51 protein-coding genes and 5 pseudogenes (1 of these 56 running past the window's edge) are annotated in these 56,705 nt (G+C 58.7%); 18 read left to right on the top strand and 38 right to left on the bottom strand.

Annotated features, from left to right (window positions below; translation table 11 throughout):
* From tcyN to AC1DWM_RS13405, 4 genes are all read right to left on the bottom strand, one after another.
* A protein-coding gene (gene tcyN / locus AC1DWM_RS13420; RefSeq protein WP_223514592.1) for an L-cystine ABC transporter ATP-binding protein TcyN crosses the window boundary here: on the bottom strand, window positions 1-268 show its start. 488 nt of this gene lie to the left of the window's left edge; the window shows 268 of its 756 coding nt (coding positions 1-268); it begins with the start codon at window positions 266-268; its stop codon lies off the left edge, out of view.
* A 4-nt stretch (window positions 269-272) separates the two neighbouring features.
* Window positions 273-938 (bottom strand): cystine ABC transporter permease, encoded by a 666-nt coding sequence (gene tcyL, locus AC1DWM_RS13415; protein WP_007949224.1) that lies wholly within the window; start codon window positions 936-938, stop codon window positions 273-275.
* Window positions 938-1,732, bottom strand: a complete 795-nt coding sequence (tcyJ, locus tag AC1DWM_RS13410) for a cystine ABC transporter substrate-binding protein (protein WP_223514594.1) — start codon at window positions 1,730-1,732, stop codon at window positions 938-940. The genes tcyL and tcyJ overlap by 1 nt, the downstream gene beginning before the upstream one ends.
* A gap of 200 nt (window positions 1,733-1,932) precedes the next feature.
* On the bottom strand, window positions 1,933-2,925 hold the full coding sequence (locus AC1DWM_RS13405) for a D-cysteine desulfhydrase (protein ID WP_477795369.1): 993 nt from the start codon (window positions 2,923-2,925) through the stop codon (window positions 1,933-1,935).
* A 191-nt stretch (window positions 2,926-3,116) separates the two neighbouring features.
* Here AC1DWM_RS13405 and epsC point away from each other — a divergent pair, with 191 nt between their 5' ends.
* Window positions 3,117-4,043, top strand: coding sequence for a serine O-acetyltransferase EpsC (epsC, locus tag AC1DWM_RS13400; RefSeq protein WP_223514599.1), 927 nt, complete (start codon window positions 3,117-3,119; stop codon window positions 4,041-4,043).
* 428 nt (window positions 4,044-4,471) lie between these two features.
* Window positions 4,472-6,427, top strand: coding sequence for a choline transporter BetT (betT, locus tag AC1DWM_RS13395; RefSeq protein ID WP_223514770.1), 1,956 nt, complete (start codon window positions 4,472-4,474; stop codon window positions 6,425-6,427).
* 16 nt (window positions 6,428-6,443) lie between these two features.
* On the opposite strand, the gene AC1DWM_RS13390 is transcribed toward betT, so the two are convergent.
* Together AC1DWM_RS13390 and AC1DWM_RS13385 are read right to left on the bottom strand one after the other, a co-directional pair.
* The gene (locus AC1DWM_RS13390) at window positions 6,444-6,704 is read right to left on the bottom strand and encodes a hypothetical protein (RefSeq protein ID WP_223514602.1); all 261 of its coding nucleotides are present in this window, start codon (window positions 6,702-6,704) and stop codon (window positions 6,444-6,446) included.
* Between the two features lie 137 nt (window positions 6,705-6,841).
* Window positions 6,842-7,576, bottom strand: coding sequence for an SDR family oxidoreductase (locus tag AC1DWM_RS13385; RefSeq protein WP_223514605.1), 735 nt, complete (start codon window positions 7,574-7,576; stop codon window positions 6,842-6,844).
* 122 nt (window positions 7,577-7,698) lie between these two features.
* On the opposite strand from AC1DWM_RS13385, the gene AC1DWM_RS13380 reads away from it, so the two are divergent.
* Entirely contained in the window at window positions 7,699-8,589 is an 891-nt protein-coding gene (locus AC1DWM_RS13380) for a LysR family transcriptional regulator (protein ID WP_223514608.1), read from the top strand.
* 237 nt (window positions 8,590-8,826) lie between these two features.
* Window positions 8,827-9,864, top strand: coding sequence for an L-glyceraldehyde 3-phosphate reductase (gene mgrA, locus AC1DWM_RS13375; RefSeq protein WP_477795368.1), 1,038 nt, complete (start codon window positions 8,827-8,829; stop codon window positions 9,862-9,864).
* Window positions 9,865-9,948: 84 nt separating this feature from the next.
* Here the strand turns inward: mgrA and AC1DWM_RS13370 are convergent, their stop codons facing one another.
* From AC1DWM_RS13370 to AC1DWM_RS13330, 9 genes are all read right to left on the bottom strand, one after another.
* The gene (locus tag AC1DWM_RS13370; protein ID WP_223514613.1) at window positions 9,949-11,151 is read right to left on the bottom strand and encodes a helix-turn-helix domain-containing protein; all 1,203 of its coding nucleotides are present in this window, start codon (window positions 11,149-11,151) and stop codon (window positions 9,949-9,951) included.
* A gap of 3 nt (window positions 11,152-11,154) precedes the next feature.
* The gene (locus tag AC1DWM_RS13365) at window positions 11,155-11,832 is read right to left on the bottom strand and encodes a hypothetical protein (protein ID WP_223514615.1); all 678 of its coding nucleotides are present in this window, start codon (window positions 11,830-11,832) and stop codon (window positions 11,155-11,157) included.
* Window positions 11,833-11,964: 132 nt separating this feature from the next.
* Window positions 11,965-12,807: a taurine dioxygenase gene (tauD, locus tag AC1DWM_RS13360; protein WP_223514618.1), complete on the bottom strand. Its 843-nt coding sequence runs from the start codon at window positions 12,805-12,807 to the stop codon at window positions 11,965-11,967.
* Window positions 12,808-12,951: 144 nt separating this feature from the next.
* Window positions 12,952-13,785 carry a taurine ABC transporter permease TauC gene (gene tauC, locus AC1DWM_RS13355; protein ID WP_477795367.1) on the bottom strand — a complete coding sequence of 278 codons (834 nt, stop codon included), beginning with the start codon at window positions 13,783-13,785 and terminating at the stop codon, window positions 12,952-12,954.
* Window positions 13,782-14,576: a taurine ABC transporter ATP-binding subunit gene (gene tauB / locus AC1DWM_RS13350; RefSeq protein WP_477795366.1), complete on the bottom strand. Its 795-nt coding sequence runs from the start codon at window positions 14,574-14,576 to the stop codon at window positions 13,782-13,784. The genes tauC and tauB overlap by 4 nt, the downstream gene beginning before the upstream one ends.
* A gap of 16 nt (window positions 14,577-14,592) precedes the next feature.
* Window positions 14,593-15,570, bottom strand: a complete 978-nt coding sequence (gene tauA / locus AC1DWM_RS13345) for a taurine ABC transporter substrate-binding protein (RefSeq protein WP_223514626.1) — start codon at window positions 15,568-15,570, stop codon at window positions 14,593-14,595.
* A gap of 231 nt (window positions 15,571-15,801) precedes the next feature.
* Complete coding sequence (gshA, locus tag AC1DWM_RS13340) at window positions 15,802-17,385, bottom strand: glutamate--cysteine ligase (RefSeq protein ID WP_477795365.1); 1,584 nt, start codon at window positions 17,383-17,385, stop codon at window positions 15,802-15,804.
* A gap of 293 nt (window positions 17,386-17,678) precedes the next feature.
* Entirely contained in the window at window positions 17,679-18,062 is a 384-nt protein-coding gene (locus tag AC1DWM_RS13335) for a PaaI family thioesterase (RefSeq protein WP_008019061.1), read from the bottom strand.
* Entirely contained in the window at window positions 18,062-20,386 is a 2,325-nt protein-coding gene (locus AC1DWM_RS13330) for a Tex family protein (protein ID WP_477795364.1), read from the bottom strand. Before AC1DWM_RS13330 ends, AC1DWM_RS13335 begins: the two co-directional genes overlap by 1 nt.
* A gap of 361 nt (window positions 20,387-20,747) precedes the next feature.
* Here AC1DWM_RS13330 and ompR point away from each other — a divergent pair, with 361 nt between their 5' ends.
* Entirely contained in the window at window positions 20,748-21,488 is a 741-nt protein-coding gene (ompR, locus tag AC1DWM_RS13325; RefSeq protein ID WP_007949203.1) for an osmolarity response regulator transcription factor OmpR, read from the top strand.
* Between the two features lie 103 nt (window positions 21,489-21,591).
* The gene (locus tag AC1DWM_RS13320; protein ID WP_223514634.1) at window positions 21,592-22,905 is read left to right on the top strand and encodes an ATP-binding protein; all 1,314 of its coding nucleotides are present in this window, start codon (window positions 21,592-21,594) and stop codon (window positions 22,903-22,905) included.
* Window positions 22,906-23,033: 128 nt separating this feature from the next.
* On the opposite strand, the gene rimK is transcribed toward AC1DWM_RS13320, so the two are convergent.
* Together rimK and rimB are read right to left on the bottom strand one after the other, a co-directional pair.
* Window positions 23,034-23,939 (bottom strand): 30S ribosomal protein S6--L-glutamate ligase, encoded by a 906-nt coding sequence (gene rimK, locus AC1DWM_RS13315; RefSeq protein WP_007949201.1) that lies wholly within the window; start codon window positions 23,937-23,939, stop codon window positions 23,034-23,036.
* Window positions 23,936-24,415: a retropepsin-like aspartic endopeptidase RimB gene (gene rimB / locus AC1DWM_RS13310; RefSeq protein ID WP_477790301.1), complete on the bottom strand. Its 480-nt coding sequence runs from the start codon at window positions 24,413-24,415 to the stop codon at window positions 23,936-23,938. The genes rimK and rimB overlap by 4 nt, the downstream gene beginning before the upstream one ends.
* A gap of 216 nt (window positions 24,416-24,631) precedes the next feature.
* Here rimB and AC1DWM_RS13305 point away from each other — a divergent pair, with 216 nt between their 5' ends.
* From AC1DWM_RS13305 to AC1DWM_RS13295, 3 genes are all read left to right on the top strand, one after another.
* A complete protein-coding gene (locus tag AC1DWM_RS13305; RefSeq protein WP_027922234.1) occupies window positions 24,632-25,039 on the top strand; it encodes an RNA-binding S4 domain-containing protein in 408 nt (135 codons plus the stop codon).
* Between the two features lie 445 nt (window positions 25,040-25,484).
* Entirely contained in the window at window positions 25,485-26,387 is a 903-nt protein-coding gene (gene hslO, locus AC1DWM_RS13300; protein ID WP_223514637.1) for an Hsp33 family molecular chaperone HslO, read from the top strand.
* 180 nt (window positions 26,388-26,567) lie between these two features.
* Entirely contained in the window at window positions 26,568-28,109 is a 1,542-nt protein-coding gene (locus tag AC1DWM_RS13295; protein ID WP_223514640.1) for a phosphoenolpyruvate carboxykinase, read from the top strand.
* Between the two features lie 61 nt (window positions 28,110-28,170).
* Here the strand turns inward: AC1DWM_RS13295 and AC1DWM_RS13290 are convergent, their stop codons facing one another.
* From AC1DWM_RS13290 to AC1DWM_RS13255, 8 genes and pseudogenes are all read right to left on the bottom strand, one after another.
* Window positions 28,171-29,025, bottom strand: a complete 855-nt coding sequence (locus tag AC1DWM_RS13290; protein WP_477795400.1) for an EamA family transporter — start codon at window positions 29,023-29,025, stop codon at window positions 28,171-28,173.
* A 43-nt stretch (window positions 29,026-29,068) separates the two neighbouring features.
* Window positions 29,069-29,230, bottom strand: a pseudogene (locus tag AC1DWM_RS13285) (DUF1493 family protein); the annotation flags it as partial.
* Window positions 29,231-29,295: 65 nt separating this feature from the next.
* Window positions 29,296-29,772, bottom strand: a complete 477-nt coding sequence (locus AC1DWM_RS13280; RefSeq protein ID WP_477795363.1) for a helix-turn-helix domain-containing protein — start codon at window positions 29,770-29,772, stop codon at window positions 29,296-29,298.
* 82 nt (window positions 29,773-29,854) lie between these two features.
* Window positions 29,855-30,208, bottom strand: a complete 354-nt coding sequence (locus AC1DWM_RS13275) for a DUF1493 family protein (protein ID WP_223514658.1) — start codon at window positions 30,206-30,208, stop codon at window positions 29,855-29,857.
* Window positions 30,209-30,312: 104 nt separating this feature from the next.
* A pseudogene (locus AC1DWM_RS13270) lies at window positions 30,313-30,429 on the bottom strand (transcriptional regulator); the annotation flags it as partial.
* Window positions 30,430-30,493: 64 nt separating this feature from the next.
* Entirely contained in the window at window positions 30,494-30,793 is a 300-nt protein-coding gene (locus tag AC1DWM_RS13265) for a hypothetical protein (RefSeq protein ID WP_223514661.1), read from the bottom strand.
* Between the two features lie 384 nt (window positions 30,794-31,177).
* Entirely contained in the window at window positions 31,178-32,305 is a 1,128-nt protein-coding gene (locus AC1DWM_RS13260; protein WP_477795362.1) for a hypothetical protein, read from the bottom strand.
* Window positions 32,306-32,380: 75 nt separating this feature from the next.
* The gene (locus AC1DWM_RS13255; protein WP_223514667.1) at window positions 32,381-32,653 is read right to left on the bottom strand and encodes a hypothetical protein; all 273 of its coding nucleotides are present in this window, start codon (window positions 32,651-32,653) and stop codon (window positions 32,381-32,383) included.
* Window positions 32,654-32,898: 245 nt separating this feature from the next.
* Between AC1DWM_RS13255 and AC1DWM_RS13250 the strand changes: the two are divergent.
* Window positions 32,899-33,054, top strand: a pseudogene (locus AC1DWM_RS13250) (polysaccharide deacetylase); the annotation flags it as partial.
* Between the two features lie 429 nt (window positions 33,055-33,483).
* The gene (locus AC1DWM_RS13245) at window positions 33,484-35,412 is read left to right on the top strand and encodes a RecQ family ATP-dependent DNA helicase (protein WP_477795361.1); all 1,929 of its coding nucleotides are present in this window, start codon (window positions 33,484-33,486) and stop codon (window positions 35,410-35,412) included.
* A 32-nt stretch (window positions 35,413-35,444) separates the two neighbouring features.
* Here the strand turns inward: AC1DWM_RS13245 and AC1DWM_RS13240 are convergent.
* Window positions 35,445-36,236: pseudogene (locus AC1DWM_RS13240) on the bottom strand (Fic family protein); the annotation flags it as partial.
* 397 nt (window positions 36,237-36,633) lie between these two features.
* Here AC1DWM_RS13240 and AC1DWM_RS13235 point away from each other — a divergent pair.
* Together AC1DWM_RS13235 and AC1DWM_RS13230 are read left to right on the top strand one after the other, a co-directional pair.
* Window positions 36,634-37,860, top strand: coding sequence for a 3-hydroxyacyl-CoA dehydrogenase (locus tag AC1DWM_RS13235; RefSeq protein WP_477795360.1), 1,227 nt, complete (start codon window positions 36,634-36,636; stop codon window positions 37,858-37,860).
* 30 nt (window positions 37,861-37,890) lie between these two features.
* Entirely contained in the window at window positions 37,891-38,310 is a 420-nt protein-coding gene (locus AC1DWM_RS13230) for an acyl-CoA thioesterase (protein WP_477795359.1), read from the top strand.
* Between the two features lie 71 nt (window positions 38,311-38,381).
* On the opposite strand, the gene AC1DWM_RS13225 is transcribed toward AC1DWM_RS13230, so the two are convergent.
* The 4 genes from AC1DWM_RS13225 to AC1DWM_RS13210 form a co-directional block, all read right to left on the bottom strand.
* Window positions 38,382-38,882, bottom strand: a complete 501-nt coding sequence (locus AC1DWM_RS13225; RefSeq protein ID WP_223514694.1) for a glycine zipper domain-containing protein — start codon at window positions 38,880-38,882, stop codon at window positions 38,382-38,384.
* A 221-nt stretch (window positions 38,883-39,103) separates the two neighbouring features.
* On the bottom strand, window positions 39,104-41,452 hold the full coding sequence (locus AC1DWM_RS13220) for an FdhF/YdeP family oxidoreductase (protein ID WP_477795358.1): 2,349 nt from the start codon (window positions 41,450-41,452) through the stop codon (window positions 39,104-39,106).
* Window positions 41,449-42,288 carry a formate dehydrogenase accessory sulfurtransferase FdhD gene (fdhD, locus tag AC1DWM_RS13215; RefSeq protein WP_223514700.1) on the bottom strand — a complete coding sequence of 280 codons (840 nt, stop codon included), beginning with the start codon at window positions 42,286-42,288 and terminating at the stop codon, window positions 41,449-41,451. The genes AC1DWM_RS13220 and fdhD overlap by 4 nt, the downstream gene beginning before the upstream one ends.
* Before the next feature lie 94 nt (window positions 42,289-42,382).
* Entirely contained in the window at window positions 42,383-43,270 is an 888-nt protein-coding gene (locus AC1DWM_RS13210; RefSeq protein ID WP_477795357.1) for a LysR family transcriptional regulator, read from the bottom strand.
* A 136-nt stretch (window positions 43,271-43,406) separates the two neighbouring features.
* On the opposite strand from AC1DWM_RS13210, the gene lysM reads away from it, so the two are divergent.
* Window positions 43,407-43,847, top strand: a complete 441-nt coding sequence (lysM, locus tag AC1DWM_RS13205; protein WP_223514706.1) for a peptidoglycan-binding protein LysM — start codon at window positions 43,407-43,409, stop codon at window positions 43,845-43,847.
* Window positions 43,848-43,957: 110 nt separating this feature from the next.
* On the opposite strand, the gene yrfG is transcribed toward lysM, so the two are convergent.
* Window positions 43,958-44,620, bottom strand: coding sequence for a GMP/IMP nucleotidase (gene yrfG / locus AC1DWM_RS13200; RefSeq protein WP_223514709.1), 663 nt, complete (start codon window positions 44,618-44,620; stop codon window positions 43,958-43,960).
* A gap of 90 nt (window positions 44,621-44,710) precedes the next feature.
* Here yrfG and nudE point away from each other — a divergent pair, with 90 nt between their 5' ends.
* Window positions 44,711-45,277 (top strand): ADP compounds hydrolase NudE, encoded by a 567-nt coding sequence (nudE, locus tag AC1DWM_RS13195; RefSeq protein ID WP_223514711.1) that lies wholly within the window; start codon window positions 44,711-44,713, stop codon window positions 45,275-45,277.
* A complete protein-coding gene (cysQ, locus tag AC1DWM_RS13190; RefSeq protein WP_477795356.1) occupies window positions 45,274-46,107 on the top strand; it encodes a 3'(2'),5'-bisphosphate nucleotidase CysQ in 834 nt (277 codons plus the stop codon). The genes nudE and cysQ overlap by 4 nt, the downstream gene beginning before the upstream one ends.
* Window positions 46,108-46,267: 160 nt before the next feature.
* Here cysQ and AC1DWM_RS13185 read toward each other — a convergent pair whose 3' ends face one another.
* Genes AC1DWM_RS13185 through rfbB form a run of 7 tightly spaced genes read right to left on the bottom strand, consistent with a single transcriptional unit; the run spans window position 46,268 to window position 53,359 of the window.
* Window positions 46,268-46,723: a thioesterase domain-containing protein gene (locus AC1DWM_RS13185; protein WP_223514717.1), complete on the bottom strand. Its 456-nt coding sequence runs from the start codon at window positions 46,721-46,723 to the stop codon at window positions 46,268-46,270.
* 40 nt (window positions 46,724-46,763) lie between these two features.
* A complete protein-coding gene (locus tag AC1DWM_RS13180; protein WP_223514720.1) occupies window positions 46,764-48,155 on the bottom strand; it encodes a sigma-54-dependent transcriptional regulator in 1,392 nt (463 codons plus the stop codon).
* Complete coding sequence (locus AC1DWM_RS13175) at window positions 48,152-49,960, bottom strand: sensor histidine kinase (RefSeq protein WP_223514722.1); 1,809 nt, start codon at window positions 49,958-49,960, stop codon at window positions 48,152-48,154. Before AC1DWM_RS13175 ends, AC1DWM_RS13180 begins: the two co-directional genes overlap by 4 nt.
* 36 nt (window positions 49,961-49,996) lie before the next feature.
* On the bottom strand, window positions 49,997-50,866 hold the full coding sequence (rfbD, locus tag AC1DWM_RS13170; RefSeq protein ID WP_223514739.1) for a dTDP-4-dehydrorhamnose reductase: 870 nt from the start codon (window positions 50,864-50,866) through the stop codon (window positions 49,997-49,999).
* Window positions 50,863-51,408 carry a dTDP-4-dehydrorhamnose 3,5-epimerase gene (rfbC, locus tag AC1DWM_RS13165; protein ID WP_223514742.1) on the bottom strand — a complete coding sequence of 182 codons (546 nt, stop codon included), beginning with the start codon at window positions 51,406-51,408 and terminating at the stop codon, window positions 50,863-50,865. Before rfbC ends, rfbD begins: the two co-directional genes overlap by 4 nt.
* Window positions 51,405-52,280: a glucose-1-phosphate thymidylyltransferase RfbA gene (gene rfbA / locus AC1DWM_RS13160; RefSeq protein WP_223514745.1), complete on the bottom strand. Its 876-nt coding sequence runs from the start codon at window positions 52,278-52,280 to the stop codon at window positions 51,405-51,407. Before rfbA ends, rfbC begins: the two co-directional genes overlap by 4 nt.
* A complete protein-coding gene (rfbB, locus tag AC1DWM_RS13155) occupies window positions 52,277-53,359 on the bottom strand; it encodes a dTDP-glucose 4,6-dehydratase (RefSeq protein WP_223514748.1) in 1,083 nt (360 codons plus the stop codon). The genes rfbA and rfbB overlap by 4 nt, the downstream gene beginning before the upstream one ends.
* 176 nt (window positions 53,360-53,535) lie before the next feature.
* Here rfbB and AC1DWM_RS13150 point away from each other — a divergent pair, with 176 nt between their 5' ends.
* Together AC1DWM_RS13150 and AC1DWM_RS13145 are read left to right on the top strand one after the other, a co-directional pair.
* The gene (locus AC1DWM_RS13150; protein WP_477795355.1) at window positions 53,536-56,448 is read left to right on the top strand and encodes an aminotransferase; all 2,913 of its coding nucleotides are present in this window, start codon (window positions 53,536-53,538) and stop codon (window positions 56,446-56,448) included.
* Between the two features lie 140 nt (window positions 56,449-56,588).
* A pseudogene (locus AC1DWM_RS13145) lies at window positions 56,589-56,705 on the top strand (IS110 family transposase); the annotation flags it as partial.

Genomic DNA, 56,705 nt, shown 5'->3' with positions numbered 1-56,705 from the left:
GGAACACGAAACCGACGTGTTGGCGCAAGCGTCGTACCAGGCCTTGCTGCTGGTTCAGCGGACGGCTGCCATCGATCTCGATGTCACCGACCTTGATCCGGCCGCTGGTGGGCTCTTCGAGAAAATTCAGGCAACGCAGAAACGTGGTTTTACCCGAGCCGCTAGGCCCGATGATCGCCACGACTTCGCCTTCCTTCACTTGCAGATCGATGCCGTTGAGCACGACTTGACCCTTGAACTGCTTTGTCAGTTTTTCCACGACAATCATGGGGTCAGGACTCCTGGTCGTGCCGATTGACCCGCTCTTCCAACTTGTTCTGCAGGTGCGACAGCACCGTGGCCAGAATCCAGTAGATCAGCGCGGCGGCAAGATACATGGTGAAAATTTCAAAGGTGCGAGCGGTAATCAGCTGCGCCTGACGGAACAGTTCCGGCACTTGAATGGTGGCGGCCAGCGCCGTGTCCTTGACCAGTGAAATGAAGCTGTTGCCCAGCGGCGGCAAGGCCGTGCGCATCGCTTGCGGCAGGATGGCCCGGCGCAGGGTTTGCGCACGGGTCATGCCGATACTCGCGGCAGCTTCCCACTGGCCGCGCTCGATGGAGCTGATCGCGGCACGGAGGATTTCGCAGGCGTAGGCGGCCATGTTCAGCGAGAAGCCGATCAGGGCCGCCGGCAGCGGATCAAGTTCGATACCCAGTTGCGGCAAGCCGTAATAGATCACGAACAGTTGCACCAGCAACGGCGTGCCGCGAAAGAACGACACGTAGATGCGGGCGATCCAGCTCACCAGCTTGAAGCGCGACAGGCGCATCAGCGCCAGGCCGAAACCCATCACCAGACCGAAGAACATCCCGCCCAGGCTGAGGATCACTGTGTAATACGCGCCCTTGAGCAGAAAGGGCGCGGAATCCAGTGCGAGTTGGAAAGCTTCTTCCATTATTGAGTGACGTCAGCGCTGAAGTATTTTTCCGAAAGCTTTTTCAGCGTACCGTCGGCACGCAGCTTGTCGATGGCCTTGTCGATTGCGGCAAGCAACTCAGGCTCGCCTTTGCGCAGGGCAATACCGGCTTCCTGGCGGGAGAACGCTTCGCCGGCGGCGGAAGTGTCCTTGGCCTTTTTGGCGTATTCCAGCGCAGCGAGGCGGTCGATCAGAATAACGTCGATGCGGCCGACGCGCAGGTCCTGGAACTTGGTCGGATCATCGTCATAGGTTTTGATGTCGGCTTTTGGGACGTTTTCCTTGACCCATTGCTCGTAGTTGGTGCCCAGGCCTACTCCGACTTTCTTGCCAGCCAGGTCGGCGGCGGTCTTGACGGTGTCTTTGTTCTTGGTCAGGGTCAGCGCCTGAATCCCGGAGACGGTATATGGCGTGGAGAAGTCATACTTCTTCTTGCGCTCTTCCGAGATGGTCACCTGGTTGATCACCACGTCCAGACGCTTGGATTCCAGCGCTGCGAGGATGCCGTCCCATTTGGTTGGTTGCAGTTTGGCCTTCACACCCAACTCTTTTGCCAGAGCTTCAGAGAATTCGACTTCGAAGCCGGACAGTTTGCCGTCGGCGTCGACGAAGCTGAACGGTGGATAAGTGCCTTCCAGACCGACGTTGATCACGCCAGCGTCCTTGATTTTTTGCAGTTGCTCACCGGCAACCGCCTGGCCCAGCAACCCGGCGCTCAGTGCCAGGCCCAGTGAACCGACCAGCAGGTTTCGACGTAATGCGGAAAAATTCATGACAAGCCCCTGTGTTTTCTTATGGAAGACGCTTTTAGGAATGTTGGCAAAATCGGGAGTTGGACGACTGCATATCCTGCCCTAAAGCAGCATATGCGTCTCGCTGCAAATTCGCCTGCGGCGCGACTATATGACGACACCTTTAGATTGGAAAATACTGAATGCTGCTCTAGTTATTCCCCAATCGTATAGATGATCGGCTACAAAAAGTCTTTGTAGGCAAACAACGCGGGTGCGCCACCGGTGTGCAGGAAGATAATCGGCCCCTCATCGAAGCGCCCTCGTCCAATACCATCGAGCAACCCGGCCATGGCCTTGCCGGTGTAGACCGGGTCCAGCAGTAAACCTTCCTGGCTCGCCAGCAGTTTCACCGCCGCCAGTGTTCCGGCATTTGGCTCGCCATAGCGTGGGCCGAAATATTCGTCCCACAGTTCAATTTTGAAACTCGCTGGCAGCTGCACGCCCAGCAGTTCTGCCGTGCGCTCGGCGAGGCCCTGGACTTTCGGTCGCTGATCTTCATCGCTACGGGAAACCGTGACCCCGATCACTGGCAATTCCGGCAGTGCTTCACTCAGCGCCAGCGCCAGACCGCTGTGGGTGCCGGCGCTGCCCGATGCGAGGACCACGGCGGCAAACTTCAGGCCGGTGTCCTTGATCTGTTCGGCCAGTTCCAGCCCGGCGCGTACATAACCCAACGCGCCCAACGCATTCGAACCACCAATCGGCACCAGGTACGGCTTCTTGCCGTTGTTGCGCAGGCGCTCGGCCAGGGCTTGTAATTGCTCGTCGGCGTTATCGAGGTTTTCCACCAACTCGACCTTGGCATCGAACAGGTCCAGCAACAGGCGATTGCCGTTGCCGACATAGTTGGCGTCGTCGGTGCCCAAAGGGTTTTCCAGCAACGCGACGCAACCCAGACCCAGTTTGGCGGCAATGGCCGCTGTCTGGCGTACATGGTTGGACTGGAGCGCTCCCGCGGTGATGAGCGTGTCGGCACCTTGTGCCAGTGCATCGGCGGCGAGATATTCAAGCTTGCGCAGCTTGTTGCCGCCCATTGCCAGCGGCGTCAGGTCATCGCGTTTGACGTACACATCGCGGCCCAGCCAGGTCGACAAACGTTCAAGTTTTTCCAGGGCAGTAGGGTGGCCGAGTAAATCGAGACGGTTAAAGCGAGCGAGCTGTTGTTTGATCATGGGTCCGTACTGGCGCAGAAAGATTGTCAGGACTATAGGCACGCCCATTTGCCTGGGCAACCGCCAATCGCTTATAGCCAAAGATTCTGAGCTCTGCACAATTGGTTCTTAATTCGGCCTCAAGACCTTGCCGTAAAGTAAACGCCGTCAGTGCGGCCAGACAGTCCGGCCGCCCGTGAGGAGTTTTTACCGTGAGCGAGCGTTCCAGTCATTGGCAATTGCAGACCATCGTCAGCCAACTGCGCGCGGCGCGTGACGAGTGGCGCGCACAAAATGGTCGGGCCAGCACCGAGCAGGGCGGGCGTGAATTACCTTCGCGTGCGGCCATGGCGCAGATTCTTGAAGCGCTCTGCGGGGCGCTATTCCCGATGCGCCTAGGGCCGGTGGATTTGCGCGAAGAGAGTGAAAACTTCTACGTCGGCCACACCCTTGATGTGGCGTTGAACGCGCTGCTGGCGCAGGCACGGCTCGAATTGCGCTATGCCGCTCGCCACAGTCAGCAGGCGGACGCTGAGATCGAGGCCAACACCATTGCGATCATTCAGGACTTCGCGCTCGCCTTGCCAGGGCTGCGCAGGTTGCTGGATAGCGATGTGCTGGCGGCCTATCACGGTGACCCGGCGGCGCGCAGTGTTGATGAGGTGTTGCTCTGCTACCCGGGCATTCTGGCGGTGATTCACCATCGCCTGGCCCACCATTTGTACCGCGCCGGGTTGCCGTTGCTGGCGCGCATCAGCTCGGAAATCGCTCACTCGGCCACCGGTATCGACATTCACCCTGGCGCGCAGATCGGTCGCAGCTTCTTCATTGACCACGGGACGGGCGTGGTGATCGGCGAGACCGCGATTATTGGTGAGCGGGTGCGGATTTATCAGGCGGTCACGTTGGGCGCCAAGCGTTTCCCGTCTGATGAGGACGGTCAGTTGCAGAAAGGCCATCCGCGCCATCCGATTGTGGAGGATGACGTGGTGATCTATGCCGGGGCGACGATTCTGGGGCGGATCACGATTGGCAAGGGCTCGACCATCGGCGGCAATGTCTGGCTGACCCGCAGCGTGCCGGCGGGGTGCAACCTGACTCAGGCGAATTTGCAGCATGATGATGGGACGCAGAAGTAAGTCGCGAAATCTGCGCTGACTGATCCGCCGCCATCGCGAGCAGGCTCGCTCCCACAGGGTTTTTGTGGTGTTCACAATGATGTGGGCTGACACAAATCCACTGTGGGAGCGAGCCTGCTCGCGATTGGTTTCAAACCGGACCGAGATAATGGCATTCAGCCAATTCTCCACTGAACGAATCCTCAAAACCCCGCGTCATTTCCATCCTTGAGCTAGCTTACAAGCACGACCGCCGAGCCTCGGGATTAGTCCTTAGCCCCCTATCCATGTTTAACTTGAACGTTCATTCAAGTTAAACCGGCGGTTCGCTGCCCGCTCACAACAGGAGGCTTGCCTTTGCTGAGTCCGATTTCTACAGCCACGTTTTACCCCATCGAGGTGCACGTTTCATGAGTGCATCGTCCCTTCCTCCCAGCGGCCTGATCCGCATGAACCCGCCGGTGTTCTACTTCTCGGCGAGCTTCATTCTGCTCTTCGGCATTGTCGTTATCGCCATGCCTGAACAGGCCGGTGCCTGGCTGCTGGCGGCGCAAAACTGGGCGGCCAATACGGTCGGCTGGTATTACATGCTCGCGATGACCCTGTATCTGGTCTTCGTGGTGGTCACCGCCTTGTCCGGCTACGGCAAGATCAAGCTCGGTGCCGACCACGACGAACCCGAATTCAGTTACCTGTCCTGGGCCGGCATGCTGTTCGCCGCCGGAATCAGCATCACGCTGTTTTTCTTTTGCGTATCCGAACCGCTGACCCACTTGGCGCAACCACCGCAAGGCGAGGCCGGTACGGCGGATGCGGCACGTCAGGCGATGCAGATTCTGTTTCTGCACTGGGGCCTGCACGGCTGGGGTGTGTTCGCCTTTGTCGGCATGGCACTGGCTTATTTCGCTTACCGACATAACCTGCCACTGGCCCTGCGTTCGGCGCTGTATCCGCTGATCGGCAAGCGCATCAACGGCCCCATCGGTTATGCGGTGGACGGCTTCGGCATCATCGCCACGGTGTTCGGTCTCGGTGCCGACATGGGTTTCGGTGTGCTGCACCTCAACTCAGGGCTGGATTACCTGTTCGGCATCGCCCACACCCAGTGGATTCAGGTCGGCCTGATCACGTTGATGATGGGCGCGGCGATCATCGTCGCCGTGTCCGGCGTCGATAAAGGTGTGCGGGTGATGTCCGACATCAACATGCTGCTGGCCTGCGCGCTGCTGCTGTTCGTGTTGTTCGCCGGCCCCACGCAGCACCTGCTCAATACTCTGATCCAGAACGTCGGCGACTACCTCGGCGCTTTGCCGATGAAGAGTTTCGACCTGTACGCTTACGACAAACCCAGCGACTGGCTCGGTGGCTGGACGGTGTTCTACTGGGCCTGGTGGATCGCATGGTCGCCGTTCGTGGGCTTGTTTATCGCGCGGATTTCCCGTGGCCGCACCATCCGCGAATTCGTCTTCGGCGTGCTGTTGATCCCACTCGGCTTCACCCTGGCGTGGATGTCGATCTTTGGTAACAGCGCCATCGATCAGGTGCTCAACCACGGCATGAGCGCGCTCGGCATGTCGGCCATCGACAACCCGTCGATGACCCTTTACCTGCTGCTGGAAACTTACCCGTGGAGCAAAACCGTGATCGCCGTGACGGTGTTCATCAGCTTCGTGTTCTTTGTTACCTCGGCTGACTCCGGCACGGTGGTGCTGTCGACGTTGTCCGCCAAGGGTGGCAACCCGGATGAAGACGGGCCGAAATGGCTGCGGGTGTTCTGGGGCGCGATGACGGCGCTGGTGACCAGTGCGCTGTTGTTCTCCGGCAGTATCGATGCGTTGAAGTCGGCGGTGGTGCTGACCTCGCTGCCGTTCTCGCTGATCTTGCTGTTAATGATGTGGGGGCTGCACAAGGCGTTCTACCTGGAGTCCCAGAAGCAGATCGCGCAACTGCATTCCCTGGCGCCGGTGGCCGGCTCACGACGCGGTGGCTGGCGTCAGCGCTTGAGTCAGGCGGTGCACTTCCCGTCCCGGGATGAGGTGTACCGTTTTCTCGATACAACAGTGCGGCCGGCGATTGAGGAAGTGTCGGCGGTGTTTGTCGAGAAGGGTTTGAATGTGATCACGCAACCGGACCCGGCCAACGACAGCGTCAGCCTGGAAATCGGTCACGGTGAACAGCATCCGTTTATTTATCAGGTGCAGATGCGCGGCTATTTCACGCCATCCTTTGCCCGAGGCGGCATGGGGTCCAAACAACTCAACAACCGCCGTTACTACCGGGCAGAAGTGCATTTGAGCGAAGGCAGTCAGGACTACGATCTGGTGGGTTACACCAAGGATCAGATCATTAACGACATCCTTGATCAGTACGAGCGGCATTTGCAGTTTTTGCATTTGGTGCGTTAGCCGAGCGGGGCCTGTTTCAGGCCTCGGCGCTCATCACCATGAACAGCACCAGCGCTGCCACCGGCACACTGAACACCGCCGTGCCGATTGCCAGTTCTGAACTCAGGGGGTGGCCGGCAGTGACCACGCCGATGGCACCGTTGATCACCGTCAATGCCAGCCACAGGACCACAAAGCTGTAGGTCAGTGTCTGGCGGCTGAAGCCGATTTTCTCGCCGATGAACAGCATCATGGCGAGGAGGGCCAGGCCGAAGGTGATGATGATGGCTGTGTGCATGGTGGGTTCACCTGGTCGTTGTTTGTTGCCTGATAGACCGCTATCGCGAGCAGGCTCACTCCTACAAGGATCACCGCGATTCCTGTAGGAGTGAGCCTGCTCGCGATGGGGTCACTGCGGTCTTCACTTGAGCATAGTTAAACCAACCCACCATTAGCGCGCAAAATCTGCCCATTGACCCAGGCCGAATCCGGCCCCACCAGAAACGACACCACGCGAGCAATATCCTCCGGCTGACCCAGGCGCTCCAGCGGAGGCATCTTGGCGAAGTTTTGAATCTGTTCTTCACTTTTGCCGTGCAAAAACAACTCGGTCGCAACCGGCCCTGGCGCCACGGCATTCACGGTGATATTGCGCCCGCGCATTTCCTTGGCAAACACCTGAGTCAACGATTCCACCGCCGCTTTGCTGGCGATGTACACCGCGTAACCCGGCAAGTTCAGGCCGACGGTGCTGCTGGAGAAGTTGACGATGCGCCCGCCACTGTTCAATCGCGTCGCCGCTTCGCGCAAGGTGTTGAAGGTGCCGCGTGCGTGGATGTTGAAGGTTTGCTCGAACAATTCATCGGTGTGTTGCGCCAGTGGCATCACCTTTAGGATGCCGGCGTTGTTGATCAGCACGTCGACTTTCCCCAGTTGTGTTTCGGTCTCGTCGAACATCCGGCGCACGTCGTCAGCGTTGGCCACATCAGCCTTGATCGCTATGGCTTGATGGCCGGCCTGGCGCAATTCCACCACCAGGGCCGAAGCTTCGGTGGCGCTGCTGGCGTAATTGATGGCGACGGCGAAACCGTCGCTGGCCAGCTGTTTGGCAATCACGGCGCCGATACCGCGGGAGGCGCCGGTGACGATGGCAACTTTCTGAGTAGTCATGAGGTTGATTCCTGATGAGATGGTTGGCTTGGTGTGAAGCCAGATTCACATGTTTACTCAGGCCGATAAATGCACGAGAGTTGCCTTGACTGTTCAATAATCGCCAACAATCGGAGCCCCACGTGGATCAAGTCAAAGCGATGAAGGTCTTCGTGCGGATCTACGAGCGCAGCAGCTTTACCCTGGCAGCCGAAGACCTGAACCTGCCGCGCGCAACGTTGACGCACACCCTGAACCAGTTCGAAGCCTGGCTCGGCACGCGGTTGCTGGAGCGTAGTACGCGCAAGGTGCGTCCGACGCTGGACGGCGAGGCCTACTATTTACGCTGCGTGCAACTGCTGGCGGAACTGGAAGAGGCCGAGCTGGCGTTTCGCGGCTGCGCACCGAAAGGCCGGTTACGCGTCGACCTGCACGGGACGCTGGCGAAAAGTTTTGTGATCCCCGCATTACCGCAATTCATGGAGCGCTACCCGCAGATAGAACTGTCCATCAGCGAGTCCGACCGCTTTGTCGACTTGATCGCCGAAGGCGTCGACTGCGTACTGCGCGCGGGCACGTTGAGTGATTCGGCACTGATCGGAAAACGTATCGCGAATCTGCGCCAGATCACCTGCGCCAGCCCCGCGTACTTGCGCAAATTCGGCGAACCGAAAACCCTCGATGACCTCAAACATCACCGCGCGGTGAACTACGTCTCGCGCACCACCGCCAAGCTGTTTCCGTTCGAATTCATGGTGAATGGCGAACTGAAGGAAGTCGCCATCGACGGCGCGCTTTCAGTGTTCGGCGCAGAAATCTACGCCGCCTCCGCCATCGCTGGGCTGGGGCTGATCCAGTGCCCGCATTACCGGATGGAAACCCAGATTGCCCAAGGGCTGGTGCGGGAAGTCCTCACCGATATGCCGCCACCGCCGATGCCGGTTTCGGTGTTGTATCCGCACAACCGACACATGTCGCCACGGGTTCGGGTGTTTGTGGATTGGTTGGGGGAAGTGTTTGCGGGGGCCATTTGAGAGCAGATCGTTCCCATGCTCCGCGTGGGAATGTATCCCGTGACGCTCTGCGTCACTTCGAAAAGCGGAACGCGGAGCGTCCCCTGGCTGCATTCCCACGCAGAGCGTAGGAACGATCGTCTTTGAAACGTTTCAGCATTTTCTCGAGTCCGAGGTTTATCGGCGTTTGTCTGGGCGTATGCTGGGCAACTTGCGACGCAGTCGATACCGCATTCAAGATCGACAAGAGAGGATTCGATGACCTACACCGCTGCCGAAAACCGCTACGATTCCATTCCTTACCGCCGCGTAGGTCGCAGCGGTTTGGTGCTGCCGGCGCTGTCTCTGGGGCTGTGGCACAACTTCGGTGACAGTACGCCGATCGACACCCAGCGCTCATTGTTGCGCACGGCGTTCGATCTGGGCATCAATCACTTTGACCTGGCTAACAACTATGGCCCGCCGTACGGCAGCGCCGAGATCAACTTTGGTCGTTTGTTGCGTGAAGATTTCAAGCAATATCGCGATGAGCTGATCATCTCCAGCAAGGCGGGTTGGGACATGTGGCCCGGTCCTTACGGGCAGGGCGGTGGTTCGCGTAAATACGTGCTGGCCAGCCTGGATCAGAGCCTGCAGCGTCTGGGGTTGGAGTATGTGGATATTTTCTACTCGCATCGTTTCGACCCGGATACGCCGCTGGAAGAAACTGCCAGCGCACTGGCCACTGCAGTGCAGCAGGGGAAGGCGTTGTACATCGGCATCTCGTCGTATTCCGGGGTGAAAGCCCGTGAAATGGCGTCGCTGTTGAAGGAGTGGAAAGTGCCGCTGCTGATTCATCAGCCGGCGTACAACCTGCTCAATCGTTGGATTGAAAAAGACCTGCTGGACGTCACCGACGAACTCGGCACTGGCGTGATTGCCTTCACGCCGTTGGCGCAGGGGCTGCTGACCGACAAATACCTCAACGGCATTCCGAAGGATGCGCGGGTCAATCGTCCGGGTGGTGCTTCGTTGCAGTCTTCGCACTTGTCCGAAGCCAACATCGCCCATGTGCGTGGGCTCAACGAAATCGCCAAGGGGCGTGGGCAGAGTTTGGCGCAATTGGCGTTGGCGTGGACGCTACGCGATCCACGGGTGACGTCGGCGCTGATCGGCGCGAGCCGGCCGGAGCAGATTATCGAGAACGTCGGGGCGTTGAAGAATTTGAGCTTTAGTGCGCAGGAACTGGCGGAGATTGACCGGTTTGCCCATGAAGGCGGGATCAATCTTTGGGAGAAGCCTTCGACGGCTGAGTAAGCACGTGCGAGGGGAAAAGGCCGAATCTCGCATCCCATCGAGGGAGAAGGGATGCGAGATTTTTTTTGAGGGGAGACGAGATCGTTATTTTTTGCTTGGGAAGCCGAGTATCTCTGCTGTTTCGTTGAAAAAAGTATCCCTTGCAGATCTCTTTCTGAGCTGCATGTTGATCACCTGCGATTGATCTGGGAGGGTAAAGTAGCCCTTATCCAGGCTGCAAAGGCTTTCAAGAGTTGGCAAAGGCAATCCCAGTAGCTGTCTGACTTGAGATCGGGAAAGTATTTTATTTTCCACGAGCATTTTCACGGCTTGAGCAATTAACTGTGGCCTTTCAAAATCGAAATCACCATCCATAGGCTCTCCCTTGACCCAGCCTCTTGCTGACCTGGCTTTCCACAATCTTGTTGTCGTGGTGTCGTTGATTATCTCTAGGTCTAGACATCTACGAACCATCGCGGCCACAGACACCTTCCAGCGTGGTTTCAATGCTAGCAAGGTATCCAGCGTAGGCCAGCGAATCTCCCTCAGGAAACTCTCTGCTGGCATAAGGAATGCGCTTGCAAATCGATGTGCCTGTGATTCCAGCAACGCGTAATTCGATTCGTACTGTTCCTTGGAAATATGCCGATGGAGAACGATATGCCCAAGCTCATGGGCTGCATCGAATCGATTTCGTATGCCGTTCGCCTTGTCTGCCACAAGGAGTACATAAGGTCGCTGATCCAGTTCATACCAATTTGATACGCCATCCATTTTCAGGTGGCCTAGTGTGGTTCGAGCGCAGACGATCCCCGCATTCTCCAGAACCTGAACTACATTGGGTATGGGAGCGATTCCCAGGCCCCATGCTTGACGGCATTCGCTAGCCATCCGTTCGATTTCTTCATCGGAAATCAGCAGGCAATTGCTTTCTTCCAAATGAGGGACATTAACGGCGACGAACTCAAGGCTTTCCTGAAGCTTGTACGAGATGTCTTGAAGCCACTCTAAACGTACCTCTGCTATTTCTCTCGCGTTAGCGGTAGTACTCACCTGCGAGCGGAAGAAGAACGGCGTGTTTTCACTCGTTACGATTTGCTCTTCTAGCAGCCAGTTTTCACTGACGCCAAAGACCTCGCATAACCGCTGGAATGCATCGGCTTCGGGAACCTGAAGCCCGTTCTCCCATTTAGAAATATTTCCAGAGGCGCGTCCCACCATTTCGGCCAAGGCGGTCTGGGTGATACCACATGTGAGCCGTAACTGCTTGAGACGCTCGGACTGAAAGCCCGCGACTCCAGTTCTCATGGTTCACCTCTTGGAATTTTGCTCATCATCAATTTTGTCTTCGATTTCTTCAGCGCGGCGCATCTTATCTCGCAATTTCACCAATTCAATCGGTTTCTGATCAATTGCTTGGTTATCAGAATAGCCTTGAAGAAGCTCTTCGAGCGTGCAATTCATATGGAAGCCTTTACCGTTGAAATAAGGTATGGCCATCACGATCGCCACAGGCTCTGATTGATCTGCTGAAATTGGCGGTGGTGCGTGGACTACGACAAGTGCATGGATCAGTTGTTCGGAAACGGTGTGGGACAGTCCATCAATCCAATCCATCTGGGGTGAGGCTAACGATTCGTTCAGCGTTTTCAGTTCACTGCGGTGTTTCGCAGTGCGCACTTCCTTTTGCCAAGGCAAAACGACAGATGTAATGCGCAGCTTTCCCAGTTCCAATAGGACGTAATTGTGCCCTTTGGGGTCGGTTGATTTGATGAGCGGATTCCAGCGGGTCATGCCCGCCAAGGCTTCCTGAGCAAGTGAGTGGCGCAAGTGTCCCCGTAGGTCTGCGGGAGGGGTATGAATCAGGAGATCCTGCGCTACTTTCGAAGCTTTTTGGAAGGTTTGCGGAATTAAGACGCCAAGTTCCTCAAAAAACTCTCTATCAACTTGCGCACGTATGAAACCTTGAAGTTCTTCCTTTGTGACCATGCGTTTCACCACTCACTATTCGGTAAGCGGATTTTTACTGTATTTTTATTCGTTATGGAAGGGGTGCCTGTTTTTTTGTACAGCTAGTAGACGAGTGGTGTCGTAATTTCGAATGTTACTCAGAATCAGGTATCACCGAAAAAACGGCACATCCCCCAACACCGTCGCCCGCTGCATCACTCGCCGCGCCGGGCGGTAGTCATCCACCGCGTAATGCTGAGTCACGCGGTTATCCCAAAACGCCACATCATCCTTTTGCCAGCGCCAGCGAATGGTAAATTCCGGCCGCGTGGCATGGGCGAACAAAAACTTCAGAATCGCGTCGCTCTCGGTGTCCGACAGCTCATTGATCTTCGACGTGAACCCTTCATTGACGAACAACGAGCGCCGTCCACTCACCGGGTGTGTACGAATTACCGGGTGCGATAAAGGCGGATTCTTGCGCCGCGCCTCTTCCCACTGAGCCAACGCTTCGGGCGTATTGCCATAACGCTCCAGCGGAAACGAACGGGTGAAGTCGTGGGTAGCGGTCAACCCTTCAAGCAAGCTTTTCATCGGTGCCGACAGCGCTTCATACGCGGCAATCCCGCTGGCCCACAACGTGTCGCCGCCAAACTCCGGTAGCAGCTTGGCGCTGAGCACCGCACCCATGGCCGGGGTCGGCAGGAAGGTCACGTCGGTGTGCCAGATTGCGTTATCGCGAACGTCGGTGACGGCGGTGTCGAGGATCAGCACTTCCGGTTGTTCCGGCACATTCGGGTAGATTGGGTGAATATGCAGGTCGCCAAAACTCGCGGCAAATCTTGCCTGCTGTTGTGGGGTGATTGGCTGGTCGCGGAAGAACAGCACTTGATGCTTGAGCAGCGCCTGCTCGATGGCGTCGCGTTGCTCCGGGGTCAGCGGTTGGCTGATGTCGACGCCGCTGATTTGTGCGCCAAGGGCCGAGCTGAGGGGGACGATTGTCAGGTTACTCATGGTCTTTCTCTTCAATCCTGGGTGCCGAGCTTTTGTAGGAGTGAGCCTGCTCGCGATGGCGGTGTATCAGCCACAGCCATGTCGCCTGACACTGCGCTATCGCGAGCAGGCTCACTCCCACAGGGTTTTTCACATGATGATTTTTCAGTGTGCCTGGCCGTGCCACGGCACCAGTTTGCGTTGCAAGGCGCGCAGGCCCATTTCCATGGCGAAGGCAATCAGCGCAATCACCAGAATCCCCAGCACCACCACATCGGTGACCAGGAACTGCGCGGCCGACTGCACCATGAAGCCCAACCCGCTGGTGGCCGCGATCAGTTCAGCGGCGACCAGCGTCGACCAGCCAACACCCAAGCCAATGCGCACACCGGTCAAGATGTCCGGCAAGGCACTCGGCAGAATCACATGACGAATCAACTGAGCGCGGGTCGCGCCCAACGACTGCGCGGCACGTAATTTGGCCGGGTCTACGGTGCGCACGCCGGTCGCGGTGGCGATGGCAATCGGGGCGAAAATCGCCAGGTAGATCAGCAACACTTTCGACAGCTCACCGATACCGCACCAGATCACGATCAGCGGCAAGTAAGCCAAGGGCGGAATCGGGCGATAGAACTCGATCAGCGGATCAAGAATGCCGCGAGCGATACGGTTGTGACCGATGGCAATGCCAACCGGCACGGCCGTCAGCACGGCGAAGACCAGACCAAGGCCGATTCGGCTGAGGCTCGCGCCCAAGTGCTGCCACAACGTCGAATCCATGTAGCCGGTGGTCGCCAGCAGCCAGCCTTTTTGCAACACGGCGGACGGTGGCGGCAGGAACAGCGGTTCGATCATTCCCGTGACGGTCACGGCCCACCAAATGGCAACAAGGACGACCAGCGTCAGCACGCTGATCCAGCGCGTGCTGAGACTGCGACGAACCGCAATCACTTTTGAACCCGGTTTCAGAACGACGGCCGGAATTTCATAACTGCTCATGCGCGCTCCTGCCGCGTGGCGGCGCTGCGTTGGGAGAACACTTTGGCGAGCACGTGTTCGCGGGTTTCGATAAAGCGTGGGTCGGATTTGATCGCCCGGGCCGATTCACCGGCGGCGTAACGCTGGCCGAAATCCAGGCTCAGGCGTTCGACGATTTGCCCAGGATTGGGCGCCAACAAAATCAGATCCGTGGCGAGGAATATCGCTTCTTCAATGTCGTGGGTAATCAGAAATACCGGTTTGGCAGTGCGCTGCCAGACTTGCAGCAGCAGCTCCTGCATCTGTTCGCGGGTGAAGGCATCGAGGGCACCGAAGGGCTCGTCCATGAGCAAAACACGGGGATCGGCGGCCAATGCGCGGGCAAGTCCGACACGCTGCTTCTGGCCGCCCGAGAGCTGCCAGATGCGTCGGTTTTCGAAGCCGGAAAGGTCGACCAGCGCGAGCATTTCCCGCGCGCGGATTCCGCGTTTGTCCCGGGAAACACCGGCCAGTTCCAAACCGAATCCGACGTTGGCCAGCACATCCTGCCACGGTAGCAACGCATCGTCCTGAAACACCACGCCACGTTCGGCGCTCGGGCCTTTGACCGGAACGCCATCGAGGGTGATGCGCCCGGCACTCGGCTCGACAAAACCGGCAATCAGGTTCAACAGTGAAGTCTTGCCACTGCCAGACGGGCCGAGGGCGACCAGCAATTGCTGGGGCCCAAGACTCAGGGAAATATCCGCCAGTACCGGTTCCGGACTGCCGGGGTACTGTGCGCTGATGCGCTCCAGCTGTAGCAAAGCCATCGCGATTAACTCCGGATCAGTTGGTGATGAACTTGGCGCTGACGTACGGCGCGTAGTCCGGCAGCACGGCCTCGACCTTGCCTTGTTCCTTGAGGAACGCTGCGGTGTCGGTGATGGCTTTGGTGGTCGGCGCGCCGAGGGTGATCACCTGATCAGCCGCCAGCGGGTAGACGTTGCCTTGCAGCAGCAGCGGAATATCGCTGGCCTTGGCGCCGGAGAGCTTCACCAGTTTGTCGACGTTGGATTGATTGGCGAGCCAGGCTTTCGGGTCTTTGCGGTAATCGGTGTATGCGTCGAGGGTGACCTTGGCGAACGCGGTGACGATTTCCGGATGCTTCTCGGCGAAATCTTTGCGCACGATCCAGGCATCGAAGGTCGGGGCGCCGAACTTGGCCAGTTCACCCGAGGTGATCAGCACTTTGCCGTTTTCCTTGGCCACACCGAGGGCTGGGTCCCACACGTAGGTAGCGTCGATGTCGCCACGTTTCCATGCGGCGATGATGGCGGGCGGGGCGAGGTTGAGGACGGTGACTTTCGACGGGTCGATGTTCCAGTGCTTCAGCGCGGCCAGCAGGCTGTAATGGCCGGTGGAAACGAAGGGCACGGCGATTTTCTTGCCTATCAGGTCCTGTGGCGTCTTGATCCCGGATCCGTCACGAGCGACCAGGGCTTCGGCGGCGCCGATCTGGGTGGCGATGAGGAACGTTTCTACCGGGACTTTGCGAGTGATCGCAGCGGTCAGAGGGCTGGAACCGAGGTAACCAATCTGCACGTCGCCGGACGCGATGGCGGCGATGATATCGGCACCGTTGTCGAATTTGCGCCAGTCGATTTTGGCATTAGTGGCTTTTTCGTACGCGCCGTCGGCCTGGGCTACTTTCGCCGGGTCTACGGTGGTCTGGTAGGCGACGGTGACGTCAGCCGCGTGAGCAAAGAAACTCGCTGCAGCCAAAGAGGCGGCCGCCAGGAGGCGAAGAGGGAAATGCAGTTTCATTGGGAAGCTCCTTGTCAGGCGACCGAGAGTCGGCGTCAAAGGAGACTAAATGATCTAAAAATTAGAAAATAAATAACATTTTCGAATTAGCTTATGAGCGGGAAATCCTAAGGATGTGATGCGATGAAACGATTGTAGGAGCTGGCTTGCCAGCGAAGGCGGGGTGACCGATACACCGCTTTCGCTGGCAAGCCAGCTCCTACACAAGCCAGCGTCTACAAGAGGAATTGATTAGTTACTGATCGCCAGAATGCTCGCCTGATACGATCCGACAAACACGTCGAAATCGCCGACTTCGTTCTGCTCCAGCTCCACTTGTGCCGCCAACGACGAGCGCGCCAGTTCTTCAAACTTCGCCTGATCTTCACCACTCAAAGGCTCGCTGCGGAAAAACGCCGCATGCGCGCGGCTCTGACGCAGGGAGAACTGAGCAAAGCTTTCCTTGTGCTCGGCCATCGCCGCCAGCACCTGGGCAGAAGGCGTCAGGGACGGATCCTTGACCTTGGCCAACTGCGTATCCAGCGCCTTGCTGTGTGCATCGCCACCATGACTTTGATCCAGCATCGCTGCCAACGGAGCAATCTGCTCCAGCAACTCGCTGGCCCACTCTTTGAGGTCCACTGGTTGACCGTTGCGTTGCAATTGCAGGCCCGGACGGCGACCTTCCTTGACCACGCTGAGGAAGTTCGAGGTCGCGTTGCCGCACGAAGTATTGGTCAGCAACGGGCTGTCGTTCAGTGCGCAGTACAGAAGGAAGGCGTCGAGGAAGCGCGACTCGGTGAGGTCGATGCCCATCGGCAGGAACGGGTTGATGTCCAGGCAGCGCACTTCAACGTACTGAATGCCACGGGCCACCAGCGCCTGGATCGGCCGCTCGCCGGTATAGGTCACGCGTTTCGGGCGGATGTTGGAGTAGTACTCGTTTTCGATCTGCAGGATGTTGGTGTTGAGCTGAACCCACTCACCGTCCTGATGCGTGCCGATCTCGACATACGGCGCATACGGCGTGGCCACCGCTTGGCGCAGGCTGTTGGTGTAGCTCGACAGATCGTTGTAGCAGGGCGTCAAGCCGGCCTGGGCGTTGCTCTGGTAACCCAGGTCGCTCATGCGCAGGCTGGTGGCGTACGGCAGGTACAAGGTGTCCGGGTCCAGTTGTTCCAACTGGTGCGAACGACCGCGCAGGAAACCGGCGTCCAGCGCAGGCGAGGCGCCGAACAGGTACATCAGCAGCCAGCTGTAGCGGCGGAAGTTACGGATCAGCGCGATGTAGGCCGAGGACTGATAGTCGCGGTCGGTGCCGACAAAGCCTTCGGCTTCTTTGAGCAGCGGCCAGAGCTTTTCCGGCAGGGAAAAGTTGTAATGAATCCCGGCGATGCACTGCATGGTCTTGCCGTAACGCAGGGCCAGGCCCTTGCGATAGACGTACTTGAGCTGACCGATATTGGACGTGCCGTAATAGGCAATCGGAATGTCTTCCTCGGCCGGCAACGGGCACGGCATTGAGGGGCTCCACAGAAACTCGTTGCCGAGCTTGCTGTAGGCAAAGCGATGGATCTTGTCCAGGCTCGCCAGCGTATCCGCCGGGTCGGGCAGGGCGGGCGTGATGAACTCCAGCAACGACTCGGAATAGTCGGTGGTGATTTGTTCGTTGGTCAGCGCGGAACCCAATTCTTCCGGGTGCGGCGTTTGCGCCAGGCGACCTTCGCCGGTCACGCGCAGGCATTCACGTTCGATGCCGTGAAGGCACTGTTCGAGCAGAGAGAGGTTAGCGCGCTCGCCAAGCAGAGCCAGGCGGCGGTTGAGAAGTTCGCTCAAGTTGGATTCCTTCACGCGTCAGTCGCCCCAATATGGGGGTGGGCAAGACGGTCTACAAGGGTGAAGTTAAAACTGGCGTTTTCGCCTGGTTTTTGAGCCGCACAGGACTACTGGCAGCCGGCCAAGGATCGAGCGCCGCAATCCCCTGTTGGAGCGAGCCTGCTCGCGATTAGGGAGTGTCAGTCAACGTTTAAGTCGTCTGGCACACCGCAATCGCGAGCAGGCTCGCTCCCACAGGAAACTTCGGCGCTACGGTCACAGCGCCGAAATTAACTCAAATGGGTGACATCTAGCTACAGGACAGCGAACGTGCCTTGTGCTTTTGCGACCAGTTTGTCGCCCTGCATCACGTCAGCTTCAACCACCAAGGTGCGGCGACCCGGGTGGATCACCCGTGCCGTGCACATCACTTCACCGTCTGAAACGGCGCGAATGTAGTTGATCTTGCATTCGATGGTCGCGCTCTGCTGGTCAAAGCCGTGGGTACTGGAACAAGCCAGCCCCATGGCAATGTCCACCAGACTAAACAAAGCCCCGCCGTGCAGCTTGCCGCCGCGATTGCGCAGCTCCGGTTCCAGCGCCAGGGCGACTTGCGCCACCCCGGTTTCCAGGCTGTGCAAGCGACACCCCAGCAGCTTGAAAAACGCGCTTTCGGTCAGCCCGGCAGGAATCTCCATCAGCGTTTCTTCAACTGCTTGGCGTTGGCGAACAGCGACGCCATCGCGTTGTTGCTCGGGGCCGCCGCGGTGGTTTCCTTGCGCGGTGCGCTGTTCTGGGACTGGCGTGGCGCCGACCCCGGACGTGCACCGCGAGCGCCGTCGATTTTCTCGCCCGGGGTGTCGCTCATGCGCATCGACAAGCCCACGCGTTTACGCGGGATGTCGACTTCCATGACCTTCACTTTCACCACATCACCGGCCTTCACCGCTTCACGCGGATCCTTGATGAACTTCTCCGAAAGTGCAGAGATATGCACCAAACCGTCCTGATGCACGCCGATGTCGACGAACGCGCCGAAGTTGGTCACGTTAGTGACGACGCCTTCGAGGATCATGCCCAGTTCGAGATCCTTGAGGTCCTCGACGCCTTCCTGGAACTCCGCAGTCTTGAACTCAGGACGTGGATCGCGGCCAGGTTTTTCCAACTCTTGCAGAATGTCGGTGACCGTTGGCAGACCGAAAGTTTCGTCGGTGTACTTCTTCGGATCGAGACGCTTGAGGAAGCTCGCATCGCCGATCAGCGAGCGGATGTCGCGGTCGGTTTCAGCGGCGATGCGCTGCACCAGCGGGTAGGCTTCCGGGTGAACGGCCGACGAATCCAGCGGGTTGTCGCCGTTCATCACGCGCAGGAAGCCTGCGGCCTGTTCGAAAGTTTTTTCGCCCAGACGTGCGACTTTCTTCAACGCGGCGCGGGTTTTGAACGCGCCGTGTTCATCGCGATGGCTGACGATGTTCTGTGCCAGGGTCGCGTTGAGACCGGAGATGCGCGCCAGCAGCGCCACGGAGGCGGTATTGACGTCGACGCCCACGGCGTTCACGCAGTCCTCGACTACCGCGTCCAGACCGCGCGCCAGTTTCAGCTGCGAAACGTCGTGCTGGTACTGGCCGACACCGATGGATTTCGGATCGATCTTCACTAGCTCAGCCAGTGGATCCTGCAAGCGACGGGCAATCGACACGGCGCCACGGATCGATACGTCCAGATCCGGGAATTCCTTCGAAGCCAGTTCAGATGCCGAGTAAACCGATGCGCCGGCCTCGGAGACCATGACTTTGGTCATTTTCATGGCCGGGTATTTTTTGATCAGTTCAGCGGCCAGCTTGTCGGTTTCGCGGCTGGCGGTGCCGTTGCCGATGGCGATCAGGTCAACCGAATGCTTGGCACACAGGGCGGCGAGAATCGCGAGGGTCTGATCCCACTTGTTGTGCGGCACGTGCGGATAAACGGTGGCGTGATCCAGCAGCTTGCCGGTGGCGTCGACCACGGCGACCTTGCAGCCGGTGCGCAGGCCCGGGTCGAGACCCAACGTGGCGCGCGGGCCGGCCGGGGCCGACAGCAGCAAGTCGTGCAGGTTGTGCGCGAACACGTTGATCGCTTCGGTTTCCGCGCCATCGCGCAGCTCACCCAGCAGGTCGGTTTCGAGGTGGGTGTAGAGCTTGACCTTCCAGGTCCAGCGCACCACTTCGCCCAGCCATTTGTCGGCGGCGCGGTTCTGGTTCTGGATGCCGAATTGCTGGCCGATCATGCCTTCGCACGGGTGCATGGTGCCCGGCAGTTCGTCGCCGACTTTCAGCGCAGAGCTCAGAATGCCTTCGTTGCGGCCACGGAAAATAGCGAGCGCGCGGTGCGACGGCATGCTTTTCAGCGGTTCGTCGTGTTCGAAGTAGTCGCGGAACTTGGCGCCTTCCTCTTCTTTACCCGCAATGACGCGGGCACTGAGGGTGGCTTCTTGCTTCAAGTAGCTGCGCAGTTTGTCCAGCAGGCCGGCGTCTTCAGCGAAGCGCTCCATGAGGATGTACTTGGCGCCTTCGAGGGCTGCCTTCACATCGGCCACGCCTTTTTCGGCGTTGATGAAGCGTGCGGCTTCGGTGTCAGGCGTCAGGGTCGGGTCGTTGAACAGGCCGTCGGCCAGCTCGCCGAGGCCGGCTTCCAGGGCGATCTGGCCCTTGGTGCGGCGCTTTTGCTTGTACGGCAGGTACAAGTCTTCGAGGCGGGTCTTGGTGTCGGCGAGTTTGATGTCGCGTTCAAGTTGCGGGGTCAGCTTGCCTTGTTCCTCGATGCTGGCGAGGATACTGATGCGCCGTTCGTCGAGTTCTCGCAGGTAGCGCAGACGCTCTTCCAGATGACGCAACTGGATGTCATCGAGGCTGCCGGTCACTTCTTTCCGGTAACGGGCGATGAAGGGAACGGTAGAGCCTTCATCGAGTAGCGCGACGGCCGCTTCGACCTGTTGTAGGCGTACACCGAGTTCCTCGGCGATGCGGCTGTTGATGCTGTCCATAAAACCACCTGACAAATTGTGAAAGCAGGCTCGCAGGCGCAGAATTGAAGGCTCTGCGAGTCTGGTTGAGCGGCCTGGCCTGCGCCGCTGCCTGGATCAAAGGGCACCCCATTGACCCGTGAAATCGAACAATTACTGCGGGCGGCAGGGAAATAAATAGCGCCTGCCTGTAGTACCTGTCTGATGTTGCCTGACACAAAACGCCGCGCATTATAACCAGCGTTCGCGTGTTCTGGGGCATCGCGGGCGGGAAGGGTAATGGCCGGTTTACTGGCGGTGGAGGAAAAATCTGCTAACAATGCACACGGTGCGTATAACGGCAGCTACGCCATAATGCGCGCCGAGATCAAAGGAGCATCTAATGAGCAGCACTGCAAACACTGCTGAAGGCGAAAAAATTCTTATTGTTGACGACGATCCGGGGCTCAGCAGCCTGCTGGAGCGCTTTTTCGTCAGCAAGGGCTACCGCGCCCGCGCCGTTCCGAACACCGAGCAAATGGATCGCCTGCTGGCGCGCGAAGTGTTCAATCTGGTCGTCCTCGACCTGATGCTGCCCGGCGAAGACGGCTTGACCGCCTGCCGCCGCCTGCGCACGGCGAACAATCAGATCCCCATCATCATGCTGACCGCCAAAGGCGACGAGCTGAGCCGTATCAAGGGCCTGGAACTGGGCGCCGACGATTACCTGGCCAAGCCGTTCAACCCGGACGAGCTGATGGCCCGCGTCAAAGCGGTCCTGCGTCGTCAGTCGACGCCGGTGCCGGGTGCACCGGGCAGCGAAGACGAAAGCGTGACCTTCGGTGATTACGTACTGTCGCTGGCGACCCGCGAACTCAAGCGCGGTGACGAAGTGCACATGCTTACCACCGGTGAGTTTGCGGTCCTCAAGGCATTGGTCATGAACGCGCGTCAGCCACTGACCCGTGACAAACTGATGAACCTGGCCCGTGGCCGCGAGTGGGATGCCCTGGAGCGTTCCATCGACGTACAAATATCCCGTCTGCGCCGGATGATCGAACCCGATCCGTCCAAGCCGCGTTACATCCAGACAGTCTGGGGCGTGGGCTACGTGTTCGTTCCGGATGGCGCCGCCACCAAGTGATCGGCGATTTGTAGGAGCGGGTCTTGCGGGCAATGTTGCCCGCAGACTCGCGATCCGCAATATGCGAGCATCGCTCGCTCCTGCAAGTGTGTAGCGGCTATCCATGAAAACCCCCGTTTGGTTCCCCCAGAGCTTCTTCTCCCGCACCCTTTGGCTGGTGCTGATCGTCGTCCTGTTTTCCAAGGCACTGACCCTGGTTTATCTGTTGATGAACGAAGACGTGCTGGTGGATCGTCAATACAGCCACGGCGTCGCCCTGACACTGCGCGCCTATTGGGCCGCCGATGAAGAAAACCGCACTAAGATCGCCGATGCCGCCACGCTGATCCGGGTGGTGGGGGCCGGTGTGCCGGAAGGTGAGCACCATTGGCCGTACAGCGAGATATACCAGCGGCAGATGCAGGCCGAACTGGGTGCTGACACCGAAGTGCGATTACGCATGCACTCACCGCCAGCGCTGTGGGTCCGGGCGCCAAGCCTGGGCGATGGCTGGTTGAAAGTGCCGCTGTACCCGCATCCTCTGCGTGGCCAGAAAATCTGGAACGTGCTCGGCTGGTTCCTCGCCATTGGCTTGCTGTCGACCGCATCGGCATGGATCTTCGTCAGTCAACTCAATCAACCGTTAAAGCGTCTGGTGTATGCCGCAAGGCAACTCGGCCAGGGGCGCAGTGTGCGATTGCCCATCAGCGACACCCCAAGTGAAATGACCGAGGTGTATCGCGCCTTCAACCAGATGGCAGAAGACGTCGAACAGGCCGGACGCGAACGTGAGCTGATGCTGGCCGGTGTGTCCCACGACTTGCGGACCCCCTTGACCCGTTTGCGCCTGTCCCTGGAGTTGATGGGAGATCGCACCGATCTCACCGACGACATGGTGCGCGACATCGAAGACATGGACGCGATCCTCGACCAGTTCCTGGCGTTCATTCGCGATGGCCGTGACGAATCGGTGGAAGAGGTGGACTTGAGCGACCTGGTTCGCGAAGTCGCTGCGCCGTACAACCAGAATGCAGAAAAGGTCCGTCTGCGCCTGGAACCGATCCAGCCGTTTCCATTGCGTCGGGTGTCGATGAAACGCCTGTTGAACAACCTGATCGGCAATGCCTTGCATCACGCGGGCAGCGGCGTTGAGGTGGCGGCCTATGTCTCTGGTGATACCAGCGCGCCGTATGTGGTGCTGAGTGTCATGGACCGTGGGGCGGGGATTGATCCTGCTGAACTTGAAGCAATCTTCAACCCGTTCACTCGGGGTGATCGCGCCCGTGGCGGGAAGGGGACTGGTTTGGGGCTGGCGATCGTGAAGCGGATTGCTTCGATGCATGGCGGGAATGTTGAGTTGCGCAATCGTTCCGGAGGCGGGCTGGAAGCGCGGGTGCGGTTGCCGTTGGGGTTGATGTTGCCTCGGGATGCGGTTTAACAGCTGACATCTTGGCTGGGGCTGATGGCCCCTTCGCGAGCAGGCTCGCTCCCACAATGAGTACGCGGTCAACTGTGGGAGCGAGCCTGCTCGCGAAGGCGGCCTCCCTGCCGCCACATAAGTCTGACTTAACCCTTCCCTTTGGTCCGCGTCATATTCGGCCCGCCATTCTTCTCCAGATGCTCAATGATGATCCCCGCCACATTCTTCCCGGTGGTGGTTTCAATCCCTTCCAGACCCGGTGACGAGTTCACTTCCATCACCAGCGGCCCGTGATTGGAGCGCAGGATGTCCACCCCCGCCACTGCCAGGCCCATCACCTTCGCCGCACGCAACGCGGTCATGCGTTCTTCCGGTGTGATCTTGATCAGGCTGGCGCTGCCGCCCCGATGCAGGTTGGAGCGAAACTCGCCAGGCTTGGCCTGGCGCTTCATCGCTGCGATCACCTTGTCGCCGACTACGAAGCATCGAATGTCGGCACCGCCGGCTTCCTTGATGTACTCCTGAACCATGATGTTCTGCTTCAGGCCCATGAACGCTTCGATCACCGACTCTGCCGCCGTCGCCGTTTCACACAGCACCACGCCAATGCCTTGGGTGCCTTCCAATACCTTGATCACCAGCGGGGCGCCGTTGACCATGTCGATCAGGTCGGGAATGTCGTCCGGTGAGTGAGCAAACCCGGTCACCGGCAAACCGATCCCGCGACGTGACAGCAATTGCAACGAACGCAGTTTGTCCCGCGAACGGGCAATGGCCACCGATTCATTGAGCGGAAATACGCCCATCATTTCGAACTGACGCAACACCGCGCAGCCATAAAACGTTACCGACGCACCGATCCGGGGGATCACCGCGTCGAAACCTTCCAGCGGCTTGCCGCGGTAGTGGATCTGCGGCTTGTGGCTGGCAATGTTCATGTAGGCGCGCAGGGTGTCGATCACCACCATTTCATGGCCACGCTCGGTACCGGCTTCAACCAGACGACGAGTGGAATACAGACGCGGGTTCCGCGACAGCACAGCGATCTTCATGCAACACCTGTGGAGGAGGTAGATACCGGGAACACCGGCTTGTCTTGTACGTACTTAATGCCTGGATTGACCACCAACTGGCCGTGAATCAAGGCTTTGGAGCCGAGTAGCAGGCGATAACGCATGGATTTGCGGCAGGCGAGCGTGAACTCGACCCGCCAGACCCGATCACCGAGGGCCAGGGTGGTGCTGACCACGTATCGCTTCTGCGCCTGACCGTTGGAGCTTTTAATGGTTTTCATCGTCACCAGCGGCGCTTCGCAGCGTCGATGACGCAATTGCACCACCGTGCCCAAGTGCGCGGTGAAGCGTACCCACTGTTCGCCATCGCGCTCGAACGGCTCGATGTCGGTGGCATGCAGGCTGGAGGTGCTGGCACCGGTGTCGATTTTTGCCCGCAGGCCCGCGACTCCCAAATCCGGGAGCGCCACCCACTCGCGCAGACCGACAACGGTCAAATGGTCAAATGTCTTCAAAGTTGCTCAACCGGTAGAAACCGCTCGGCCCGCAAGCGGCCGAATTCGCGGTATTCACGCAGAATAATGGTTAAAAGGCGACAGATATCTACGGCCCGGATTTCCAGCCCCTCGGGGAGGTTCTGGAATGCGTGCATTGTAATCCGAGCCGGTGCAATTCTTGGTACGACTGAAACGGTAGTACAGTTCAGCAATATTTCAGAGTGAGGAAATTCCATGGCACAAAAAAACGAAGAGGACGACAAAGTCCGTCTCGATAAATGGTTATGGGCCGCGCGTTTTTACAAAACCCGTGCCTTGGCCAAGGCGGCGATTGAAAGCGGCAAGGTGCATTGCCGGGGCGAACGTTGTAAGCCAGGCAAGGAGCCAAGAGTAGGTGATGAGTTCGTGATCCGCGCCGGTTTCGAAGAGCGTACGGTGGTGGTTCAAGCGTTATCCATTGTTCGCCGTGGCGCGCCGGAGGCTCAGACGTTGTATGCCGAAACCGAAGCCAGCATCGCCAAACGCGAAAACGCCGCCGCCCAGCGCAAAGCGGGTGCGCTGGGGATGACCACCGATGGCAAACCGAGCAAGAAACAGCGGCGGGATTTGTTCAAGTTCCGTGGTAGCAGCAACGACGAGTAGGACAGGAATTTCTCGGGCGATGTTCAGTCCGTCATCGCGGGCAAGCCCGCTCCCACAAGGGATATACGATATTTTGTGGGAGCATGCGGTGCGACGATTCGACTTGCCCGCGATCGAGTGCGCAGCACTCGCCATTCTTCACCAAGTCTACGCAAAGACTTGCAATTGCTGCATTGAGTAACCATATCGGGTGATTCGCCAGCGGCGCATCGAGCGGATACACAGCCACTCGTCGAAAATCACCACAGCCTCTGCGCCATGGGCCATAACCAGAAGGCCAACGGCGTCAGTGGCCAAGGATCGCGCACTGTGCACCTTGCTTGGAACAAGCCCGGATTGTTCATAAAATGCCGGCCATGGCCTAGCGTTGCGCATCCAAGGGTGATTGCAGGCACGCGATCCTGACCGTTGAAACCCATTGTCACCACTTCAGATACCCAGACCTATGACCGACCTACCGGATAACGACTTCACCCAACGCTTCATCTTCGATGACAGCGACACCCGTGGCGAGCTGGTCTCGTTGGAGCTCAGCTACGCCGAAGTCCTGGCCAAACACGCCTACCCGGAGCCGGTCGCGCAATTGCTTGGCGAACTGATGGCGGCGGCATCGCTGCTGGTCGGCGCGCTGAAGTTCGATGGCTTGCTGATCCTTCAGGCCCGTTCCGACGGCCCGATCCCGTTGCTGATGATCGAGTGCTCCAGCGAGCGCGATATCCGCGGCCTGGCCCGTTACGAGGCCGACCGGATCGCCCCCGATGCGACGCTCGCCGACCTGATGCCCAACGGCGTACTGGCGCTGACGGTCGACCCGACCCATGGTCAGCGTTACCAGGGCATCGTCGACCTCGACGGCGAAACCCTGTCCGAGTGCTTCACTAATTACTTCGTCATGTCCCAACAGGTAGGCACCCGCTTCTGGCTGTACGCCGATGGCCGTCGCGCCCGTGGCCTGCTGCTGCAGCAACTGCCCGCCGACCGCTTGAAAGACGAAGAAGAACGCGCCGCCAGCTGGCAGCACATCACCGCGCTGGGCAGCACCCTGACCGCTGATGAATTGCTGGGACTGGACAACGAAACCGTGCTCCATCGCCTCTATCACGAAGAGCAGGTGCGTCTGTTCGACGTGCAAAAGCTGCGCTTCCGTTGCAGCTGCTCGCGTGAACGTTCGGCCAATGCTCTGGTCAGTTTGGGTGTTGAAGATGCGCAAAATCTGGTGGTCGAGCACGGTGGCAACATCGAGATCGATTGCCAGTTCTGCAATCAGCGTTACCTGTTCGATGCCGCCGATATCGCCCAATTATTCGCCGGTGCGGGCGTCGACACGCCGTCAGATACCCGTCACTAAAACGGTTCAGCGCAGGTAAATTCACTGGTTAGTGCCGGTATTACGCCGTAACGACGGGAGGGCCCTACTTTTTTTGGGCTTTTCTGGCATAATCCGGCCCACTTTTTCTCGCGGTAGTAGTGCACAACTTTCTACTACAAAACGTTTGGAGCACTCGGCCACTGGCCGATGGGGAACCTCATGACGCAAGCCAATAACGCCGTGTACACCGATCTGAGTGTTGATGATCTGGTTAAAGAAGCCCTGAATCGCGGTGAAGGCGAGCTTGCCGATACCGGCGCGCTGGTTGTTCGTACCGGTCACCGTACCGGCCGTTCGCCAGTCGACCGTTTCATCGTTGAAGAGCCGACCACTCAGGCCGCTATCGCCTGGGGCCCGATCAACCGCAAGTTCCCGGCCGACAAGTTCGATGCCCTGTGGGACCGCGTCGAGGCGTTCAACAACGCGCAAGAGCATTTCGTTTCCCACGTTCATGTAGGCGCGGCTGCCGATCACTACCTGGCCGTGAAAATGACCACTCAGACTGCCTGGCAGAATCTGTTCGGTCGTTGCCTGTTCATCAACCCGGCCCAGTACAACCCGGCTGGTCGTGATGAGTGGCAGGTGCTCAACGTCGCCAATTTCGAGTGCGTTCCAGAGCGTGACGGCACCAACTCCGATGGTTGCGTGATCATCAACTTCGCGCAGAAGAAAGTGCTGATCGCCGGCATGCGCTACGCCGGTGAAATGAAAAAAGCCATGTTCTCGGTGCAGAACTTCCTGCTGCCGGCCGCCGACGTGCTGCCAATGCACTGCGCTGCCAACATCGGTGAGGAGGGCGACGTGACCCTGTTCTTCGGCCTGTCCGGCACCGGTAAAACCACCCTGTCCGCCGACGAAAGCCGTTACCTGATCGGTGACGACGAGCACGGTTGGGGCGAGGGCGTGGTGTTCAACATCGAAGGCGGTTGCTATGCCAAGTGCATCGACCTGTCCGAGAAGAACGAACCAGTCATCTGGAAAGCCATCAAGCACGGCGCAGTCCTGGAAAACGTCGTTATCGATGACGCCAAGCACGCCGATTACGCCGATGTCAGCCTGACCCAGAACAGTCGCGCAGCCTATCCGCTGGAGCACGTTGCCAAGCGTTCCGAGAAGAACCTCGGTGGCGAGCCAAACGCTGTGATCTTCCTGACCTGCGACCTGACCGGCGTGCTGCCGCCAGTGTCGATCCTCAGCGAAGAACAAGCGGCCTACCACTTCCTGTCCGGCTACACCGCTCTGGTGGGCTCGACCGAAATGGGTTCCGGCAGCGGCATCAAGTCGACCTTCTCCACCTGCTTCGGCGCACCGTTCTTCCCGCGTCCGGCTGGCGAATACGCAGAACTGCTGATCAAACGTATCCGCGGCTTCGGTTCGAAGGTTTACCTGGTTAACACCGGCTGGACCGGTGGTGGCTACGGCGTTGGCAAGCGCTTCAACATCCCGACCACCCGTGCGGTGATCGCAGCGATCCAGAGCGGCGCGTTGATCGGTGCTGAAACCGAACACCTCGACACCATCAACCTCGATGTGCCATTGGCTGTGCCGGGCGTTGAGACTGGCCTGTTGAACCCACGTAATACCTGGGCTGACAAGGCTGCTTACGATGAAGCGGCTAAAGCACTGGCTGGGTTGTTTGTTGAGAACTTCAAGAAATTTGAAGTGAGCGACGCGATCAAGGCTGCTGGACCGAAGTTGTAAGATTTGGTCTGACGCAATGAAAAAGCCGCCCTTTGGGGCGGCTTTTTTGTGGGCGCTGGTTTCAGGTTTTTAGATGCAGCACGAACGCGCCAACCAAGACCAAAACGACACCCAGCACCTGCACCTTCGCCAGTCTTTCCTTGAAGAACACATACCCCAGAATGGCGGCAATTCCGCCGGACAACGTGCTGATCACCGTCACCACCGAAACCGACCCCGCCACTGCGCCCCAAGCGAAAGAGGAGAACCCACCGAGGTTCATCAGGCTGGCACCGGTCAATGTCATGCAGTTTTTCAACGGCGGAATTTTCAAGCCGTCCTTGATCTTCAACACCATCAATACCAGCACGACCAGTCCCACCAGATAGGCAAGCCAGAGCATCGTCACCGGCCCAAGCACCGGAAGAACGAAGTGGCCTTGCAGCCAGAAACTGGTGCCATAAAAAACAGCCGCCAGAAGCGCATAGGCAATCGAGCTGCTGGCCTGAGTGGTATGTGGAAGCTTCGAATCGGCGTGGATGCTGGAAAGGAGGACTCCGATCACGCAGAGTGCAATGCACAATAATTGGATCAAATTGATCTGTTCACCTGCCGCCCAGGACAGCAACGTAGTGACTACACCGTAGGAGGTCACGAGCGGCGCGACGATAGACGCTTTGCCGAGGGCGAATGCCTTGGACAACGCCAAGGCACCGGACACGGTGAGCACGGCGGCGGCAATGCCGAACAGCCAGACATCGAGCGATGCCGACAGCGATTTGAGAATGAAGGCAGGAAAGGCGATCAGCAGTAAGCTCATGATGCTGAAGCCCAGCGCTTGACCGAAATACACTGCGCGTTTGACGCCGACCGCACGGGCGTTCAAACCTACTAGAAAATCCGTTCCGCCCCAAAGCACGGCAGCCAGTAAACCCATCAACACGTCCATGCTATGTCCTTATAGGTGCGCGCTGCGGACGTTAGAGGCCTTCCAGCGTCTGCTTGTCCCAGCGTTGGGCCTTAATGGCCTGATAGAGCATTGCGACGGTCAGTGGCAGTTTGTCGCCACGTCCCTTGGCTTTACGTTTGAAGAACACATCGTAGCCTTCGGGTTGGAAGTGGCGATAGGTGTCGTAATCGATGGAGAGGTTTCAAAGTGTTAGACACATGCACGCACCACAACCTACTAACTCGCTATGTGTTGGGTTCAGGTTTCTTGTTTCTTATCAATAAAGCGGACAGTGATTGGGTATTCAGCGGAAAGTCGCGAAGATCGCATCTCGCTGAGATGCTGCTTGCGGATGACGCTACTTTTCTGTGAGCCGGATGGTTTGCTTACCTTGGCGGCAGTTGTACTTTTTTCGCGTCCGTTTTTTTTGGCCTGTGGGCTTGGGGCTCGACTTAACTGAGCGTCCTGTAATCGACGGCCCGTTTCATCGGATTCGCCAACCTTGTTCAAGTCTTGCTTCAGACCCAATACGTGCATCACCGACAGATAGGCTCCTATCGTCACCCCCGCACCACCCGACTCCAGAGAGCGCAACGTCATGACAGACATGCCGGCTCGCTCTGCCACTTGTTTAGCCGTCAGCCTTCGACGTAAACGAGCCAGTTTTAGGCGTTCGCCCAAGTCGGTCAGCAGATGTGCAATACGCGGCAGAAGGGGCGCTGTTTTTCTAGCCATGAGGCTAATATTCCTTCACTTGTGAGGTGATAGCGCCAGAATAATTGCAGTTGTGTGTGTCGTTTCAGACGCGGCATGTGCTCTATTGGCCTTCTAGTTCCTGTGTATCCCAGCGTTGGGCGTGGATGGCTTGATAGAGCATGCCGATGGTCAGCGGGATTTTGTCTCCGCGACCTTTTGCCCTTCGCTTGAGATGTACATCAAACCTTTCGGGCTGGAAGTAGCGATAGGCATCGTAATCCACTAAGTCGATCCCGAACTGTTCTTCAAGTGCTTCCATCAAATGCTGCGCATCAGCGCCGTCGCAGCTCAGGTCGAAATTGATTGAGGTGTTGAGGTTGATGGTTTTGCGTTCGGGCAGGCCGAGCTCTTCGTGCAGCAACTGAATGAGCAGGCGCATGGTGTGGTCGTCGGGGAAGTTGGGGGCGAGCTTCATGGTTCTGGAGTCCGGTTGGGCTTGCGCGGATCTTATTAGGCGTCTGGTTTTGGGTGACGCATGGATCTTTTGATCGTTCTGTCGCAGACGGGGGATCGATTGGAGATTTCTTTGACGTGGAACGCATCAACATGAAATTTGTGGGAAGGCTGACGCTCACCTCGTATGATTTCGTTCATCTGTTGCACGCTTTCAATTAGCTCATCAAAAAATTGGCTCAATGTTATCTCCAGTTTTCGATGATCGTTCTCACGTAGAGCGTGAGAACGATCTGTTCACGCAGTGTCAGGCAGGCGCTTTCCAGCCCATCATGCGTTGTTGGGCGACTTGCATCAGGTCGAAGCCGTCCTGAGTCAGCAGGTAAAGCGCGTGGGTGATGTGGGGGATGTCTTCGACGTCGCCGTGTTTGAAGCAAATGCAGTGCAGGGTTTTCAGGAGATCGCTGGAGGCTCGGATGCGCTGCATGGCAGCTTCGAGGATGTCCTGGGGGTTGGCCTCTGTGTCGATGATCAGGGGCGGGGAATCGGTGAGGTTGGTTTGCAGCGGGAGATAACGATTGGCTGTAAGGGGGTTGCATGTCTTCATTGGTTTGCTCTCTTTAATGCTTCCGAAAGACCGCTACCATCGTGACCAAGCGATGGAGGCGACTGTGTTCGGGTTGGTCAACCTGGGGAGAGACAAACCCTGGCACGCCGAAGCGTCCCAAACACAGCCGCCATAAAGTGTGCCGGCATTAAAGACGTCGGCAGCATACAAGGGCATGCGCAAGTTTTCTCTCAAATTCAGGTGACCAAGCCCGAGCCGCTGATTTGGCAGCGACGGTCACGACTATAGGTTCGAGCTACCTGGCAGCGATAGGCGACAAAGAGTCCCCGCTTGTAGGAACGGGCCGAACCTCGACTAGTCCCTTTCTATAGGAATTTTCCTCGACGCATTTTCTCGCGCTTCCTCGATCCCGCGCCCACCCTATCAACGAATATGCTGATACGAATCCACATCCGCCAAGTCAGTGTTCAACCCGGTCGCCGGCGCGTAGATCGTGCCTCTCACCGCCGAGAATTTAACCCCGTTACTCCCCAGCGAAACATACCGCTCGCCTTGGTCCAGTTCGGTGAAGTAGGTGTACGAGCACTTTTCCATCGCTTTGTATTTCGCGTCGGCGTTGGCCATGGCGTTGTGGTGGTTTTGCAGGTCGGCCGGGGTTAGGTTGAGGGTTTTGTTCAGCACCACGCCCCAGCGCTTCAGACACACTTCGGCGAAGTGGCGCACGATCAGACCCGGTTCGGCCAGTGTTTTTGGGCCGCTGACACCATCGGCTGAGGCGTTGCCGACCAGCGTGCCATGGCGACCGGGCATGGGGTAAATGTGGGTTCGGGTACCGGTGGCCGTTTGCGGGATGACACAGCTGAAGCCTTTGGAGCGCTCGTCTCGGGCGTAGAAGCCGACGTATTCTTTTACATTGGAGTTCAGTTTAATTTTATCTTCCTGAAAGTTACCGATACCCGGTACCGGATCAATCGCAAAGATACTGATCGGAATATCTTTTAATGGCGCATCTTTAAACATGGCATTGGCCAGCATGTGGCAACTGATACCACCACGGCTCCAACCCACCAAATTAACTTTGGTCGGGAGAATGCCATCTTTACGGAACGTTCTAATAATTTGCTCCTGTAGTTTTTGTTGAGTCACGCTACGGTCACCATAGTTGTATTTCCGCCACAACCAGGAACCTTCCACCTTCACGTCTTCAATGGGAATGCCGGCAGCCTTGAGGCGGTTATATTCGGCTTCGGTCAGTTGTTCCCGCTGCCAGTCACATTTGCCTTTGATGATATTGAGAGCGTGTTGGACGTTCTCTTCCCAGCCTTTGCCGAACAATGTTCCGCTCAGGCCGTAGTCCTTGGATTTGGTAAACAGCTCATCAGCTTGCAGGTTGCTGGTGCCTGGACCATCGATCACGATCCATTCGGCAAACTCGCGGCCGCCATGATGGGAAGCCAGGGTGGAAACCAGTTCGCCATCCCAGTAAGTCGGGTTCTCGCTGTCGAACTTGGTCGAGCCGGTGCCGCAAAAGAAAATAGTTAAGGTAGTCATTGTTTCGCTCTTGTTTGATTTAAGAGCTGGCAGACTAGTGTTTGTTGTTGGAGTATTGGTAGTGCTTAGTTGTTTCTACATTTGTGATGAGGGGATTCTTTGCTTTGCAATGTCGAGAAGTTCGCAGCCGTCTTGCGTTAATAAATAAAGTGCATTCACTATGTTTGGGATGTCTTTTACATCAGCCTGTTTGAAGCACAAGCAATAGAGCGTTTCGAGCAAGTCACTGGCCGCGCGCAAGCGTTGCTGCGCGGCGTCGAGGACCGCGCCGGTACTGGCAGCGGTGTCGATGACCAACACGGGCGTTTCGCAGTAACTGGTTTTGAGTGGGCGATAGCGGTCTTGCATGAGTTCCGTCCTGTTTTCAGCGGCGCGGCAAACTATAGGGGCGCGCGGCCAAGGGTCGCAATACCGCGCAAATGGACAGGGTTTGTAGGGTATTTACTGTCGGTGTCGCCTTTTGCCTACGTGGACGCCGAGGTTTTTTTCAGCATTACCCTTGAGGGGCGAATTTCCTACGGGTTTGTCAGTCGCAGCGTCTCAAGTCTCTGTAAGATGCGCGCCAGAATCTGTAGGCCGTTTCAAAAACGTCCTGTCCCCGTATGCGCAGCGTCACCGATTTGCGTCAGCTAGCGACAGCCTTCACGGGCGAAATCAGCCCGGCCCATGCTGCATGGGCGAGCAAGAGCCGGGTGTTTCAGGAGCAGCGGTTGAACGACCAACTGCGAGTGGCCGTGTGGGTGCCGTAGCCACTGGACCCGCAGTTGTCAGGATGTTCGCCAGGCCTGTTGGGCGGAACACTCCAGGGTGTCGCATGTAGCGAGTATCGGTGGCTCTACGGGAGGCCCGTCGCAAGCGCTCAGCAGCAGGGATGTCAGGATCAGCGCAATTGCAACAATCGGTTTGTGAAACATGGTCGTTCCTTGTTCAAATGCCGCGCCCATCAGGCGTCCTGCCGTGATGTGAAGTGCGCGGACGGTTGTTTTGCGAGAAAGACCTTACCGTCAGATTGAGCGGCACCGCGAGGAACAAAGTGTTTCGTTTGTTTCATCCTGTGGCAAAGCTCCATAGGGTGACGCGGTATCATCCCGTATCGTTTTGGTCCCCGACCTTTTCTCGACTCGCGGCGTTTGCCGGCTAGGCTTTGGGCTTCGCAGCGGTCAACGGAGTGACAGCTTATGCACAACACCCTGGAACAGGTTTTCGGTTATCCACAGTTTCGACCGGGTCAGGAGGCGGCGGTCAGCGCGGTGCTGGCCGGGCGCTCGGCGGCGGCGATTTTCCCCACCGGTTCCGGCAAGTCCCTTTGCTATCAACTTCCCGCCTTGTTGCTGCCGCACCTGACGCTGGTGGTCTCGCCGTTGCTCGCGCTGATGCAGGATCAATTGGCTTTTCTGCAACGCCACGGCATTGCGGCGGGCAGTATCGATTCGGCGCAGAGCCGTGACGACGCCACTGATGTGATGGCCCGGGCGAAGTCCGGCGAGTTGAAGATTTTGATGATTTCGGTGGAGCGACTGAAGAACGAGCGCTTCCGTAATTTCTTGCAGCAAGTCCCCATCTCGCTGCTGGTGGTAGATGAGGCGCACTGTATTTCCGAGTGGGGCCACAACTTCCGCCCCGATTACCTCAAGCTGCCCGACTACCAGCGCCAGTTCAATATTCCACAAGCGCTGCTGCTGACCGCTACCGCGACGCCCAAGGTGATCGCGGACATGGAGGCCAAGTTCGCAATCGCCCCGGAAGATGTAGTGACCACCGGTTTCTACCGGCCCAACCTAAACTTGTTAGTTGAGCCTGTACGCGGTCAGGACAAACGCCGACGTCTGGTCGAGTGGATGAGCGAGCGCCCCCATCAGCCGAGCATTGTCTACGTCACGCTGCAAAAAACCGCTGAGCATATCGCCGAACACTTGGGGCGCAACGGTATTCAAGCCGAGGCTTACCATGCCGGTTTGCCCAACGATCAGCGCGAAGCCATCCAGAAACGGTTCATGGGCGGGCAGTCCAATTGCATCGTCGCCACCATCGCGTTTGGTATGGGCATCGACAAGAGTGACATCCGCAACGTGGTGCATTTCGACCTGCCAAAATCCATCGAAAACTACAGCCAGGAAATCGGCCGTGCCGGGCGTGACGGGCAACCCTCCGACTGTCTGGTATTGGCCAACCGCGATAGCCTCAATGTGCTGGAAAACTTCGTCTACGGCGACACGCCCGAGCTGGACGGCATCCGCGGTGTGCTCGATGAAATGCTCGCCGCCGCGCCTGAAGGGCAGTGGGAGTTTTTATTGGGACCGCTGGCGGATCAGAGCAACATTCGCCAACTGCCGCTCAAGACCTTACTGGTTCAGCTGGAGCTGCGCGGCTTGATCGCCCCGCGTTACGCCTATTACGCCGAATACCGTTTCAAGTACTTGCAGGAGCCGGAAGCCTTGCTCGCGCGCTTCGAGGGCGAGCGCAAGGACTTCGTCGCCGCAATCATCCAGACCTCCAGCCGTGCGCGAACCTGGGCCACGGTGAATTTCGATGCGCTGTATGAGCAGCATCAGGCCGAGCGCAATCGGGTGGTCAAGGCACTGGATTACTTCCAGGAAAAGGGTTGGGTCGAGCTTGAAAGCAAGCAGATGACCGAGGTCTACAGCTTGCTGCAAACGAACTTTGACAGTCAGGCGTTGAGTGCCGAGTTACATGCTTATTTCACCCAGCACGAACGTACCGAGATCGCTCGTATTCACGCGATGCTGGACTTGTTCGCCACCGACCATTGCCTGGGTTATCGCCTGGCCGAATACTTCGGTGACGAAAACGCGCCTCGGCAATGCGGGCATTGCTCGGTGTGTCACGGTCAGGTTGCGCGACTGCCGGCACCACCGGAATTGCCAGCGCTTGTGGATAAAAATTTTGAAGCGTTGTGCGATGATTTTATCCACAGGCATGAGCAACATACTGGCAACGCTCCGTCAGCTGAGCGCGTGACTCGGTTCCTCTGTGGGATCAGTGTGCCGCTGTTTACCAAGCTGAAGGCGCGGACTATTTCTGGGTTTGCGGCGTTGGAAAATTATCCGTACGCCGAAGTACGCGGTTGGGCCGAGACACATCTGTGAAGTTGAAGTACGACCGCTTCCACAGCGGTCGTTCAAACATCTTCATGAGGTTCACCGTAAGCGTCGGCCAATAGCGACTGTGCTTGTTGCTCGAGAAAGTCGAAGACCTCCTCCTGAATCGATCCTTGGTATTGCTTGCGCCGGCCTTTGGACACGATGCCGTTTTGATCCAGGCACTGCATGACTAACCTGGACAAAAGATTGCCTCGAACGTCGTAGTTTTCGTTCACAACCTTCACGAGCGTATCGAACCGCTGAAGAAAGTCGGTTGCCTCTCTCAGCTCTACCTCTAGGGCTTGTTTGGCCATTTCCATCGTAAACGCTACGCAATCGGTGGCATCCCAGTAGCGGTAGATGCTTGAGTCACCATTGAAGTTGAAGCTCATTGTTTCCGCATCAATCCAGCGAACATTCCAGAATTCACGGACGGGTTTTGAGAAAGATTGCAGCGCTTCCAGATAATGCTGTTCTTCGCGCTTCATGGCGACCGAAACAGGTAGCAAGAGACCGCTTTCGAGAGCGCCGCTTCGGCACAGAGCCAAGTGGATGAGGAAGCGTGAAAGACGGCCATTGCCATCCATAAAAGGGTGCAGAAAGACGAAGCCAAAAGAGGCGATGCCTGCGGCCACAAGGGGATCGAGTTGCTCTGGCGCTCTGTTGGCGAACGTCATCAACTCTTCCATCAACTCACGACAAAGCTCTGGGTTGGGTGGCACGTAGGTCACACCAGCTGCGCCGCGAAATGAATTGCTCAGGTGATTCTGTTCGTGACGGAATGCGGCTGCACGATCAAAGGGGTTAGAGATCGCGCTATTTTGTAACGCGGCGGGTAACCGGCTGGATGATCGCTGGCCGCTTCACTTCGATCGCTTTCAGATCCAGCGCATCAATCAAATGGGCGTAGCCCACTCTGTTTCCCATCGCAGTTCCCCCATCCCGGTTAGATTTTTTTTACCACGGCAAGATTTTTTTTAAAATCGGAAAATACCGAAAGAAAATTTTAACTTGGTTCAAGCTATTGGCCAGCGTTCATTTCACACCTGATAGGGTCCTTACAGAGCCTGAACCTCAACTAGCTGTTAACCGTTGTGGGAATTGGCTGCCGCCACGAATAACTCATCCATCCGCTGAATGTTGCTCATCACAGGAATAAATTTCAAAAACGCGCCATGGCTGACTATGGTGAGGGCTGTCTTTGGATCGCCAACAAGAGTGCAAATCATGAGCCAGACGCCATTCAACATTCAGCGCGCCGCCGTCATCGGTGCAGGCACCATGGGCCGTGGCATTGTCATGTGTCTGGCGAACGCCGGGGTGCCGGTGCAGTGGGTGGATAACAATCCGCAGATGCTTGAACAGGCGTTGGCCACGGTTGCCGAAACCAACGCTCACAATGTGCGCCAAGGGCGCATTGATCAGGCCGAGGCTGACGCCCGCAATGTGCGAGTGACTGCTGCGCCAGACTACTTTTCGATCCGCGACGTCGATCTGGTCATCGAAGCGGTCTACGAAAACCTCGAACTGAAACAGAAAATATTCCGCGAACTGGACGGCCTGCTGAAACCCGAAGCGATTCTGGCCAGCAACACGTCGGCGCTGGACATCGACGCCATCGCTGCAGCAACTCGCCGTCCACAGCAAGTGCTGGGTCTGCACTTCTTCAGCCCCGCACACATCATGAAACTGCTGGAAGTCGTCCGTGGCGCCGAAACTGCGCCAGCCGTGCTTGATGCGGCATTGGCACTGGGCAAGCGCATGGGCAAGGTCAGTGTGGTTGCCGGCAACTGTGACGGTTTCATCGGCAACCGCATGCTTAATACCTACGTGCTCGAAGCGCGCAAGATGCTGCTGGAGGGGGCTTATCCCTATCAGGTGGATGCGGTGCTGCAAGGCTTCGGTTTTGCCATGGGGCCGTTCCGCATGTACGACGTGGTTGGCGTTGACCTGGGCTGGCGGGCTCGGGAACTGGCGGGCACAGGACAGGATGCGCCGCAGGTTCAGGTGGATAATCGGCTGTGCGAACTCGGGCGTTTCGGTCAGAAGAGTGGCAACGGTTATTACCACTATGAGCCCGGCAGCCGTCAGGCTGAGCACGATGTAGAGGTTGATGCGCTGGTGTTGCAGGTCAGCGAAGGGTTGGGCTTCCAGCGTCGCGAGATCAGCGCTGAGGAGATTCTCGAGCGTTGCCTGCTGGCACTGGTTAACGAGGGGGCGAAGATCCTTCAAGAAGGCATTGCTGCGTCGGCGCACGACATCGATCTGGTGTACCTCAACGGTTATGGTTTCCCGGCGGCGAAGGGCGGGCCAATGGCGTGGGCGGATCAGCAAGGATTGGCGGATATTCATCAACGCTTGATGGCGCTGGAAACCCGGCAGGGTGACCACTGGCGTCCGGCACGCTTGATCGGCGAATTGGCAGAGGTGGGTAAAGGGTTTGCGGATCGGTAGACTTCAGCCACTTCAAGACGAGAGCTGCGCATGAACCAACGCACCGACTACCCACACTTCCAGCCCATCACCACCCGCTGGCACGACAACGACGCCTACGGTCACGTCAACAACGTCACCTACTACAGCTTCTTCGATACGGCGGTGAACACTTACCTGATCGAAGTCGGTGGCCTGGATATCCATGACGGCGAGGTGGTGGGTTTTGTCGTGAGTTCGGCTTGCGATTACTTCGCTTCCATCGCCTTTCCGGACCGGATCGAGATCGGCCTGCGGGTTGGCAAGCTGGGCAACAGTTCGGTGCAATACGAATTGGCCGTGTTCAAGCAAGGGGAAGAGGAAGCCTGTGCGGCCGGGCGCTTCGTGCATGTCTTTGTAGATCGTGTATCGAATCAGCCTGTATCGATTCCGGCCGAATTGCGTGGAGCGCTGAAACGCCTGGTGGTTTAGACCAGGCAAAAAAAATCGCAGCCCAAGGGCTGCGATTTTTTGACGTACCGGCTAACGAGGCGATTGAAGCCTCAGTCGCGGTCGCGGTAGTACTTGTGGTGATGCTTGCGATGGCCATAGGCATGGCCACGACCTGGATGGCCATCACGGTAGTAGCGACGATCACCATGGCCACGATAGTAGTGACCATCGTTGTCGTCATCTTCATTATCGTATTTGTTGCCCATGTAGTTACCCAGCGCGCCCCCGGCGCCGCCGCCTGCTGCGGAGCCGATCAGGCTGCCGGTGGTGCCGCCCATGCTGCGGCCGACCACGTTACCGCCTGCTGCGCCCAACGCACCACCGATGGCGGCTTCGCCACGGCTGTGTTTGTTTGCGCCAACTGCGCTACCACCCGCGCCGCCCAGGGCCGCGCCGATGGTGGAACCTGTATTGCCGCCTAACGACTGACCGACGACCGAGCCAAGAACCCCGCCCAATGCGCCGCCCACACCGGCTTCGGTGTTGCCGCCAGCAGAAGCAATGCCACTGAACAAGCCAAGGGACAACAAGAGAATCGAGGAGAACTTCATGGAGGAACCTCAAGGGGATGACGACGCGATCCTGAGGCTGTGTCAGAGGTGTGACAATCGAAATCCGACGAGTAACACGACTTCAGCACAAATCTATAAGTTACTGTTTTTTAGACGGAACTTAACTGTTTTTCGCCGGTCTTTAGTTACTTCGGACAGGCCGTTTCTATACAGGAACGGCCTTTTTTGTGGGCGATTGGAAAGTGATTGATCCGGCCGCGTTAAGCGGACTTGGCCAAAATCAACCCAGTCTCACTCGCCATTTCCAACCGGATCGCCACGAACTTCGACGTCGGCGTATGGCTGCCATCCCCGATGCTTTCCAGCGGCACCAGCGGATTCACTTCCGGGTAGTAAGCCGCCGCTTGCCCCGCCGGGATATCAAACGCCAGCAGCGTGAAACCCTTGACGCGACGCTCATGCCCATCATCCCAGATCGAGACGATGTCGGCCTTCTGCCCCGGTTTGAAACCCAGGCGAATGATGTCGGCTTCGTTCACAAACAACACATCGCGCTGACCTTTCACCCCACGGTAACGGTCGTTGAGACCATAAATCGTGGTGTTGTACTGATCATGAGAACGCATCGATTGCATGATCAAATCCGGCAACACGCCGGTCGCGCGTGTGCGCTCGTGCACCAGGTCTTCAGGCAGGGCATTCGGGCGGAAATTGGCCCGGCCTGACGGCGTGTTCCACTTACGCGCACCGGCACTGCTGCCGAGATAGAAACCACCCGGATTTTTGACCTGCTCATTGAAATCGCGAAAGCCCGGAATGGTGTCGGCGATCAGATCGCGGATACGGCCGTAATCCGCCACCAGCCAGTTCCAGTCCACCGGTTTGCTGCCCAGCGTCGCGGCGGCGATGCCGGCGATGATCGACGGCTCCGAACGCATCTGGTTCGACAGCGGCTGCAACTGGCCGTTGGAGGCGTGGACCATGCTGAACGAATCTTCCACGGTCACCGCTTGCGGGCCCTCGGTCTGGATGTCTATGTCGGTACGGCCCAGGCAGGGCAGGATCAGCGCGTCTTTACCGTGGGCCAAGTGGCTGCGGTTGAGCTTGGTGCTGATCTGCACGGTCAGGTCGCAATTGCTCAACGCCTGGAAAGTGCGCGAGCTGTCCGGAGTCGCTTGGGCGAAGTTGCCACCCAGGCCGATGAAAACTTTGGCGCGACCCTCGGCCATGGCGTGGATTGCCTCGACCACGTTGTGGCCATTGTCACGCGGCACCTTGAACTGGAAACGACGTTCCAGTGAATCTAGGAACGCCACCGGCGGACGCTCGTTGATGCCCATGGTCCGGTCGCCCTGCACGTTACTGTGGCCACGCACCGGGCACAGACCGGCGCCCGGCCGGCCGATGTTGCCGCGCAGCAGCATCAGGTTGGCGATTTCCTGGATGGTTGCCACCGAATGGCGATGCTGGGTGATGCCCATCGCCCAGCACATGATCACGTTCTTGCCTTTGGCGTACATCCGCGCCGCTTGCTCGATCTCCACCAGCGGCAGACCAGACTGCTCGACGATTTGTTCCCACGGTGTATCGTCGATGGCTCCGAGGTATTCCAGCACGTTGACGCTGTGTTCATTGAGGAAGTCGTGATCGAACACCGCTTCCGCGCCCGTCTTCTGCGCGTCGCGCTCCCATTGCAGCAGGAATTTCGCCATGCCGCGCAGGATCGCCATGTCGCCACCGAGGGCTGGACGGAAGAACGCCGTGTTGGTCGGCTTGTCGCCATTGGTGAGCATTTCGAACGGGTGCTGCGGATGCTGGAAGCGTTCCAGGCCGCGCTCTTTCAGCGGGTTGACGCACACCACCTGAGCGCCGCGTTTCACCGCTTCGCGCAACGGTTCGAGCATCCGTGGGTGGTTGGTACCAGGGTTCTGACCCCAGACAAAAATTGCATCGGCATGTTCGAAGTCGTCGAAGGTGACCGTGCCTTTACCAACGCCGACACTTTGCGCCATGGCCACACCGCTGGCCTCGTGGCACATGTTCGAGCAATCAGGGAAGTTATTGGTGCCGTAGGCGCGCACAAACAATTGATACAGGTACGCCGCTTCGTTGCTGGCGCGGCCCGAGGTGTAGAACTCGGCCTGATTCGGGCTCGACAGCCCTTGCAGGTGTTTGCCGATCAGGGTGAAGGCCGCGTCCCAGCTGATAGGCTTGTAGCGATCGGTCTCGGCGTCGTAGCTCATCGGCTCGGTCAGACGGCCCTGGTATTCAAGCCAGTAGTCGCTCTGCTCCAGCAGCGAGGTGACACTATGTTTGGCGAAGAATGCAGCGTCGACACGGCGTTTGGTCGCTTCCCAGTTCACCGCTTTGGCGCCGTTCTCGCAGAACATCACCATGCCCTTTTCCGGAGAATCGCCCCAGGCGCAACCGGGGCAGTCGAAACCGCCGTTCTGGTTGGTCTTGAGCATTATGCGGAGGTTTTTCAGCGCGTTATCGCTGGTCAACCAGGCTTGGGCGACGCTGATTAGCGCGCCCCAGCCACCGGCCGGGCCTTTGTAGGGCTTGTAGCGAGGGACGGGTTTCTGGTCGGCTTGACGGTGTTGACTCACGCTTGATTCTCCATCGCAGGGCTGTAGACCCGCGGCGCACTTTTTTGCGGCAGGTGGATGAGATTGAGGTTGTGACGACGGGCCCATTGCACGGCAAGGCCCGTGGGCGACGACAGACTGACGAGAGTCTGGATGCCAGCGCGCAAGACTTTCTGGATCAATTCGAGGCTGCACCGGCTGGTGACAATCGCCAGGCCACCAGTCGTCGGGATCTTCTGGCGGATCAACCCGCCAATCAGTTTGTCGAGGGCGTTGTGCCGGCCGATGTCTTCGCGGCCCAGCAGCAACTCGCCCTGACCGTTCATGAACACCGCCGCGTGCACTGCGCCGCAATGTTGGCCCAGCGGCTGGAACGCGCCGATGCGTTGGCGCAGGCCATCGAGCCATTCGGCGGGCGGCAGCGGCGCGCCCGGCAACACCTTGAGGTCGGGCAATGCTTGTTCAACCGCTTCCACGCCACAGAGCCCGCAACCGCTGGTGCCGGCCAGTTGCCGACGTTGCTGCTTGAGGTTCCAGAAGGCGCGGTTGGCGATGGTCACTTGCGCGTACTGCGCCGACCCTTCGCCGGTCAATTGCAGGTCATAGATGTCGGTCGCGTCTTCGATAATTCCGCTGCCGAGGCTGAAGCCGACGATGAAGTCTTCAAGGTCAGTCGGCGTCACCAACATCACAGCCTGGCTGATGCCGTTGTAGGCAATCGCCAACGCAACTTCCTCGGCCAGCGCGGTGCTGGCCGATTCGGTGAATTGAAGGTCACAGAAACTGTAGGTCTGGCTTGCGTCTGGCGCGGGCGTTTCGAGTGCGGGCGCCGCGCAGCCGGGGCGCTTGGTGTTCATGAGGTATCACCGACGGTCTGGTCAGCTCTAAGCCTAGGCGTGTCAAAAGGTCACGTCTAATCGCTATTACTGATCTGCCGATAGATGACGTCGATCAAGAGGCTGTCAGTGATTTCTGATAGATCGCAAAACAGGCTTCCGCCAAGGCCGAGCGTGGGGCGCTGCGACGCATGATCAACCCCAGCCGGGCGACGGTTTGCGCGTTTTCGATGGGTTGCAGGCGCAGGTGATCGGTTAGGTTTTCCAGACCGCCATCCAGCGGCATCACCGCGCAGCACATGCCACCGTGCACCGCTTGTAACAATTGGTGCACCGCATCGGTTTGCAGCAGAGGCTGAGGTGACAGGCCGCGGCTGTGGAAGTTGTGGTCGATGGACTGGCGAAAATGCATGCCGCTGGTGAGCATGCCCAGCGGCAGTTCGATCAGCGACTCCCAGCTCAAAGGCGCTTCGCCGAAACTGAAAAAGCGCTGATCGTAGAGCAGGCCCATGTGGGTTTCACTGAACGCCAGTGAATCGAAGCGCTCGTTGTCCAGACGCTCCAGATAAGACACGCCGAGGTCCAGGCGGTTGCTCGACAGCTGCTCGAGGATTTGCTCGGAGCTCAACGCCGAAAGTTCGAAGCGCAGGTTCGGGTGTTCGGCGTGCAAGCGTTGCATGAGCGGCAGCGGATCGAAACTCGACAGCGGCACCACGCCCAACCGCAACGTACCTACCAGGTTGCCGCGACAGGCCGCGGCTTCAGCCTGCAAGCCGTCGTAAGCCGCCAGCACTGTGCGCGCCCAGGCCAGCACGCGTTCACCAGGTGCGGTAAACCCTTCAAAGCGCTGACCACGATTGACCAGCGGCAACTCGAGTTCTTCTTCGAGGCTGCGCAGGCGCATGGACAGGGTCGGCTGGGTGATGTGGCAGCGGGCAGCGGCCTGGCCAAAGTGCCGGGTTTCGTCGAGGGCGATGAGGAATTTCAGTTGCTTGATGTCCATCTTCGCTCCAGGGCGCGGTGAAGGAGGGGATTCTAGCGCTTGCGCCAGATCAACGTCATTGGTCGGGTTGGAGCCGGGGGTTGCCAGCTTGGTCTAGTCTCTTGCCTCTGGAACCTGAACCCAAGGAGAACGCACCATGAGTCTTTTGAGCTTTGTGAAAGAAGCAGGCGAAAAACTGCTCGATCTGCTGACCCCCGGCAACGCCAATGCCAGTGAGCAGTTGAAGGAACACATCAGCAAGGTTGGCCTGGGTAACCCGAATGTGCAGGCCACGGTGGATGGCGACAAAGTGACCGTGACCGGGGAGGTCGGCAGTCAGGAAGAGAAGGAAAAGATTCTGCTGGCGGTGGGCAATATTGCCGGTGTGGGCAGCGTTGATGACCAGATTACGGTGACCGGGCCGGTAGTGAAGGCTGCGGTGTTTGTCACCGTGGTGAAGGGCGATACCCTCAGCGCGATTTCCAAGCGCGTGTATGGCGATGCCAATAAGTACAACAAAATTTTCGAAGCCAACAAACCGATGCTCAAGGACGTGAACAAGATTTATCCGGGGCAGTCGTTGCGGATTCCTGAGTAAGCCTCAAGACAGTGTGATGGCCTTCGCGGGCAAGCCATGCTCCTACAGGGTTTTGTGTTGTTCGCGTAACCTGTGGGAGCGAGGCTTGCCCGCGATGCAGGCGACTCGGTCTAAAGCCCTGCAATCAAATCCCGATAATCCCCCACCGCCGCAAACTCCGCCGTGTCCTTGGGCCCTTTGCGACTGTCCGGCTCGCTCACCGCCAACAAATGCGCTACGCCAAAACGGCGCGCACTGCGCAGGATTGGCAACGTGTCATCAATAAACAGACTACGCGCCGGATCAAAGCCGATGTCCGCCTGCAACGCCTCCCAGAACTGCGCATTCTCTTTGGGAAAGCCGTAATCATGCGAGCTGATCAAGCGCTCGAAGTAGGGCGCCAGTTCAATCCTTTCCAGCTTCAATGACAGCGAATCCCGGTGTGCATTGGTGATCATCACCACACGCTTGCCGGCCTGTTTGATCGCCGCCAGAAACGTATCCGCATCCGGGCGCAAGGCGATCAGGTGCGCGGTTTCCAGTTTCAGTTCGCGCACCGGCAGCTTCAATTCGGCGCTCCAGAAATCCAGGCAGTACCACTGCAACTGGCCGGCATTGCGCTCGAACAGCGGCTGCAATTCCATCTCGGCCATGGCCCGGCTCACCCCGTGTAATTCGGCGTAACGCTGAGGTAAGTGTTCCATCCAGAAATGGTTGTCGTAATGCAGGTCCAGCAGCGTGCCGTCCATGTCCAGCAGAACGGTGTCGATGTCGCGCCAGGGCAGCAGGGACATAAAAAACTTCTCCAGCGGTAAAAGAGATATCCGAGGTCAACAATCAGGATAGGCCGGGTATAGTAACGCGTTCACGCCAAGGAGCTTTGCATGCGCCAGAAACCCACCATACTTGCCCGCGAGATCGTCGCCACCAGCCGTTTGTTCTGTGTCGAAGAGCTGAAACTGCGCTTTTCCAATGGCGTGGAGCGCACGTACGAGCGTTTGGTGGGCAAGGGCGCGGGGTATGGCGCGGTGATGGTCGTGGCCATGCTCGATTCAGATCATGCGGTGTTGGTCGAGGAATACTGCGGCGGCACTGATGAATATGAGCTGTCCTTGCCCAAAGGCCTGATCGAGCCGGGTGAAGACGTGCTGGCGGCGGCTGTGCGTGAGCTCAAGGAAGAAGCCGGGTATGGCGCACGGCAGCTGGAGCATCTGACCGAGTTGTCGTTATCGCCCGGTTACATGAGCCAGAAGATCCAGGTGGTTCTGGCCACTGATCTGTATGAAGAAAGCCTTGAGGGTGACGAACCCGAGCCAATGGGTGTGGACAAGATCAATCTGCGTGAGTTGTCCGCCCTGGCGCAGAACCCGCGCTTCACCGAGGGCCGTGCCTTGGCGGCGCTGTATCTGGCCCGTGACTTACTGACCCAGCGTGGGGTGTTTTTGCCATGAAGTTGAATTTCCCGCATCCATTGATGGCGCCGGTGGTTGAACTGGCATTGCAGGCTGGCGAGGCGATTCTGCCGTTCTGGCGTACCGGCACCGCCGTGACTGCCAAGGCTGACGATTCTCCGGTGACGGCCGCAGATCTCGCGGCTCATCATTTGATTCTGGCCAGGTTGACCGCGCTGGATCCGAGCATCCCGGTGCTGTCCGAAGAAGACGCCAACATCCCGCAAAGCGTGCGTGCCGGGTGGCAGCGGTGGTGGCTGGTGGACCCGTTGGACGGAACCAAGGAATTCATTTCCGGCAGTGAAGAGTTCACCGTCAATATCGCGCTGATCGAGCAGGGGCGGGTGGTGTTTGGTGTGGTGTCGATGCCGACCAACGGGCGTTTCTACGTCGGTGGTGCAGGTTTGGGCGCCTGGCGCGGCGACAAGGGAAGTGAGCCATTCCCGATCCAGGTTCGCGAAGTGCCTGCTGCGGGAGAGGCGTTTACCGTGGTTGCCAGTCGTCGGCATTCGAGCCCGGAGCAGGAGCGCTTGTTGGCGGGGTTGAGCGACAGTCTGGGCGAGTTGCAACTGGCCAATATCGGCAGTTCGCTGAAGTTCTGCCTGTTGGCGGAAGGGGCGGCGGATTGTTATCCGCGGCTGGCGCCGACTTCGCAGTGGGACACGGCGGCGGCGCAAGGCGTGCTGGAAGGTGCGGGCGGCGAGGTGCTGGATTTGAGCGGTGCACCGTTTTGTTATCCGGCACGGGAATCGTTGTTGAATGAGTTCTTTTTGGCGCTGCCGGCCAAGGCTGTGTGGCGCGAAAAATTGTTGGAACTCGCCCGCTCCTGACCGCGGTTAGAGGGGCGCTACCCAACAATCTGCCAACTATGCAAAACCCTTGTGGGAGCGAGCCTGCTCGCGATAGCGGTTTATCAGTCAACATCATCGTTGAATGTTCGATTGTCATCGCGAGCAGGCTCGCTCCCACAGGTTTTGTGCTGGCCCCGACTTAGCGATGAAGGACGTACTGCCCGGTAAATTTCACCGCATCGTCATCACTGCCGACATTCACAATCCGTGAATGCAGCGTCAACCGCGCCCGCCCATAGCGCTGATACATCGCCAAAAACTTCTTCCACACCGCGGCACTCGGCGCCTGACAAATCGCTGTCGCGTCCATGGTCACCGGGAGCGGATAGCTGATCTGCCCTTCGTGAATCACGATGTGCCCGTCTTCAATCCCTTCCTCACGCAAGCGTAAATGCAACCAGCCCCAACCCGCCAGAACCGCGCCGCAATACAGACTGCCGCCGAACATGGTGCTTTTGTGATTAACGTTGGCTTCCAGCGGCAAGTACAGACGCAGTTGCTGCTCGTGCCAGTCGAGCACTTTGATGCCCATGGCCTGCGTCAGGGGGATGTCGTGATGGAGAATGGATTCCAGGTGACGACTGTCGCGGTTCATGCGTGGGCCTCTTGTTTGAAGGTGATGATTTAACGGTCGCTCAATCGAGATCGTCAGCAGAGCTGCTGGCGCCGCCGGCGAAGTTCAGCCCATGTTTGCGCAGCTTGTCGTGCAGGGTTTTGCGTGGGATGCCCAGCGCTTCGGCGAGGCTACGCACGGAGCTGTGAGAGCGCGCCAGTTCGGCGGCGATCAGGCTCTTTTCGAAGTTTTCCACTTGCTCGCTCAATCCGCCGCTGAACCCTTCAGCCGGCGTGCTGGTTCCGCCCCCCGGCGTATTGTTGTCCAGCGCCAGTTCCAGGCCCAGGGCGAAGCGTTCGGCGGCGTTTTGCAGTTCGCGTACGTTGCCGGGCCAGGTGTGGCGCAGCAGCAGGGCGCGTTGCCCCGGTTGCAGCATATGGGGCGGCAAACCGTGGCGGGCGCTGGCTTCATCGGCGAAATGCTGGAACAACACCAACGCGTCTTCACCGCGCTCGCGCAGTGGCGGAATACGCAGCGGCGCGACATTCAGGCGGTAATACAAGTCGGCGCGGAAACGCCCTTGATCGGCGGACTGGCGCAGGTCTTCCTTGGTCGCGGCGATGATGCGGATGTCCAGCGGGATCAACTGATTGCCGCCCAAACGCTCGACGACGCGTTCCTGCAGCAAGCGCAGCAGTTTCACCTGCACGTCCAGGCTCATGCTTTCGATTTCGTCGAGGAACAGCGTGCCGCCGTTGGCGAATTCGAACTTGCCGATGCGACGTTTTTGCGCGCCGGTGAACGCCCCGGGCTCATGGCCGAATAGCTCGCTTTCCACCACGGACTCGGCCAGTGCGCCGGCATTGATTGCCACGAACGGACCGTTACGACGGTTCGACAAATCGTGCAGCGCACGGGCCACGACTTCTTTGCCCGCGCCGGTTTCACCGAGGATCAGCACGTCGGCCCTGGTCGCGGCCAGTGCGCCAATCTGCTCGCGCAGGCGCAGCATCGGCGCCGATTGCCCAACCAACCGAGTGCTCAATTCATTGCGATCACTCAGGGCCAGACGCAGGCTGCGGTTATCGAGTACTAAGCGACGCAAGGCCAGCGCGCGGCGCACGCTGTCGAGCAGGGCATCGCTGGCGAAGGGTTTTTCCAGGAAGTCATAGGCCCCCGCACGCATGGCTTGCACCGCCAGCGGTACATCGCCGTGGCCGGTGATCAGCAGCACCGGCAGCTCCGGGTCCTGGGCATGCAGTTCGGTCAGCAGTTCGAGGCCGTCCATGCCCGGCATGCGAATGTCGCTGACCACCACGCCGGGCCAGTCACGCTCCAGTTGTGCGGCCAGGCCTTTGGCTTCCGCCAGCGGCAGGATTTTCAGGCCGGCGAGGTCCAGGGTCTGGCTCAGGGCCTGACGCAGATGGGGATCATCGTCGATCAACACGACCTGAATGCGGCTGTCGATGGTCATGCACTTCGGTCCTCGGACGGTTGCAGGCTTACGCCCGGCGCACCAGCGCGCAGTTTCAGGGTAATCACGGCGCCGCCTTCCTTGTGGTTGGCGAACGACAGTTCGCCACCGAAGGCACGCATCAGGGTTTCGCAAATCGCCAACCCCAGTCCAAGTCCCTGGGTGCGGGTCTTGGTGGTGTAGAAAGGTTCGCTGGCGCGCCCCAGGGCTTCCATGCAAAAGCCGGGGCCGTTGTCACGAATGTACAGATTGACGCCGTCAGCGGTGGATTGGGCACTCAACCAGAGTTTACGCGGTGGGCCTTTCTCGGTCAGCGCATCGAGGGCGTTGGCCAACAGATTGCCGAGTACCTGACGCAGACGGGTTTCCCCGGCCTCGACCCACAACGTGGCGGCCGGCAAGTCGCGGATCAGCTCGACTTCCATGCTGCGTCGGCGCTTGGCCAGCAATGCCAGCGCGTCATCCAGCGCCGGTTGCAGCGCAACGCTTTCCGGCGCGTGACGATCACGGCGGGCGAAGGCGCGTAGGTGAGCAATGATCGAGGCCATTCGCCCGGTCAGTTCGCTGATCAGTTTGAGGTTGCCGCGTGCATCGTCGGTGCGTTGATGATCGAGCAGCACTTCGGCGTTTTCCGCGTAGCTGCGAATCGCCGCCAGTGGCTGATTGAGCTCATGGCTGATACTCGCCGACATGGTTCCCAACGCTGACAATTTACCGGCCTGGACCAGATCATCCTGCGCGCGCACCAGCTCCTGCTGGGCGTGTTCGCGCTCCAGCACTTCCTGTTTCAGGCGCCGATTGAGGCCTTCGAGGTCGCTGGTCCGCTCGGCGACCCGGCCTTCCAGTTCGCGCCTGGCCTTGGCTTCGAAGGCGATTCGTTCGAGGTAATGACGGCGGCGCTGCATCATCAGCCCGAGCAGCAGCATCAACACCAACAGCGTTGCGCCACCGATGGCGACCACCGTGCGCACCGGGCGGTCGATCAGGGTGCGCGGGGCGAGGATGCTGACGTTCCAGCCGGTTTCTGCGATTGGCTGGGTCTGTGTCAGCCAGGCATTGGGGTTGAGTTTCAACGGCTTTGGATCGCGGGTCGGGTACGGTTGAACCGCGGTAATGGCCTTGTTTTCTTCATCGGTCAACGGGCGGGTCGAGCGAAATCGCCACTCCGGCCGCGACGTGAGAATGACCACGCCGTTTTGGTCGGTCAGCAGCAGCTGTTCCGGGGTTTTGCCCCAGAGGCTTTCGGTGTGGTCCAGGTCAACTTTGACCACCAGCACGCCGACGACCTTTTCGCCATCGCGTACCGCGGCGGCGAAGAAGTAGCCGCGTTTGGCCGAGGTCGTGCCCAGGCCGAAAAACCGTCCGAGTCGCCCGGCCATGGCTTCGCTGAAATAAGGCCGGAAAGAAAAATTGCGCCCGACGAAGCTGTCGTGCTTGTCCCAATTGGACGCCGCCAGCGTCTTGCCGCTCGTGTCCATCAAGTACATGACTTCGGCGCCCGTTTGGGTGCTGATGTTTTTCAGCAAGCGGTTGGCATTGCCTTGGGTGACGCCATCATCGGGCGCGCCGAGTACGGCGCGCAGGGCCGGCAAGTCGCCGAGGATTTGCGGCAAGACCTCATAACGGTGCAGCGTGCCCAGCAGGTTGGCGACGTACAGGTCGAGGGTCTGACGGTTCTGCCCGGCCAGTTCGCTGCGGTAGTAACGCTCGGCCAAGTGCTCCAGCGGCCACAGTAACGGCGCCAGGCACAACGCCAGCAGGGCGAGGCTGCGCCAGCGGGGTCTGCGAGGGAGGGTCGGAGTCATGAGCATCGGGCGCCTGTGGGTACAGGCGCATTATGCCTAGGCTTGCTCGGCAAGACACTCGCGCAGCGCGCTTTGCCAGTCAGGCTGACTGACGCCCCATTCGCGCTGCAGACGACTGCAGTCGAGGCGTGAGTTCAGCGGCCGGGCCGCTGGTGTCGGGTAGTCGGTGGACGGAATCGGCAGCAGGTTAGCGCACGGCTTGCCCTGTTCCCGAAGCGCATCGCCAATGGCCTGGGCGAAGCCGAACCATGACGTTTCACCCTGAGCCGTCAGGTGATACGTGCCCCAGGCACCGGCCTGTCCCGCTTGCCAGCGTTCAATCAGCGCGACGGTGCTGCCAGCAATCGTGCCGGCCCAGGTGGGCGCGCCGATCTGGTCAGCGACAATGCGCAATTCCGGTTTTTCTTGCAGCAAGCGTTGCATGGTCAGCAGGAAATTACGGCCGTGGGTCGAGTAAACCCAGCTGGTACGCAAGATCAGGTGCTGGCCTTGTACCGCCGTGATTGCCTGTTCGCCGACCCGTTTGCTCTTGCCATACACGCCGAGCGGATTGGGCACATCGTCTTCGTTGTAAGGCGCGGTCTTGCTGCCGTCGAACACGTAATCGGTCGAGTAATGAATCAGCGGGATACCCAGCGCCAGCGCTTCTTCGGCCAATACGCCCGGGCCGGTCGCATTGATGGCAAATGCCAGTTCCGGTTCGTTCTCAGCCTGATCGACAGCCGTGTGAGCCGCTGCGTTGATGATCAGGTCGGGACGAACGCGCTGGACCTGCCGACGAATCTGTTCCGGTTGAGCCAGATCAAGCTGATCGCGCCCCAGCACAATCAATTCACCGACATCACCCAGGCGACGCTGCAACTCACGGGAGACCTGACCGTTTTGACCACTGATGAGTATTCTCATGGAAACAGATCAGCCTCTAAAAAGAGCTGACCGTTCTGATCCTTGGCCGACAACTGCGGGGCTTCTTCCAGTTGCCAATCGATGGCGAGGGTCGGATCGTCCCAACGAATGCAGCGTTCGGCAGACGGTGTGTAGTAATCCGTAGTCTTGTAGAGGAACTCGGCGAAGTCGCTGAGTACTACAAACCCATGGGCAAAGCCTTCGGGCACCCAGAGTTGCCGATGTTTGTCGGCGGACAACCGCACCGCCACCCACTGGCCAAAATGCGCCGAGCTGCGACGGATATCCACTGCGACGTCGAGCACTTCACCGACGGTCACCCGCACCAGTTTTCCCTGGGTGTTTTGCAGTTGGTAGTGCAGGCCACGCAGCACGCCCTTCTGGGATCGGGAGTGGTTGTCCTGAACGAACTGTGTGTTGAGCCCCGTCGCTTCTTGAAACGCCTTGGCATTGAAGCTTTCATAGAAAAAGCCGCGCTCGTCACCGAAGACTTTGGGCTCGATGATCAGTACACCGGGCAAGCCGGTTTCAATCACTTTCATTGTTCTTCCCCGGCCAGCATGAAGAGGTATTTGCCGTAACCGGTCTTGCCGAAATAACTGGCGCGCTCGAGCAGAAGCTCGCGGCTGATCCAGCCATTTTCGTAGGCAATCTCTTCCAGGCAGGCGACTTTCAGGCCTTGGCGATGCTCGATGGTCTGCACGTACTGAGAGGCTTCGAGCAGGCTGTCGTGGGTGCCGGTGTCCAGCCAGGCGAAACCGCGACCGAAGCGCTCGACCTGCAAATCGCCGCGTTGGAGGTAGGCGTTATTGACGTCGGTGATTTCCAGTTCGCCGCGAGGCGAGGGTTTCACGGCCTTGGCGATGTCGATCACGTCGTTGTCATAGAAATACAGCCCGGTGACGGCGTAGCTGGATTTCGGTTGTTTCGGCTTCTCTTCGATCGACAAGGCTCGGCCTTCGCTGTCGAAATCAATTACGCCAAAGCGTTCCGGGTCTTTGACCCAATAGCCGAACACGGTCGCGCCAGAAGTGCGTTTTGCCGCGTTTTTCAACTGATCACCGAAGTGCTGACCGTGGAAGATGTTGTCGCCGAGGATCAGGCAGACGGGGTCGTCGCCAATAAACTCTTCACCAATCAAAAAGGCTTGGGCCAGACCGTCTGGCGACGGTTGTTCGGCGTAGCTGAAATTGACCCCGAACTGACTGCCGTCACCCAACAGGTTGCGGTACTGCGGCAGGTCCTGAGGTGTGGAAATCAGCAAGATGTCTTTGATGCCGGCCAGCATCAGTACCGAGATCGGGTAGTAGATCATCGGCTTGTCGTAGACCGGTAACAGCTGTTTGGACACGCCAAGCGTGATCGGGTGCAAACGCGTACCCGAGCCGCCCGCCAACACTATGCCTTTCATCATGCGAGAAGCTCCTTGGTATTGATGGCGCCCAGTCGTTCACCCTGATAGCTGCCGTCCTGAACACGGTGGCACCACTCCAGGTTATCCAGATACCACTGAACGGTCTTGCGCAGGCCGGTTTCGAAGGTTTCTTCGGGTACCCAGCCAAGTTCGCGTTCGATCTTGCTGGCGTCGATGGCGTAACGCTGGTCGTGGCCAGGACGGTCCTGGACGAAGGTGATCAAATCGGCGAAGTGCGCCACGCCTTGAGGCTTTTGCGGGGCCAGTTCTTCGAGCAGGGCGCAGATGCCACGCACCACGTCGATGTTCTTCTGTTCGTTGTGACCGCCGATGTTGTACGTCTCGCCGACCACTCCTTCGGTGACCACTTTGAGCAGCGCGCGGGCGTGATCCTCGACGAACAGCCAGTCACGCACTTGCAGGCCGTTGCCGTACACAGGCAGTGGCTTGCCTGCGAGGGCGTTGAGAATCACCAGCGGGATCAGCTTCTCGGGGAAGTGGAACGGCCCGTAGTTGTTCGAGCAATTGGTCAGCAATACCGGCAAGCCGTAGGTGCGCTGCCAGGCGCGGACCAAGTGATCAGACGCTGCTTTGCTGGCGGAATACGGCGAGCTTGGCGCGTAGGGCGTGGTTTCGGTGAACAGATCGTCGACGCCGTGCAAGTCGCCGTAGACCTCATCGGTGGAGATGTGATGAAAGCGAAAGGCGCTTTTCTCAGGCTCGGCCAAGGTCTGCCAGTAGGCGCGGGTCGCTTCCAGCAGGCTATAGGTGCCGACGATGTTGGTTTGAATGAAATCCGACGGACCGTCGATGGAGCGGTCAACATGGGATTCGGCCGCCAGGTGCATGATCGCGTGCGGCTGGAAGCGCGCCAGGATTGCGCTCACGGTCGCCTGGTCGACGATATCGGCTTGCACGAATTCATAGCGGGTGTCGGTGGCAATGCTGGTCAACGATTCAAGATTGCCGGCGTAGGTCAATTTGTCCAGGTTGAGCACTTCGTGCTCAGTGTGCCGGATCAGGTGACGAATTAAGGCAGAGCCAATGAAACCGGCACCGCCGGTGATGAGAATACGCATGTTGGCCAGCCTTTTTCCGTAAGACGATAGAACGAATGAGCATAGCTTGTCGGCAGGAGCGGGGTGGTGCAAGAGGGTTGTTGGTCGTATTTGGGATTTACAGCGTCAACGGGGGGTTGATTATCGACCGATGCAGTGGCGATATAAGCGCCTAATAACATTTCAGAGGTCGCTGTATGCCGCTCGCCACGTTGATTCACCGCGCCAGTTTGCCCAGCCCGCAAGTGTCTGCGCAGCAAGCGCTTGAGCTGCTGGAAGGGCATTACGGGCTGAGCGGGAAGTTGCAGGCTCTTGGCAGCCAGCAGGATCTCAACTTTCGCGTCGATAGCGACCAGGGGCGTTTCGTCCTGAAAATCTGCCGTGGTGATTATGCGGCGCTGGAGCTGCAAGCCCAGCACGCGGGGCTCAAGCATCTGGGCGAGCACTCTGGCGTGAAGGTGCCGCGAGTGATCTCCGCCAAAAACGGTGCTGATCTGCTCACGCTGGAAGTCGTGGGGCAATCGGTGCACGTGCGTCTGCTCGACTACATCGAAGGTCAGTCGCTCACCCACCTCGATCACCTGCCGGGAGCCGTGGTCGCCGGTTTCGGTCAGCTGTGCGGCGAAATGGACCTGGCGCTGGCCGTTTTTGACCATCCGGGCCTTGTGCGCACGTTGCAGTGGGATGCCCGTCACGCCAACGCATTGATCGGCCATTTGCTGCCGGTCATCAAGGATGACGCGCAACGCAGGTTGATCGCCGTTGCCGCCGAACGTGCCGAACGTCACTTGCAACCGCTGGTGGATAGGTTGCCGGTGCAGGCCATTCACATGGACATCACTGACGACAACGTGGTCTGGCAGCGCGACTTGCAACGTCAATGGCAATTGCAGGGCGTGATTGATTTCGGCGACCTGGTCCGCACCTGGCGCATCACCGATCTTTCGGTGACCTGCGCGGCGTTACTGCATCACGCCAACAGCGATCCGTTCTACATTTTGCCGGCGATTGAGGCCTATCACGCGGTCAACCCTTTGCAGCCTGCAGAACTGCTGGCGCTCTGGCCGTTGATCGTCGCGCGTGCGGCGGTGTTGGTGCTCAGCGGCGAGCAGCAGGTCAGCATTGATCCGGGCAACCAATACAGCCGCGACAACCTCACCCATGAGTGGGAAATTTTCCGCGTGGCCACGTCGGTGCCGCTGGAATTGATGGAAGCGGCCATTCTGACGTCGGTTGGCCAGAGCCTGCCGAGCATTGGCAGTGAAGGTTTCGCACCGTTGCTGCCGAGCCTTGTGGGACGTGAGTTTGCCTTGATTGATCTGGGTGTCCTCAGCCCGCATTTCGAGGCGGGTAACTGGGAGCAGGAAGGGATCGATCAGCAGTTGCTGACGCAAGCTGCGCAGACTCACGGTCTGGCAGCCAGTCGATATGGGCAATACCGATTGTCGCGGACTCGACCAGATAGTGCCGACGAGCCCGACACCTGTCCGTTGCACGTCGAGTTGCGAGTACCCCACGGCACGGCGGTCGAATCACCGTTTGCCGGTGTGGTTCATCAGCCAGCGGCGGGCGTGCTGCAACTCGACGGTCCGCAACTGAGCGTACGACTGTGGGGCGTGACCCCTTCACTGCACGCGGGCGCAGCGCTGGTCAAAGGCCAGGTGCTGGGCTCGGTCAGCGGGCCGCTGATCGTGCAGTTGTGCCGAGGCACGGCTTTCAATGCTCCGATGTTTTGTACACCTTCGCGCGCCTTGGCCTGGCAAGCCTTGTGCCCGTCGCCGGCAACATTGCTGGGACTGGCCTGTGATGCTGAAGAAGAGCTGGACTCACAGACATTGCTGGCACGGCGCAGTGCCAGTTTCGCCCGTACGCAGAAGCACTATTACGTCGACCCGCCGCGTATCGAACGCGGCTGGCGCAACCACCTGATCGACATGCAGGGCCGCTCCTACCTCGACATGCTCAATAACGTCGCGGTACTCGGCCACGGACATCCGCGCATGGCGGCGGTCGCCAGTCGTCAGTGGTCGCTGCTCAACACCAACTCGCGCTTCAACTATGCGGCGGTTGCCGAGTTTTCCGAACGCTTGCTGAAGTTGGCGCCGGACTCCATGGACCGCGTATTCCTGGTCAACAGCGGCAGCGAGGCCAACGATCTGGCGATTCGCCTGGCATGGGCTTACAGCGGCGGGCGCGACATGCTCAGTGTGCTTGAGGCCTATCACGGCTGGACCGTCGGCGCCGATGCGGTGTCGACATCGATTGCCGACAATCCCAAGGCCTTGAGCAGCCGTCCTGACTGGGTGCATCCGGTCATTGCGCCGAACACGTATCGCGGCGAATTCCGTGGCCCGGACAGTGCACCGGACTACGTGCGCAGCGTCGAGCACAACCTGGCGAAAATTGCCGGGCAAAAGCGTCAGTTGGCGGGTTTCATTTGCGAGCCGGTGTACGGCAATGCCGGTGGGATCTCGTTGCCACCGGGATATTTGCAGCAGGTCTACGCGATGGTTCGCGCGCAGGGTGGCGTGTGCATCGCCGACGAAGTGCAGGTTGGTTACGGGCGCATGGGGCATTTCTTCTGGGGCTTTGAAGAGCAGGGCGTGGTGCCGGACATCATCACCATGGCCAAAGGCATGGGCAACGGCCAGCCGTTGGGCGCGGTGATCACGCGGCGGGAAATCGCCGAAGCGCTGGAGGCCGAAGGTTATTTCTTCTCGTCGGCGGGCGGCAGTCCGGTCAGCTGCCAGATCGGCATGGCGGTGCTGGACGTAATGGAAGAGGAAAAGCTCTGGGAAAACGCTCAGGTGGTGGGCGGGTATTTCAAGGAGCGACTGGAAGCGCTGATCGATATTCATCCGCTGGTGGGCGCGGTGCACGGCTCTGGCTTCTATCTGGGTGTCGAATTGATCCGCAACCGCGACACCCTGGAACCGGCGACCGAAGAAACCACCGCGCTGTGTGATCGCCTGCGAGAGCTGGGGATTTTCATGCAGCCGACCGGCGACTTCCTCAACGTTCTCAAAATCAAACCACCGATGGTGACCTCGCGGCAGAGCGTGGACTTCTTCGTGGACATGCTCTCCAAGGTGCTCACGGAAGGCCTGTGAACACATAACCCTGTAATTGGATGGACTCGCCCACGCCGAGGCGTCAATGCGCCACGGTGGCAGTCTAAGAAGCCAACGGCAGCGAGGGCGAGTCCATGAAAAAGAATACGACGCTTAAACAGTCCCTGTCTTCAACCGATGTGTCGGCCTGTACGACAGTGGCGGTCGATCTTGCCAAGCAGGTCTTTCAGGTCGCAGGCGAAGACGCTCTGGGCCAGGTGCTTTATGAAGAACGCCTCAAATCGCGTGAAGCTTTC

The sequence above is a fragment of the Pseudomonas sp. P4_C8 genome (assembly GCF_056401975.1).
Note: the sequence above shows the minus strand (reverse complement) of the source record. Positions and strands in the feature narration are given on the sequence as shown.

Excerpts from the sequence above, each read along its gene's own strand:
- tcyL (WP_007949224.1), bottom strand. The coding sequence starts at position 938 with ATGGAAGAAGCTTTCCAACTCGCACTGGATTCCGCGCCCTTTCTGCTC.
- tcyJ (WP_223514594.1), bottom strand. The coding sequence starts at position 1,732 with ATGAATTTTTCCGCATTACGTCGAAACCTGCTGGTCGGTTCACTGGGC.
- AC1DWM_RS13405 (WP_477795369.1), bottom strand. The coding sequence starts at position 2,925 with ATGATCAAACAACAGCTCGCTCGCTTTAACCGTCTCGATTTACTCGGC.
- betT (WP_223514770.1), top strand. The coding sequence starts at position 4,472 with ATGAACCCGCCGGTGTTCTACTTCTCGGCGAGCTTCATTCTGCTCTTC.
- AC1DWM_RS13390 (WP_223514602.1), bottom strand. The coding sequence starts at position 6,704 with ATGCACACAGCCATCATCATCACCTTCGGCCTGGCCCTCCTCGCCATG.
- AC1DWM_RS13385 (WP_223514605.1), bottom strand. The coding sequence starts at position 7,576 with ATGACTACTCAGAAAGTTGCCATCGTCACCGGCGCCTCCCGCGGTATC.
- mgrA (WP_477795368.1), top strand. The coding sequence starts at position 8,827 with ATGACCTACACCGCTGCCGAAAACCGCTACGATTCCATTCCTTACCGC.
- AC1DWM_RS13370 (WP_223514613.1), bottom strand. The coding sequence starts at position 11,151 with ATGAGAACTGGAGTCGCGGGCTTTCAGTCCGAGCGTCTCAAGCAGTTA.
- AC1DWM_RS13365 (WP_223514615.1), bottom strand. The coding sequence starts at position 11,832 with ATGGTCACAAAGGAAGAACTTCAAGGTTTCATACGTGCGCAAGTTGAT.
- tauD (WP_223514618.1), bottom strand. The coding sequence starts at position 12,807 with ATGAGTAACCTGACAATCGTCCCCCTCAGCTCGGCCCTTGGCGCACAA.
- tauC (WP_477795367.1), bottom strand. The coding sequence starts at position 13,785 with ATGAGCAGTTATGAAATTCCGGCCGTCGTTCTGAAACCGGGTTCAAAA.
- tauB (WP_477795366.1), bottom strand. The coding sequence starts at position 14,576 with ATGGCTTTGCTACAGCTGGAGCGCATCAGCGCACAGTACCCCGGCAGT.
- tauA (WP_223514626.1), bottom strand. The coding sequence starts at position 15,570 with ATGAAACTGCATTTCCCTCTTCGCCTCCTGGCGGCCGCCTCTTTGGCT.
- AC1DWM_RS13335 (WP_008019061.1), bottom strand. The coding sequence starts at position 18,062 with ATGGAGATTCCTGCCGGGCTGACCGAAAGCGCGTTTTTCAAGCTGCTG.
- AC1DWM_RS13330 (WP_477795364.1), bottom strand. The coding sequence starts at position 20,386 with ATGGACAGCATCAACAGCCGCATCGCCGAGGAACTCGGTGTACGCCTA.
- ompR (WP_007949203.1), top strand. The coding sequence starts at position 20,748 with ATGAGCAGCACTGCAAACACTGCTGAAGGCGAAAAAATTCTTATTGTT.
- AC1DWM_RS13320 (WP_223514634.1), top strand. The coding sequence starts at position 21,592 with ATGAAAACCCCCGTTTGGTTCCCCCAGAGCTTCTTCTCCCGCACCCTT.
- rimK (WP_007949201.1), bottom strand. The coding sequence starts at position 23,939 with ATGAAGATCGCTGTGCTGTCGCGGAACCCGCGTCTGTATTCCACTCGT.
- AC1DWM_RS13305 (WP_027922234.1), top strand. The coding sequence starts at position 24,632 with ATGGCACAAAAAAACGAAGAGGACGACAAAGTCCGTCTCGATAAATGG.
- hslO (WP_223514637.1), top strand. The coding sequence starts at position 25,485 with ATGACCGACCTACCGGATAACGACTTCACCCAACGCTTCATCTTCGAT.
- AC1DWM_RS13295 (WP_223514640.1), top strand. The coding sequence starts at position 26,568 with ATGACGCAAGCCAATAACGCCGTGTACACCGATCTGAGTGTTGATGAT.
- AC1DWM_RS13290 (WP_477795400.1), bottom strand. The coding sequence starts at position 29,025 with ATGGGTTTACTGGCTGCCGTGCTTTGGGGCGGAACGGATTTTCTAGTA.
- AC1DWM_RS13280 (WP_477795363.1), bottom strand. The coding sequence starts at position 29,772 with ATGGCTAGAAAAACAGCGCCCCTTCTGCCGCGTATTGCACATCTGCTG.
- AC1DWM_RS13275 (WP_223514658.1), bottom strand. The coding sequence starts at position 30,208 with ATGAAGCTCGCCCCCAACTTCCCCGACGACCACACCATGCGCCTGCTC.
- AC1DWM_RS13265 (WP_223514661.1), bottom strand. The coding sequence starts at position 30,793 with ATGAAGACATGCAACCCCCTTACAGCCAATCGTTATCTCCCGCTGCAA.
- AC1DWM_RS13260 (WP_477795362.1), bottom strand. The coding sequence starts at position 32,305 with ATGACTACCTTAACTATTTTCTTTTGCGGCACCGGCTCGACCAAGTTC.
- AC1DWM_RS13255 (WP_223514667.1), bottom strand. The coding sequence starts at position 32,653 with ATGCAAGACCGCTATCGCCCACTCAAAACCAGTTACTGCGAAACGCCC.
- AC1DWM_RS13245 (WP_477795361.1), top strand. The coding sequence starts at position 33,484 with ATGCACAACACCCTGGAACAGGTTTTCGGTTATCCACAGTTTCGACCG.
- AC1DWM_RS13235 (WP_477795360.1), top strand. The coding sequence starts at position 36,634 with ATGAGCCAGACGCCATTCAACATTCAGCGCGCCGCCGTCATCGGTGCA.
- AC1DWM_RS13230 (WP_477795359.1), top strand. The coding sequence starts at position 37,891 with ATGAACCAACGCACCGACTACCCACACTTCCAGCCCATCACCACCCGC.
- AC1DWM_RS13225 (WP_223514694.1), bottom strand. The coding sequence starts at position 38,882 with ATGAAGTTCTCCTCGATTCTCTTGTTGTCCCTTGGCTTGTTCAGTGGC.
- fdhD (WP_223514700.1), bottom strand. The coding sequence starts at position 42,288 with ATGAACACCAAGCGCCCCGGCTGCGCGGCGCCCGCACTCGAAACGCCC.
- AC1DWM_RS13210 (WP_477795357.1), bottom strand. The coding sequence starts at position 43,270 with ATGGACATCAAGCAACTGAAATTCCTCATCGCCCTCGACGAAACCCGG.
- lysM (WP_223514706.1), top strand. The coding sequence starts at position 43,407 with ATGAGTCTTTTGAGCTTTGTGAAAGAAGCAGGCGAAAAACTGCTCGAT.
- yrfG (WP_223514709.1), bottom strand. The coding sequence starts at position 44,620 with ATGTCCCTGCTGCCCTGGCGCGACATCGACACCGTTCTGCTGGACATG.
- nudE (WP_223514711.1), top strand. The coding sequence starts at position 44,711 with ATGCGCCAGAAACCCACCATACTTGCCCGCGAGATCGTCGCCACCAGC.
- cysQ (WP_477795356.1), top strand. The coding sequence starts at position 45,274 with ATGAAGTTGAATTTCCCGCATCCATTGATGGCGCCGGTGGTTGAACTG.
- AC1DWM_RS13185 (WP_223514717.1), bottom strand. The coding sequence starts at position 46,723 with ATGAACCGCGACAGTCGTCACCTGGAATCCATTCTCCATCACGACATC.
- AC1DWM_RS13180 (WP_223514720.1), bottom strand. The coding sequence starts at position 48,155 with ATGACCATCGACAGCCGCATTCAGGTCGTGTTGATCGACGATGATCCC.
- AC1DWM_RS13175 (WP_223514722.1), bottom strand. The coding sequence starts at position 49,960 with ATGACTCCGACCCTCCCTCGCAGACCCCGCTGGCGCAGCCTCGCCCTG.
- rfbD (WP_223514739.1), bottom strand. The coding sequence starts at position 50,866 with ATGAGAATACTCATCAGTGGTCAAAACGGTCAGGTCTCCCGTGAGTTG.
- rfbC (WP_223514742.1), bottom strand. The coding sequence starts at position 51,408 with ATGAAAGTGATTGAAACCGGCTTGCCCGGTGTACTGATCATCGAGCCC.
- rfbA (WP_223514745.1), bottom strand. The coding sequence starts at position 52,280 with ATGATGAAAGGCATAGTGTTGGCGGGCGGCTCGGGTACGCGTTTGCAC.
- rfbB (WP_223514748.1), bottom strand. The coding sequence starts at position 53,359 with ATGCGTATTCTCATCACCGGCGGTGCCGGTTTCATTGGCTCTGCCTTA.
- AC1DWM_RS13150 (WP_477795355.1), top strand. The coding sequence starts at position 53,536 with ATGCCGCTCGCCACGTTGATTCACCGCGCCAGTTTGCCCAGCCCGCAA.